This is a genomic window from Yinghuangia sp. YIM S10712 (genome assembly GCF_051388935.1).
Taxonomy (GTDB): domain Bacteria; phylum Actinomycetota; class Actinomycetes; order Streptomycetales; family Streptomycetaceae; genus Yinghuangia.
Map to the genome: position 1 here is coordinate 121,073 of NZ_JBPKBI010000009.1, position 57,671 is coordinate 178,743.

Sequence of the window (57,671 nt, forward strand, 5' to 3'; positions counted from 1 at the left end):
CCGTCGCGGCTGCCCGGGAACTCCAGGACCGTGGCCGTCGGCGCGTCGTCCGACTTGTCCGCGGCCTGCTCCGGGCGGCTGCGCGGCACGACCGCCCGGACGACCTTGCCGTCCGGGACGGGTAGGACCTCGATTCCTTGCGACAGGCGCGCCACGATCCACAACCCGTATCCGGGTGGGCTGCGCCGCCGTGCGACGCCGAGCCGGTCGGGCCCGGTGTCCTGCACGGCGACGTCGACGGAGTCGGGCTCCACCGCGACGCTCAGCCGACACGGGCCGGGGGCGTGTCGGCAGGCGTTCGCGACGAGCTCGCCCACGACCATGAGCACGTCCCGGCAGATGTCCGGGCCCAGCGGCGGCTGCAGGGCCGCGTCGGTGAGGAACCGGCGTGCTTCGCGCCGGGCACCGCGCACGGACCCCGCGCTACCGTCCAGCTCGACCACCAGGGTCGCGGGTGAATTCTCCATGGGCACTCTGTATCTTCGCGCAAGCACGCAGCCTACGCTGCGGCTTGGCGAAGCCGCTTCGCCCGGGGGGCGGCGTCCGACTCCAGTTGTTCGCGCAGCCGTGACAGCGTCGCACTGAGCAGCCGCGATATGTGCATCTGCGAGACGCCGAGGCGCTCGCCGATCTCCCGCTGCGGCATGTCCTGCCAAAAGCGCATCTCCAAGATCATCTGCTCGCGTTCGGGAAGGGCGCTGAGCAGGGGTTTCACCGATTCCCTGAAGTCGACGAGGTCGAGCTCGCGTTCTTCGTACGGCAGGAGATCGGCCAGCGGGGTCCGGTGGCGTCCGGAGCTGTCGTTGCCGGCCGGCGCGGCGTCGATCGAGTCGACCATGTAGGCGCGCCCCGCCTCGCGGGCCTCGCGTACGTCCTTGACGTCCATGTCGAGGCACGCGGCGATCTCCGACGCGGTCGGCTCGCGCGAGAGTTCCTGTTCGAGCTGGTGCACGGTGCGGGTGACCGCGAGGAAGCGCTCCTGGAGGGTGCGCGTGACGTGTACGCCCCACGACGTGTCGCGGAAGAACCGCTTGATCTCGCCGGAGATCGTGGGCAGTGCGAACGACGCGAACTCCGAGCCGCGGTCGACGTCGTAGCCGTCGATAGCCTTGAGCAGGCCGACGGTTCCGGTCTGGAAGATGTCGTCGTACGGTGCCCGCCGCCGCGCGAATCCGCGGGCGACGTAGTGCACGAGCGCGATGTTGAGGTCCACGACAATCGCGCGCAACCGGCCGTACGCCTCGGTCTCGGGCCCGACTTCGCGCATACGGCGCAGCAACTGCTCGGTGAGTCGGCGGACTTCGGTTTTGTCCAGGTTGCGCATGTCCTCGTGGCGCAGCGTTTCGAGGGATCGTTCCTCGGGGGAGAGCTGCGCGGCTGTGGACATCGGGACGGAGAGTTCGCGGGAAGGGACAACAGCGCTGGTGGGCGCGGACATATTTCGGCTCCTCAAGAGTCCGAAGACCCGCGGCGGTGGCGCCCGGTGCGGCCGTTCGGCCCCCGGCACCGGCGTGCGCACACGGCACACCGCGGGTGAGGGCTCCGCACATGCCCGGCTTCTTCAGGCGAGCGGTGCCCCGGCACGTGATGCGTGCCTTGGCGGGCGGCACACATACCGCCCTTTGAGTCGGGCCCGGCAGGCGGACTCGGCGACTCGACCGGTCACCTACCCACTTCCCCCACCTGAAACTCCGTCACGAGGGAAATTTTCCGGTCGAGTTCGCATGCCGTCCGCGTGAAGGGCCGGATACCGTCCGTGAGGACCGCGCCGGCGTGTGCCCGGCTCGCGGCGTGTCCCGCGAACTCGCCTGACGTGACACCGAGTCAGCGGCTGCCGCCGATACTCGGCGAGGTGGCGGTGCCGAGGAAGAACGTGTCGATACTGCGCACCGCATGCGTGAAGTCGTCGAAGTTGACCGGCTTGGTGATGTACGCGTTGCTGTGGTTCCGATACGCGGCGGCGACGTCTTCCGGCGCGCCCGACGTGGTCAGCACGACCGTCGGGATCATCTTGAAGTCGTCGTCGTTCTTCAGCACGCTCAGCAACTCGCGGCCGTTCATGCGCGGCATGTTGAGGTCCAGAAGGATCAGGTCCGGACGCGGCGCGTCGGGATCGCGCAGGCGTTCCAACGCCGCCACGCCGTCCGGGACCTGCGCGATACGCCGCGGGGTGAGGCTCTGCGTCAGCGCCTCCTCGATCAGCAGCGCGTCGGCGATGTCGTCCTCCACCAGCAGGATGTCGTATGGGCGGGCGGGCGGTGCGGCGGGCATCAGTGTCTCCGCTCGGTGGAAGGGGTTTGTCCCGGGCGGTTGACACGTGCCGAGGCACCGGCCGCTGCCAGGCCCGGCCATCGGCGCCGGGCGCCCTGCCGGGTGATACGGCACGCCTGGCCGAGCTGCGGGTAGCCGGCCCCGGCGTGTGCGGCCCTCGCCGCGGTCTCGCTCATCGCCCGCTCCACCGCCCGTTGCAGGAAGGCGAGCGCGCGCAGTGTGGCGAGCTCGGAGTCCCGGCTGTGCGCGGACGGATCGGCGGGGTCCAGGGGCGGGAACGTCTGCAACACCAGGCGCGCGGCCAGTTCGGTGACCGCGGCGTGCGCTGCCGCGGCGACCTCTTCTTCGGCGTCGACGGGCGTGACGTGGGAGCCGGGCATTACGCAAGGTTAGGTCCCCCCGCCGCGACGAACAACGCCCGCGCGTCAGGCGCCTCGGCGCCGACTCCGCGGAGCGCCTTCGAAATCCCGCCGGGGCCGGGCGGCAGGGCACGGCCGCCGACCATGGCGGGTTCCCGCGCGCCGAGTGACATTCCGCTGCCGAGAGGTGTCCACCGGGCATGGCCGATCCCACCGACGCGGCTTATTGGTCGGTGATCCGTCGCCCCGACGGGCGGCTTTCCGAGCCGAGCGGGCGCCAGGCCAGGTGCAGGACCGCGAGGTCGTCCGCGTGGCGGCCTCCGTCGAGCTGTTGGGCGGTGGTGACGAGGTGGTCGAGCAGCCGCTCGGGGTCGGGTTCGTCGGCGCGTTCGATCAGCTCGATCAGACCCGCGGTGCCCAGCCGCCCTCGGCCCGGGCCGACGTGGCCCTCGACGAGGCCGTCGGTGTACAGCAACAGGGCGTCGGCGTTCGGCAGTTGCGTGGTCGTCGGACGCCACCCCCGATGGCCCGGCACGATGCCCAGCGCGATGCCCAGCGTCGTCTCCGGCTCGCGCACCGAACCGTTCGCGCACAGCAGCGGAGGGTGGTGGCCCGCGAGTGTGACCGTCACGACGTTCGCCGCCCGGTCGAGGACCAGCGTGCCGCAGGTCGCGAACATGTCGGTGCGCAACCGCTCGGCGACCAGCACCTCTTCGAGCAGACCCAGCAGTTCGACGCCGCGCAGTCCCGCCAACGTCAGGGCGCGCCAGGCGATCCGCAGCGACGCGCCGAGCGCCGCCTCGTCCGGGCCGTGCCCGCTCACGTCGCCGATCACCGCGTGCACCATGCCGTCGGGTGTCTGCACGACGTCGAGGAAGTCACCGCCGAGCAAGGCCCGCTGACGGCCCGGCAGATAGCGGCTCGTGGCGGTGACACCGGGGTCGGGCAGTAGCGGCTCGGGAAGCAGGCCGCGTTCGAGGCGCGCGTTCTCCTGCGCGTGGATCCGGTTCTCCAGCAGCTCGGCGTTGGCCTGCTCGGCCTGCTTGCGGTGCATCGCGTAGCGCAGGACCCGGGCCAGCAGGTCCGGTTCGACCTGCCCCTTGACCAGGTAGTCCTGCGCGCCGCCGGCCATGGCCTGGGTGCCGGCCTGCGACTCCGCGAGGCCGGTCAGCACCACCACGGCCGCCGACGGACACGCGCTCTGCACCGCACCGACCGCAGCGACGCCCGAGGCGTCGGGCAGGTGCAGGTCGAGCAGCACGATGTCGGGGCGTCCGCGCTGTATTTCGGTCACCGCGTCGGCCAGGGTCTTCTTCCACCGCAGCGTGTGGCCGAGCCGGGTGTCGGCAAGGAGTTCCTCCACGAGCAGGGCGTCGCCCGGGTCGTCCTCGATCAGCAGGATGCGGTACGGCGGTTCGGGCTCCGCGCCGGGCCGGGGCACCTGCGAGGTCTCGGGCGCCGTCATTCCTCCGAACCTCCGTCCGCGGGCAGCGTGAACGAGATGCTGGTGCCGGGGGAGTGGCCGGTGTCCACCGCGATGGTGCCGCCGTGGAACTCGACGATCTTCTTGCACATCGCGAGCCCGATCCCGGTGCCCGGGTACGCGTCCTTCGCGTGCAGGCGCTGGAAGATGACGAAAACCCGCTCGGCGTACTCGGGATCGATCCCGATGCCGTTGTCGGTGACCGTGAACCGCCACAACGGGACGTGCTCGGCGGCCTGGGCGAGCTCGTCGGCCCCCGAGCCGTCGACTCGCTCGTCGTCGACCGCGGTGACCGACACGTGGATGCGCGGCGGGCTTTCGGGGTCGCGGAATTTGACCGCGTTGCCGAGCAGGTTCTGCCACAGCATGACCATCTGCGTCGGATCGGCGGTCAGGGTGGGCATCGGGTCGTGGGTGATGACCGCGCCGGACTCTTCCGCGGCGATGCTGAGATTGTCCACCGCGTCGGCGAAGGTGCGTTCCAGGTCCACCGTCTCATGTTCCCGCCGCGTGCGCCCGACGCGCGAGAAGGCGAGCAGGTCGTTGATGAGCCGCTGCATGCGGTTCGCCCCGTCGACCGCGAACTCGATGTACTGATCGGCGCGTTCGTCCAGGTTCCCGGCGTAACGCCGTTGCAGGAGCTGGCAGAAGCTGGCGACCTTGCGCAGAGGTTCCTGGAGATCGTGCGACGCGACGTACGCGAACTGCTCCAACTCGGCGTTGGAGCGCCGCAGATCCTCCGACTGCTCGTCGAGCCGCCGGCGGGCCAGGTCGGCGAAGACCAGTTCGTCGATCAGCCGCCGGCGCATCCCCTCGACGTCGTTGGCGAGCGCCCGCAGGTCGGCCGGGCCCGTGGTGTCGATGCCGTGGTCGAAGTCGCCGTCGCTGATCCGCCGTACGTCCGCCCCGAGCCGTTCCAGCGGCACCGTGACACCGCGCCGGAAGCCCTCGGAGACCAGCACCGCGAGCGCCACGATCACGACCGCGATCGCCGCCAGGAGCAGGTCGCGCAGTTGCTGCGCGTCGTGCAGGTCCCCGGCCGCGTCTTGGCGGTTGTCCTGGAGGCGGTCCTGCAACGCGGCGGCGGACGAGCGGACGGCGTCGAACGAGTCCTTGCCCGCGTTGAGCCGGTTCGTCGCCTCGGCGGTCTGCGTGCCGGCGCCTCCCGGGATGCCCGGCGCCGTCTCGACGATGGGCCGAGCGGTCGTCACCTGCCATGCCGCGACCTTGTCGAGCACGGCGTCGAGGTCGCCTTCGGCGGCCGTGCCGGCGATCAGCCCGCGCAGCACGGCGACGCTGTCCTGCTCCTCGGCAACCCCGCGCCGATACGGTTCGAGGTAGTCGGGCCGACCGGCCAGTGCGTACCCCCGCACCCCTGTCTCCTGGTTCAACAGCGCCTTCTCCAGGCGCAGCGCCTCGATCAGCGCCGGCGACTCGCGGTCGGTCAGGCGGTCGGTCGCCTCCGAGGCGCGGTACAGCGCCCACGCGCCCAACGAGCCCAGGACCAGGAGCACGATGAGCGAGCCGACGACTCCGGCGGTCAGCCAGCGCCGAGTCGTCCATGCGGTCCGCCCGGACGGGGTGTCCTTCAAGCCGGGTGCGGCCACGCGGCCCTCCCTTCGACCGTTCCGCGTCGGCGACCACGGCCGGAGACGGCCGCCCGCAGGAGCCCGGCACACGATACATGCGCGCCTGACCACCACTGACAACGATTGTTGTCTCACGGCGCCGTGCGGCCTACTCTGACGGACGCATCGGCCGTCCCCCGCGACCGCGCGTCACGACGCGGCCCCCCGGCGTATCCGCGCCCCGCCCAGACCGGAGCCCACACTCATGGCCGCGATCGCCGCCCGGCGCCCGTACGAGATCCTCCTCGTCGAGGACGACCCGGCCGACGCCGTGCTGATCCAGGAAGCCCTGTGCGAGCAGTCGGCCCGCACGATCACCCGCGTTCCCGACGGTGTCGCCGCACTGGAACACCTGCGCGACCCGGAGGTCGCGTGGCCCGACCTGATCGTGCTGGACCTCAACATGCCGCGCATGAGCGGCCGGGAACTTCTCAACGTGCTCAAGAACGACGACGAGCTCAAAGCCATCCCGGTCGTCGTCCTCACCACGTCGGGCGCCCCTGAGGACGTGGCGGCCGCGTACCGCAACCACAGCAACGCCTACATCACCAAGCCGGTCAACCTGGACGACTTCACCCACGCGGTCCGCAGCATCGACGCCTTCTTCCTGGAGACCGCGACGCTCCCGGGGCAGGACGACCACCGGTAGCCGGAAGCCCCGCCGCTCAGTGCTGGCGGATCACCGCCTCCTGGACCGCATGCGCGACCAGGACCCCTTCGTGGTCGTAGAACTCGCCGATGGCGAAGCCGCGGGCGTCCTGCGCGGTGGGGGAGGCCTGCGCGAACAGCAGCCACTCGTCGGCGCGGAAGGGCCGGTGGAACCACATCGCGTGGTCCAGCGACGCCATCTGGAGGTTCTGCGGATCGGTGACGTGGGGTGCCGCCGCGGTGCCGGCGAGGGTGAGATCGGACATGTACGCCATCGCACACACGTGCAGCAGCGGATCGTCCGGCAGTTGCTCCGCGGCCTTCATCCACACCCGCTGGTGCGGGACACCGTCGGTCAGGTGCGTGGCCGGCTGACGGTCCTGCGGCACGAAGCGCATGTCCATCACCAGACGGGTCTGGGACGCCCCGTAGTGCTCGCGCTCCTTGCCCCGGCGCCCGCCGAACGGGTCCGGCAAGTCCTCGGGCCGCGGCACGTCCGGCATCGCGCGCTGGTGCTCGGTCGTGGTCTCGGGCACCTTGAACGAAGCCGACAAAGTGAAGATCGTCTCACCGTGCTGGACCGCCGTGACGCGGCGCGTGGTGAAGGAGCGTCCGTCGCGCACCCGGTCGACCAGGTAGATGATCGGCGACGTCGTCCGCCCGGGGCGTAGGAAGTAGCTGTGCAGCGAGTGAACCGGCCGCTCGGCGGTGACCGTGCGCCCGGCGGCGACCAGCGCCTGCGCCGCGACCTGCCCGCCGAACGCGCGCAGCGGCGAACCGGCGTGGCACGTACCGCGGAAGATGTTCTGCTCGATCTCGTCGAGGCTGAGAAGATCGACGAAGCTTTCCGCCTGCCCGAAGTTGAACCGGGCCGTGCGGCCCTCTGGATGCTCGCTCACCGGGTCATCGTGTCAGACACGCCGCCGAGCGGCGACGCCCGCCGAACCCCGCCCCCGCCCGCGACCACACCGACGAGCTCCCCGTACAACCGCGACGAGGCCGAGCCGAACCGGAGCGGTCGACGCAAGTCCCGCTCGCCGACGCCCGGTCGGAAACGTCCGAAGCCCCGGCCACGCGCGCCCGAGTCACGGGCGACGACGGCGAAGCAGTGGGGCGCGTCACAGGATCGGGAGGACGCGATGCTGCGTGCAGCAAGGCGGCGGTCGCGTCGGGAACACCGAAGCCCGGAGGCGATGAGCGGCCTGCGAGTGCGGTTGTGAGCGCTGAGGCGCGCTATCCCGACGGCATGGTCGCGCGGGCACGACGGGCCCGTCGGGACAGACGGGGCTGACGTCGGGAAGCCCGCGTGACCCCGGCGGGGTGCCCACCGCAGACAGGCTCCCAGGAGCGGAATCGGCCGCGGACGACTGTTGTCCGCGGTTTCCTCCGTCGCACCGCGGCCCACGATCCGGAACAGGCGTCGCACGTCCCGGCACGGTGTGGGCGTCGGCCTCGTCATGTGTGGCTGTCATGTCGCCGAGCGGCGGTGGTGGCGCCGGCTCGTCACTCGATGTCTCCGCCGTGGTTCGCCGGGCCCCGCTGGTCGTCGGGATCGCCGGGGGTTCGGGGGCGGGTTGGGATCGCCGGGGTGCTCGGGTCGTGGGTCGGACCTCCGGGATCGCTGGCAGTGTTCGGGGGGTGCGTCGGGGTCTTCGGAACCTCCGGGGGTACACGGGTCCCGGTTCGGGTTGCTCACGGGGCGAACGCACTTGCAGGCTCTGCGGTCTCCGCGGCGCAGTGACGGCCCGGTGCCGGTCCGGCGCAGCAGGCGCACACCTGCCCGCGCGCCGCGAGACCGGACGCATTCACCGCAGACCCGGTCTTTGCACCCGGGGGCTGTTCCACGGATTCCGCAGCGTGTGGTGTGTTCGGGGCCGGACTTCCGTCGCGGCGTACCCGACGCGCGCATCGCGAAGGGCTCGGGCCGGTGTGCGGCGTGTTCGGGATCGGCCTCGTCGCGACGGTCGGCGCGGTCACCGCAACTCCATCGGCCCGGGGCACGTCCATGCGGTTTGCGTCTTGGCGTCCATGCGGCCGGAGTCGGACTCCGCCGGTCTCCGACGGCAGCGGTGTGTGGTCGCTAACCTGATCCGCGGCAAGGGGCCGGTGAGCTTGTCGGTGCGGGCGGGCGACGTGCAACTCCGGTAAATGAAGCGGTAAGCGGGGAGGTTGTCGCGTGTTCGGCATCATCAGGCCGTGTCGGCATTCGCTGGCTGAGGGACTGCGCGACTCCTGGATGGCGCACTTGTGCGGGCTGTGCCTCGCGCTGCGTGACGACCACGGGCACGCCGCACGCGTCGCCACCAATTACGACGGGCTGATCATCTCTGTGCTCGTCGAGGCGCAGAACGCAACCGAGGCGGTGAAAAGCGGGCGGCGCAAGGCGGGGCCCTGTGCCCTGCGCGGCATGCGTACCGCCGAGGTCGCGCGGGGCGAAGGCGCCCGTCTCGCCGCCGCTGTCTCGCTCGTCCTGGCCGCAGCGAAGATGCGGGACCATGTCGAGGACCAGGACGGGGTGTTCGCCCGCAAGCCGGTCGCGGGAGGCGCGCGCAGGGTCGCCGCTCGATGGGCCCGGCAGGGCGACAGCACCGGGCATGCGGTCGGTTTCGACACGGCGGTGCTGACGGAGGCCGTGGGCCGCCAAGGCGAGATCGAAGCTCTCGCCGGGCCCGGGACGTCGGTGCTCGTGGTCACCGAGCCCACCGAGACCGCGACCGCTGCCGCCTTCGCCCACACCGCGACCCTCGCCGGACGCCCGGGGAACGCCGAACCACTCGCCGAGGCAGGCCGCCTCTTCGGCCGGCTTGCGCATCTCCTCGACGCGGTCGAGGACATCTGGGAGGACCGCGCGACGGGCGCGTGGAACCCGCTGCTCGCCACCGGGACCGGGCCGGAAGAGGCTTACCGGCTGTGCCGCGACGCCGCGCACGGCATACGCCTGGCCCTGAAGGACGTCGCGTTCACCGACGCTCGCCTCGCGCACGTGCTTCTGGTGCACGAGGTCGACCAGGCCGTCGAACGGACCTTCCAGCACGCGGGCTTCCCCGTGAAGTCGCGTCGGCACGGGTGTTCGTCGCACGGCAAATCACATGGCAAGTCCCTGGACACGGCGGTCGGAACGGGCGGCTTGCCCGCCCCGGGCGCGACAGCGGCGCCCGACGTGCTTCCGCTCGGCGGCCCGATCACCGACGGACGGGCCTTCGCCGACCTGTCGGGCGGTCCCGCAGGACAGACACCCGCGCCCCTCGAATCGCACTCGCCGCAGAGCCCGCCCGGATGGCAGCCGCCCCCGGCCGACCCCGGCAACCCCTTCGGCCCCGGGCGCAACCCGAACTGGGATCCCATACACCCCGGGGGCCCCGGTGGTCCCGGGGACCCCGGCCGACCGCCCGGGCGCAGGTACAACCCGCTGATCGCGTGCCTGATGTGGGTCGGCCTGTGCTGCACCTGCCAGGCGTGCTGCCGCGACGAGTACACCGACCCGTGTACGGGCCGGCAGCGCCAAGGCTGCTGCAACGACTGCGACGCCGATTGCTGTAGCTGCTGCGACTGCTGCCAGTGCTGCGGCGAAGACGGCGGCTGCTGCGACGGCTGCGGCTGCGACTGCAGTTGCTGACGAGGGGAGACGCGTCAGCGCCTGTTCCGGGCCGTGCCGTCGTACTCCCACCCCGCGTCGGTGTTGAGCTCCGGTGGGGATTGAGGACACGGCCGGGCTGATGTGCCTCATGGCCCGCGTGGTGCGGGCGCATTCGGTTGGGGATTGAGGACACGGCCGGGTGATGTGCCTCCTGGGCCCGCGTGGTGCGGGCGGATTCGGTCACGGCCGACGACGCGCGTTCCCGGCGTCGCGGAGGCGGCCGCCGCGCGCTCCGAGCCCAGGTCGAACTGCGCGCCCGGCGCTGCGGTCGCGTCGGCCGCGAACGGCTTCTCGCGCGCATGGACTGGTCCAAGACACCGGACAGCGGCCCTCGTCGGTCCCGTCGGTCCAGTCGGTCCGACGGGGGCCGTGCCGGCCGTGACAGTCTCAGACCGCAGCCGGTTCGAGACGCACGATCACCGACTTGGACGTCGGCGTGTTGCTGACCTCCGCCGTACTGTCCAGCGGCACCAGCACGTTGGTCTCCGGGAAGTACGCCGCCGCGCACTCGCGGGCCGTGGGGTAGGCGATCGCCCGGAAGCCGGGCGCGCGTCGCTCGGTGCCGTCCGTCCACTCACTCACCAGGTCGACCATCTCTCCGTCGGCGACGCCGAGTTGCGCAAGGTCGGCAGGGTGCACGAAGACGACGCGGCGGCCGGCCTTGACGCCTCGGTAGCGGTCGTCGAGCCCGTAGATCGTGGTGTTGTACTGGTCGTGGGAGCGAACCGTCTGGAGGATCAGCCGCCCCGCCGGGACGTGCAGCACCTCCAGCGGATTGACGGTGAAGTTCGCCTTTCCGTTGACCGTCGGGAACCGCCGTTCGTCGCGGGGGCCGTGCGGCAACACGAATCCGCCCGGTGCGCGCACCCGACGGTTGAAATCGGCGAACCCCGGAATGACCCGTCCGATGCGGTCCCTGATCAGGTCGTAGTCCTCACGGAAGTCCCGCCAGGGCACGGTCGTCCGATCGCCGAGGACGCGCTCGGCGAGGCCGCACACGATCGCCACCTCGGAACGCAGTTCCCGGGACGCGGGCGGCAGGTTCCCCGTCGACGCGTGGACCGCGCTCATCGAGTCCTCGACCGTGACGAACTGGGTGCCCGTCGGCTGGACGTCCGCCTCCGTGCGGCCCAGGCACGGCAGGATGAGCGCGCGCCGCCCGGTGACCGCGTGCGACCGGTTGAGCTTGGTGGACACCTGCACGGTGAGGGAGGTCCGGCGCAGCGCTGCTTCCGTCGCGGCGGTGTCGGGTGTCGCGGCGACGAAGTTGCCGCCGACCGCAATGAAGACCTTGACCCGGTCGTCGCGCATCGCCCGGATCGTGTCGACCACATCGTGGCCGTGCGCGCGAGGCGGGGCGAACCCGAACTCGGCCTCCAAGGCGTCCAGGAACGCCTGGGACGGCTTCTCGTAGATCCCCATCGTCCGGTCGCCCTGCACGTTGCTGTGCCCGCGCACGGGGCAGACGCCGGCGCCGGGGCGCCCGATGTTCCCGCGCAGCAGAAGGAAGTTCACGACCTCGCGGATCGTCGCGACCGAATTGCGGTGCTGTGTCAGCCCCATGGCCCAACAGACCACCACACGGCGGGACTTGAGCACCCGCTGGTGGATGCGCTCGATCTGCTCGCGAGGCAGGCCCGTCGCCGACAGCACCTCGGCCCACGGCGTCGACCGCACATCGGACGCGAACTGCTCGAAACCCGCGCAGTGTTCGTCGATGAAGGCACGGTCGACGACAGTGCCGGGAGCCGCGGCGTCCGCCTCAAGCAGCAGCCGGTTGAGCGCCCGGAACAGCGCGAGGTCGCCGTTGACCCGGATCTGCGCGAACTCGTCGGCGAGCGGCGTCCCGGTGCCCGCGATACCGCTCGGCCGCTGGGGGTTCTTGAACCGCATCAGGCCCGCCTCGGGCAACGGGTTCACCGCGACGATGTGCGCGCCCGCGTGCTTGGCCTTCTCCAGAGCGGTGAGCATGCGCGGGTGGTTCGTCCCCGGGTTCTGACCGACGACGAGGATCAGGTCGGCTTGATGCAGGTCCTCCAACGACACGCTGCCCTTGCCGACACCGATCGTCTCGGTCAGCGCCGAACCGCTGGACTCGTGGCACATGTTCGAGCAGTCGGGAAGGTTGTTCGTCCCGAAGGCACGCACGAAGAGCTGGTACACGAACGCCGCTTCGTTGCTCGTCCGCCCTGACGTGTAGAACGCCGCCTCGTCGGGGGAGGCGAGTGCCGCGAGCTCCTCCGCGACGATGTCGAACGCCTTGTCCCAGGTCACCGGCGTGTAGTGCGTGGCTCCGTCGGCGAGGTACATCGGGTGCGTCAGCCGCCCCTGTTGCCCGAGCCAATAGTCGGTGCGTTCGGCCAGATCCGTGACGGGGTGCGCGGCGAAGAAGTCGGGCGTCACGCGCCGCAGCGTCGCCTCCTCGGCGACGGCCTTCGCGCCGTTCTCGCAGTACTCGCCGATCGGGCTGCGGTGCTCGCCTTCCGGCCAGGCGCAGCCGGGACAGTCGAAGCCGTCCTTCTGGTTGACCTTGAGCAGCGTCCGGGCGCCCCGGCGCACCCCCATCTCGCGCCCGGCGTGTTTCAACGTCGACAGGATTGCGGGGATCCCGGCGGCGTATCGTTTGGGCGCGCCGATGGTCATTCCGCTGTCGTCGACATCGCCGACCGGTGCCTTGTCGACCATCTGCGCGCCCGTCCTTTCGTGCGACCTTGCCGGTGCCGCGCGCCCGGACCATCAGGCCGGGTTCCACGCGTTCGGCCCCCACCGTACGCCGGTCCCGCCGCAGGCCCGGAACCCCCATCACCCGTGCGGGGACGCCTCCGCCCCGGTCATTCGAACATGCGTACGGTTGCGCTCACGGCGCCCTCACCCCGTAGTACGTCCGAACTCCGACGCCACGATTTGATTGGATGCCACGGCCGCGGCCATCGCGTCCGTCCCGCCCAACACCGCACGCCCGAATTCGACGAGCGGGCGTTCGGACCACCCAGGCGCTGCCGGGTACGCGCGCGCACCGGCCAGCGCGGACGCGCCCGCCCGCAGCATCGGATTGGCCCCCTGCGCGGCCTCGTCGGGCGCGTACGGCGACAGGACCCGACCGCTTTGAGCCAGCTGTGAACGCCACCGCGCCGAAGTGAGGGTGGTCAGCAGGTCCACGGCCGCCGGAATGTCGCGGCACGTCGAGGAGACCACCAGAGCCGTGCCGCCGAGGCCCACCGCACCCGGCCGGTCGGGAGCGTGCCCGGGCAGCGGGAACGCGTCGAGCTGCGCGGCGAGTGCGGGCGCGGCCGAGGTCACGGCCGTGTAGAGGGCCTCGCTGCCGATCACCGACGCCGTCTGCCCACGCGTGAAGAGCTCGTCGGGTCGAAGGGCGGCCTCAGTCGCGTCGCTCACCTCAGGGGCGTACTGCTGCAACTGCCGGAAGAACCGCACCGCGTCCGCCGAACCGGGCAGGTCGAAGGCGCCACGCCAGGGGTCGTCCAGGTTGTGTCCCTCCGGGAACGCGATCGCCCCGCCGGCCTCCCACATGAACGAGGCCAGCACCGGCCATGCCCGGCCGGGCAGGTAGACGCTGCGGAACGCCGGGTTCGGCGCGAAGTGTGTGCGGAGGTGTTCGAGGCCGTCCACCCATTCCTCGCGGCTACGCGGCAGCGGCACCCCGGCCGCCGCGTACATGCCCCGGTGGCACAGGACGACGGGCACCGACGCGGTCAACGGGAGGCCGTAGACGGCCCCCTGGATCGTCACCGCGGAACGCACGGTCGGCAGCCAGGTGTCGGTCTCCAAGCGGTCCTGGTAATCCGCCAGGTTCTTTATACGTCGTGCGGCCACATGGCCGGCGAGGGAAAGGAGGTCGACCTCGTAGACGTCGGGGATCACGTCCTCGCGGTTGAACGCGTTCACCAACTCCTGGCCCAGCGCCTGCTGCGAGCGCAGTTCCACGTCGTACTTGACCGACGTCCCCAAAGCCGCGGGCAACTCGTCGGACAGCAGCGCGATTTGCCGGGCGTTCCAGGTGCCGTCGCGGAGCCACGCGCGTATCCGGCCCGGCGGGGTGTTGCCGGCAGGGGCGGGTGCGGAGCCGGGGTCCGTGCGCTTGGACTTTCCCGAGCCGCCGCTGCCCCACAGCACCGCGCCGGTCACGGCTCCGGCGAGCACCGCGCCGCCCGCGGCGACCCACCGGAGGAAGCGGCGCCTTTCTGCTCCCGACCGGATGATGCGCGCCGACGGGCCCGCCGGGCCCGGCTGCCCCGAGCGCGGGGGCTCGTCCGCGGGAGGTTCGGACGGGTGGGGAGGCGTGCTCGCGGGCCCGGCCGCATGGGGCGGCGCCGCGCCCGGCACCGGCGCCGCCGGGCGGCCGGGAAGGTCGGTTTCGCCGGGAGCGGCGGCGGCGGACGCGCGGGGCGGCAACGGCGCGTCGTCGTCGACGAGTTCCGCCTCGACAATCTGACGCTCGACGGTTCCGCGTTCCGGGCCGTCGGTCGGTGCGTCGGGCGCGGGGCCCGGCCCCGACCGGAAGGCCGAGCCGGGGGTGGACTCGTCCTCGGCGGCGCCCGGTCCGGCCGCCGACGTGCGCGATCGTCCCGGGCCGGCATCCGCTGCGGAGGAGTCCGGAGCGGATGCCGGCGGGGGGACGAACGGCCGCGCCGTCGTCCGGTCGTCCGCCGTACGCCTGCGCCGTCGCCCCGAACCGCGGCCGGTTTCCGAGGCGTACGCCCCTGCCTGGCTCGACCCGGGGGTCGCCTCGCCCGCGCGCCCGGAGTCACCGCCCTGGTGAGCCCCACCCGCCGGCGTACCGCTGCCCGGTCCCCCGGGCATGCCGCCGGACTGTGCCCAGATCGTTGCGGCGCGCTGGGCGACTTCGGCGGCCACGCGTGGCGGAAGCCAGCCCGGACCGTCGAGTTCGCTGACGGTGGCGGCCTTGATCTGCGCGGCCGTCGGCCGGTCGGCCGGGTCCTTGGCCAGGCATGCCACGGCCAACTGCCCCAGCCATGCCGGGAGTCCGCCGAGATCAGGCTTCCCGCGCAGGATCCGTTCGCCGACTCCGGCGTCGCTGTCGTCTCCGAACGGCCCGGTGCCGCGCGCCGCGTGCACCAGCACAGTGCCGAGCGAGAAGACGTCCGCCGCGAACCCCACGTCGCGACCGGCGAGTTGCTCGGGGGCGCGGAACGCCGGTGACGTCAGCGTGGTCCCGATCAGCACCCCGTCCTCCTCGACCGACGGTCCGTCAGGGCTGCGGGCCACTCCCAGATCGACGATGCGCGGCCCGTCGGGTGCGAGGGCGACACCGGACGGGCTGAGCCGACCGTGTGTCAGGTCCTGTGCGTGCAGGGCTTCCAGGCCGGCGGCGAGACCCGCGGCGAGTGTGCGTACGGTCTCCGCGGGCAGCGGGCCGAATTTCTCGACGGCCTCCGCGAGTGAGGGCCCGGGAGCGTAGGCGGCGGCGATCCACAGCACCGGGCCGCTTGTCGCAGCGTCGACGACGGGCACCACGAACGGGCAGTCGACGCGGTGCGCCGCGGCGACCTCGCGGGCGAAACGCGCGCGGAAGGCCGTGTCCCGGGCGGCGCTGTCGCGCACCGCCTTGACGACGGCCGGGCGTCCCTCGGGCGAAGCGCCCAAGAAGACCTGCGCGGTGGTGCCTTGGCCGAGCAGGGCAGCCAGCCGGTAGCCGCCGATTTGGCGCGGGTCGTCCTTGTCCAGGGGCCGCATCGCACTCCTCGTCCATGCCCTGCCCGTGACGCTCGTGCGTCACCGCCTGCGGGGTGGGCTGCCATCGTGGGAACGGCAACGGCTCGTGATGATGTGCCTGTTCCACCGGATGGGCAGGCAGTCTGCCAGAAATTCGGGGGTGTTCAGGCCGCCGATCCCTGGTCCCGCCGGGGGTCCGGGCGCGTTTTCACCAGGATTGCGGCGGCTTCGCGCACCCGCCGGCACGACGTTCGGCCGGGGGTTGTACGGCCAAGTACCCGCTTGTGTCGGGGCGTTCGAGGAAGCACTGCCGGGCAGGTAATCGGGCGTCTTGCCAACGGCGCTGCGGCAGGCGGACGTTGACCGTCATTGCCGAGCGCTTGGAGTCGGCGTCTGCTCCGGGGGTGGTGCCCCGTCCGCCCTGTCACGATGCGTTCCCGAACGGCATCCATCCGTCAAGTGGTGGTCCCGTGGTTCGCGGCCGGCCGCTCGCACCGTGGCCACCCATGGTCCTCGCGCGAACACGGAGACACGCGAACACGGAGACAAGGGACCCGTCCGAGCGGGAGACAGGCCCGATCTGTCGGCAGGCGCGTAAGTCTCCCGATAGGAAGCCCGACCTGCGGGCAAGGTTCCGCTTGGAGCTCCGAGGGGAAGGTCTCGATCGCGTTACATTACTCGCTGGTAGGTTACTGGCCAGTCTCCTCTTGAGAGGATCACCGGCGCGAGGGACATATCCGAAAACGGAACGCTCCTGCGGTGATCGGACTCGGTCGACTGCCGACGAGTCGGTGCAGGCGACGCCGTGGCGAGTGAAGGGAGATCGGTAGTGCTGAGGTTCCGCCGCGTGGCATTGGCGCTGGTGTTGCTGCTGGGGGTGGGCTTGATCGTCTTCCCGCTGGCGGACGGCCTGCCCGAGAAGACCCAGGGCGTCGACAACGTGCAGGACACCTTCCGCGACGCGATGTCCGAGGAAGGGATCAAGACCAGCCGGGACGACCTGGTGACCATGGAGCTGATGCTCCAGCAGTTGCAGGCGGAGACGCTGCCCGATCTTGCGGCGGCCAGAGGAGTGTCGCCGGACCAGCTCAAGCTCCTCCTGGGCGCACGGTTCCCGAGTGTCGGCAAGGGCCTAAGCGAAGTAGGCACGATCATGCCCCGCTTCGAGGAGACCGTCGGGGTCATGGAGCAGCAGGGCTCCAACTTCCGTGAGGCGGACGAGATTCCGACCGCCCATGTGCCGAACACCGCGGTGACGTATCTCTTCCTGGTGCCCGGCATCCTCCTGGTCGTCGTCGGCGGCGTGGGGCTGTTCTTCTCGATCCGCGGCCGGCGTTCGGCGATCCCGACGATCGCACTCGCCACCGCCGCGGCGATCGGGGCGGTCCTGGTGGTCGGCACGTTCGCGACCGACCAGATCGGCAAGACCAAGGCCGCGGAGAAGATGTTCGATGCCTTCCGCCCCACGTTCACCGAGGAGCGGTACCAGCAGATGCGGGCCGACATGAACACGCTCGAAGCGTTCGCCACGCAGATGCAGGGGGAGACCATCCCGTTCCTGGCGACCGCCGCCGGCGTGAGCACCGAGCAGTACACCGCGAAGCTGTCGGCGGACTACCCCGCCGTCGGCAAGGGCCTTCCGCAGACGCAGCGGATCCTCGCGCGCTTCGACGGCCTGATCGAGGACATCGGTTCCAACGTCGAGTCGTTCAAGCACGCCGACAGCATCCCCAGCGCCGACACCCCGGTCAGCCAGGTGCCCTGGTACCTGCTGATTCCCGGCATCGGCCTCATCGTCGTGGCCGGCGCCGCGCTGCTTGCGCCGGGACGCCGCGAGGGCGACGCACCCACCGAGCCCACGGTGTCGAGGGAGACCCCGACTCCCGTCTGACCCACCGAGGCCGGTCCCGGCTCAAGCGCAGGCGCGGCCCGCCCTCCCCGCGCCCTGCCGGTGCTGAGTACGAGGCGCCGACGGGCGGTCCCGCACTTCCTGCGGGACCGCCCGTCGCGTTGATCGGATGTGACCGCGCGAGTTGGACACCGGTAAGGGACGCACAAGCACCGGTACCTACACAGTGTGACGGACGCCACTCGACGCCAAATCGGATATCTGGCATTAAACGAGGCTGATTTGCCGCGTGCAACTTGAGGATGCACGTGCATCCGAGGCTTGCAGCTGCATAAATCGAGACTGCACGTGCATCTGGTCTTGCACACGCCGTGAGCATCGACATAATGAACAGGGTGCACGCGCAAGGTGGTAAGTGCGTGGATACGCATCGACGGGCCGGTTCGATTCGCGGGAGGCATGACGGTGGCCAGTTGTCCCCACCGCGGCACCGGATCGGGCTCGGTGCGCTTACTGAGGACGCGGGTGGCGCGTCCGAGTCTGCGGCCCGACCGGAGGTGCGCGTGACTGCCGTCAGCGCCACGGGATTCTCCGTGGCAACGCTTTTCCAAGTTGATCCGTCGGGTGGGGATTCCCCGATGGCCGAACGCGGGGCCATCACCGACATCGCCGTGCGCGCACTCGCGCCACAGCGCGGGTCGGTCAAGGCAGCGCGGGATTTCGGGCGCGACACGCTGGCGCGTTGGGGCGTCGCCGAGTTGTTCGACGATCTCTCGCTCGTGGTCTCCGAGCTGGTCACCAATGCCCTCTGCCACGGTGTCGGCGGGCCGCGGACGGACGACGAGTGCGACGGCCGCCCCGCAGGGCATCCGGTGCAACTCGCGTTGCTGCGCAAGGGTTCCCGGGTGATGTGCGCGGTCCAGGATCCGGGAGACGGCCTGCCGACGCCGCAGGATGCCGGCGACGGCGCCGAGACCGGCCGCGGGCTGCATATCGTCGAATGCTTCAGCAGTTCATGGGGCTGGTTTCCGTTGGCCGGTGTCGCCGGGCGCGGCGGGAAAGTCGTCTGGGCGATGTTCCAGGTGCCCGGGCAATAGTCGAAGAAATGTCAGCGGAGTAGGGAAGTACGGCAACCCACCGTGCTTCCCGAACGTATACGGACGGCAACTCGCCGAGCCGTTCCGCTGTTATTCACCGATTCTTCGGCAAGGCCCGTCCGGAAAATTCGACAACCGCCCGCGGCGAATGTCCCGAATGCCTGCCCGGCTTTGGGCGATTTGCTGACCGCTGATCGTTGTGAACGATTTCCGCCGCAATCGCGGGGACGTTTCTCAACCCTTTCTCAGGGGGCCGCGGTAATCGCCGATTTAAGGGCCCCGGACGCTGTGTGACCGCTCGGGGGCGTGCGCTATCATCGCCTCGTACGCTGCATTTGCATGGTCTGATGCACGTGCAGATACAAACAGCGGGACACGGTGGCCGGTTGCCGGGCACGTGGCTTGACCTCTCGGGGAAACGCCGCGGGTGTGGCGCCGGACGCGACGAACGGCACAGGTGGTACCACCGGGGGTGGGCAATCGTCGCCGGTTCGCCCGGCAAGAGGTCCAGGAGACAAGTCATGCACGGAACGCACAACGGGATGCCGGCCGAGTCTTTGCACGGGGTGACGTGGCAGAAGAGTCGACGCAGCAACTCGCAGGGCAACTGCGTCGAGATGGCCGCGCTTCCCGGCGGAGACATAGCCGTGCGCAACTCGCGGTACCCGGAAGGGCCCGCGCTGATCTACACCCGCGCCGAGATCGTGGCCCTGATCCTCGGGGCCAAAGACGGTGACTTCGACAACCTCATCGCCTGAGACCGCCTGAGGTCACCCCGGACCGTTCGCCGGAGAGGTCCGACGACCATCGCGCCAGGCACCGCGATCGGGCCGCGCCGACGCCCCGCGCGACGCGGCCCCACCTGGTCGTCGGCCCGAAGCGGCGACCGACATTCCGGTAGGACGCCACGGTTGACCCCCTGCTCCGCACGGCACCGCCCTGCGGACCAGGGGATCAACCGTGATCAGGTCTCCTTGAGGATCCGGCCGAGCAGGTCCACACTGCGGTCCGGCGGCAGGCCGTCGACGCTGAGACGCTCCATCACCTCGGTGTACTGGTCGACGTCGTCGCGCTTGTCGAGGTACAGCGCACTGGTCAACTGTTCGAGGTACACGACGTCCGGCAGGTCCGGCTCCGGGAAACGCAGCAGCGTGAACGGGCCGCCCTCCGCGGCGTGCGCGCCGAAGCGGAACGGCATCACCTGGATCGTCACGTGCGAGTGGGCCGCCGAGTCGATCAGGTGCTGGATCTGACCGCGCATCACGTCGCGCCCGCCTATCGGCCGTCGTAGGGCCGCCTCGTCGAGGACCGCCCAAAGACGCGGCGGACGCTCGCGGTTCAGGATGAGCTGCCGCTGCGTGCGCAACCCCACCCGGCGCTCGACCTCGGCCGCGGACGCGTTCGGCTGCCCGGCGACGATGACGGCTCTCGCGTAGTCCGGGGTCTGCAACAGCCCCGGAACAAATTGCACTTCGTACGTACGGATGACCGACGCCGCTTCTTCCAGGCCCACATATACCTGGAACCAGCTCGGCAGGATGTCACCGTAACTGTGCCACCAGCCCGTAGCGTTCGCCTCCCGGGTCAGGTTCAGCAGCGCCTCGCGCTCCGTTTCGTCCGTCACGCCGTACATGGTCAGCAGGTCCGCCACATCGCGGTCTTTGAAGCTGACACGACCCAGCTCCATTCGACTGATCTTCGATTCGGAGGCGCGGATCTCATACCCTGCCTCCTCGCGCGAAATGCCTTTGGCCTCGCGCAGGCGGCGGAGTTGGGAACCGAGGAGAATACGGCGAACCGTCGAGCCGCTCCCCGGCTGCGCTGTGGGCATACGTCCTACCTCCGGCAGAATGGACCAGCGCATAGTATGACAGCGCCATCGTGCGTGTCCCCCGAAACGCACGATCAACGGTTGCTTCACGCCATCTTGCTACGCCCGTCGATCACGGTACGAGAGCACCGAGCTGACGGTGTGTCGATCCCGGTACTCTCCGTGGCACATTGTTGGCCGCTTTGTGAGACGCACCGCCGGGTCGAAAAGTTGTGCCGCCATCCCGAGGCATCTTCTCCGGCCGGACGACGAAGTTGCAACTCCCGCTTGTAATAAGCGTCCTCGCGGCGACATCCGGCGAACAGCCTTCCGCTTCAGGCGAGTCCGAGCGCGGTGGCTGGAAATCGGGGGAAACCCGGGCGAGATCGGGGCCAGGCCCGGTGCGCGGTACGCACGGTCCGGTGTCGGTACACCGCCGTACGTTGACGCCATGTCGTCCAGCGTCCAATCCTTCACGTATCTGCGTGCCTCGGCGTTGCACACGCACGAGGGCACCCCGCAACTGTCCCTGGAGACGTGCGGCGGCCTCACGTCCCACGGACTCACACCGTTCCCACGCTTCTTCTCCGGATTCCTCACCGCGCCGGAGGCCGCGGCCGGCGGGCTGCTCGCGGTCGCCGACGTCGCCGCGACCCGGTACCACCAGCCGCAGAACCGCGCTTGGCTCGACCCCGTGGTCACCGGCAACGGCGACCGGCTGCGCTTCGAGTCCTTCAGCGGCTGCGGCGGCGTGTACGCCCGCCTCGACGTGCTGCCGCCGGGCATCGACGGCGACATGCTCGGCACCGGCACCACGAACGTCGATGTCAACGCACCGCTGCGCGCGGCGCTGGCCATGGTCGGCGCCACGGACCCGCTGCACGTGGCGGTCGGCCCCGACGACGTCACGGTCACCACCTTCGACGGGCCCGTGGTGGAGAAGAAGGTGCCGCTGCCCGACCGCTGGCTCCGTGGCTTCGCCGAAGTCCAGGTGATCGCGTCGCGGTTCGACCTGCGTGCCGAAATCCCCGCGGTGGAGGCCGTGCGTTTCCTGCGCGCACTGCCCCGCAACGGACGCCAAGTGCTGTGGGTACGCCCGTTCGGCCGTACGCTCCGAGTCTCGCCCGGCCCTGCTCCCGGCGCGGTGTGCCTCGCGGGCCCCGACCGGCTGCGGGCTCTGAACCGAATCCTGCGGCACGCCAAGGCACTTCGTATATACGGCCCAGCCGTCACCGCCGGCGGCATCGGCGGGGCCGCCGCCGTCGCGTCCGCGTGGGAGATCGAACTGCCGGGAATGCGCCTGACATTGACGCTCTCCCCGGACCCGGCACGCGGTTTCTCGGGTGAAGGAGCCGTGCTCGGCGACCTGGCCGCCGACGAGGCCGCGGCCGACGCCGACCTGATCGCCGCGCTGCTCGCGTGGGAACCCCGCGTCGAGGTCGGCGACCTCGCGCGCGAGGGCGGGCTGACCCCCGGACGCGTCCGCGCGGCCCTGGTCCTCCTCGGTACCGCCGGCCGCATCGGCTACGACGTCTCGGAGGCGGCGTACTTCCACCGCGAACTCCCCTATGACAGCGGCCGAGCCGAGCGCATGAACCCGCGCCTGCGGGACGCCCGCGCGATCGTCGACCGCCGCGACGTGACCCCCGACGGCGAACGCTTCCGGGTGGTGGGCACGACGGCCTCATACCACGTGCGGTTGCACGAGGACGGGACGTGCACCTGCGAGTGGTGGGCCAAGCACCGGGGCGGACGCGGGCCGTGCAAGCACGTGCTCGCCGCGCAGATATACGCGCGCCGCGAATCGGGCGCGGCGACTCCCGGAACCGCGTCGGCCGAGGCGGCGGGTGCGACGCGATGACCGACACATCCACCGGGGAACTCACCTGGGCCAAGGTTCTCGACGTCCACCGGCAACGCGGCAGCATAGCGATGGTGTCCCTCCTCGCCGAGCACACCGAAGAGGAACGCCGCGCACTCGTCCCCGACATCAGGGCGCACCTCAAAGAGCGCGACGAGGACTGGCTCCGGTGGGAGCAGGTGACCGCCGACCGCGCGCTGCTCAAGGTGAGCGGCGCCGCATGCCTCGGCGGGCCCGGCGCGATCGCCCAGTGGCTCTCGCGCGCGGGACTGCGCACCGGCCGTGAACCGTGGGTGCGCGACCGTGTCGTGCAAGCTCTCGCGATCCGGCCCGCCACGTGGCTGCCCGACATCGCGCGCAGGCTGGCCGACCGGCTCTCGGACACCGCGGACCAGGACGAATGGGCCCTCGTCGACCAGCTCTTCCGCGAGCAGAAACTGCCGCCGCCGACCAACGCGCACTACGTACGCGGGTGGTTCGACGGCCACACTTTCGACAGGTCCGCCGCGCACCTGGTGCAACTGCTGCACGCCGACCCCTACACGCCCGCGATGTTGCTGCTGCTCTTCGAGGTCGACGAGATCGGCCGGCGCATCGACAACAACGACCGGTGGCGCGACGACCGCCCCGAGGCGCAGTGGGCGCACGCCGTGGCCAGTCTCGTACGCAGCGACGGAATCGACCGTGCGACCGTGGTGGACGCCTGCCTGTCGCGGCTGCTGCGCGGCGTACCCGCGGCCGACGCCCGGGGGTTCGTTCGCGTGTACCAGGCGCTCGCGGTCACCGACGACGAGGTCGCCGCGCGTACCGTAACGTTTCTGCGCCTGCTGCCGGACGCTCCTTCGACCGTGGCCCAGATCGCCCAGGCCGCCCTGCGGCGGCTGGACGACGCAGGCAGGTTGTCGGCGGATCAGGTCGTCGAGGCCACCCGCTCGGTGCTGTTCCGACCCGAGAAGAAGCTGGTGCGCGCGCAGTTCACGTGGCTCGACAAGGCGGTCCCTCGGCACCGCGGCCAGGCGGGGGAACTGCTCGCGGCGGCGACCTCGGTCTTCACGCAGAGCGCCGCCGACCTGCACGACCGGGCCCTCAAATGCCTGGCGCGGCACCTGCCCAAGCTGACGGATGATCAGACCGTTTCGGTACGGGCCGAGTTGCGGGCGTCCCTGGACATGCTCGGCGGTCCCGCGCGCATGGAGGCCGCGGCATTGCTCGGCGAGGAGCCGGCGGCCGTATCGGTCGAGGCTCCCGGCCCTCCGCCTTTCGTACCACGCGAACTCCCGGACGAAATCGGTTCGTTGGACGAGCTGGCCGAGGAGTTCGCCGCGACGATCACCGGCCGGTCGAGCGGCGACTGGTGGTCGCAGGCCGCGCCGACCGATCCGTGGTCGGTCGAACGCCTCGTCACCGCCGTGCTGCGGGAGAGCGCACGCGACCGCGAGGCACTCGCGGCAGCCCTGGGGCCGACGGCGGATCGCTTCGATCCGGTGGTCCACCAGTACCGCGCTTCGCGGGGCGACGCGCCCACCGAGGTCCGCTCCGCCATGTGCCACATCCTTCGGGCCGCGTGCGGGCAGGGCGGCGGCCAGGGATGGTTCCGCGGCCTCTTCGGAAAGGGCGCGCCGGCCCCGAAGTTCCCGAGCACTCTGAGCGGCCCGCAACGGGCCCTGATGACGCGGCTGCACGAGATCGCCCAGCGGCTGCGTACGCCCCGCCCCGGCCCGCACCTGGCCCGCCCGGCCACGGCCGCCGGCTGCGTCGACCCCGCCCGGTTCGTCCGCGAGCTCGAAGAGTACGAGGCGTCGGGGCGCACGCCGTGGGCCGCCGATTTCGAGCAGGCGCTGCTGCGCCTGCCCCGCGACCTCGACCCGGATGTGGTCGCCCGCGCCGGCAGGTTGTCGTCCCCGGCCGGCACGACGGCCTGGGAGGTCATGGTGTCCGGCGGCGTGCTCGACCCGAAGGTGACGCCCGGGCACGGCCGACGTCCGCTGGGGCTCTGGGAGCGCCGTGACCCGAGCGTCGACGCCGAGCACTACCGCGTCGCGGACATCGGCTCCGTCCCCGAGCCGTTCGCAAGCGGCTTGCTGGCGCCCTGCCTGTTCGACGTGGACAACGTGGGGCGGGCCTTCGACAGCGGGTTCTTCCACGAGTGGCACTTGGACATCCGATGCTGGCCGATGGTCATGCCCGGCCACCGCGATGTCGTCGCCGCGCACATGATCTCCGCGCTCATGTGTGCTCCGGCGGGGAGCCAGGGCGGCTGCGAAGCGCTGCCGTACCTCGCGGAAGCCGACGGGCCGGCCGGCGACGGCCTGGCGACGGCACTCGCCTACGGCCTCGTCGCCCGCACGGCCGAGGACCGGATGGCCGCCACCGACGCCTTCGTCACGATGGCGTCCCGCGACGACGCCTGGGACGCGGGTGCGGTCGGTGTCGCCGTCGCCGACCTGACCCGACTCGGGCACGCGAAGGCGAACCGCCTGCACGACTCGCTGCGCCAGGCCGTGGACACGGGGGCGCACGCGGCCGTCTGGCAGGTCATGACCGGTCTGTTGCCGGAGCTGTTCACCGGCGATGCGAAGGTGACGCGTCTGGGCGACCTCGTGGGGCTCGCCGCCGAGTGCGCCTCGCGCGCGGGTGCCCGCGGCGCCTTGGAGGGTTTGGAGCGGTATGCGACCCCGAAGGGTTCCTCGCGCGTCGCCGTCGAGGCGCGGCGCCTGCACACGGTGCTGTCGGGGGCGTGACCAGGGGTGCCCCGCGCGGCGGGTCGACGCGACGGCGTTCGACCCGGCGGCGGGACCGCGGCTTGGACCCGGTCGTTCGCGCCCCCGTGACGAAGCCGTCTCCGGTCCTGCGGGACGGCCGCGGCACGGGGGCGGCGACGCAACCTAGTCGCGCACTCGGGCGAAAGTCAGACCGTCGGCGATCGGGAGGACGACGGCCTCGACGCGCGGGTCGGCGCGGACGTGCTCGTTGAAGCGGTGGATCGCCTCGGCAGGGCCGGAGCGGTCGGCCTTGACCACGTCTCCGCTGTAGAGGACGTTGTCGGCCAGGATCAGGCCGCCCGGGCGCATCCGGGGGACGAGCGCCTCCCAGTAGCCGATGTAGCCGCCTTTGTCGGCGTCGATGAAGGCCAGGTCGATGTGCGGGGACGACTTGAGGCTGTCGAGGGTCTCGATCGCCGGTGCGATGCGGAGCTCGATGCGGTCTGTGACACCGGCGGCGAGCCACGCCTCACGGGCGGTGCGCGTCCATTCCTCGGACACGTCGCAGCACAGCAGCCTGCCGCCGTCCGGGAGGCCGCGGGCGATGGCGAGGGCCGAGTAGCCGGTGAAGGTGCCGATCTCGACCGCGAAGCGCGGGGCGATGAGCTTGGTCAGTAGGGTGAGCAGGGTGCCCTGCTCGGGAGGGATCTGCATGACCGCGCTGGGCCCGAGTGACGCGTGGGTGCGTTCGATCAGGTCCTGCTGGACCGAGTCCGGGGGAGTCGAGTGGTCGAGGATGTACGAGTAGAGCTCTTCGCTCATCGGAACGGTCTTCGACGACGCCATGGCGCTCCTCAGCAGAAGGTCGTGGGCCGATCCTGCCAGAGTCCGACCGCATCGAATCGCCGAAGGACAGGAAGCGACCATGACTGACACACACAACACGCCCGACCAGCCCGAGCCGTCGAACCGGTCTCAGGCCGACGACACCGACGAAGCGGCGATGCAGGAACTGGCCGCGCGGGTCTTCGCCGCGGCCCGGGGCGGGGACGCCGAGATGCTGGCGAGCTATGTGGACGCAGGGCTGCCCGTGGACACCGCGAACCAGGCGGGCGACACGCTGCTGATGCTGTCCACGTACCACGGGCACCTGGCGACCGTGGAGGTCCTCCTGGGGCGCGGCGCCGACCCCAATCGTGCGAACGCCAAGGGCATGACGCCGCTGTCCGGGGCCGTGTTCAAGAACCAGCCGGAGATCGTCCGGGCGCTGCTGGACGCCGGAGCCGACCCGCACGCCGGCCGCCCGTCCGCTGCCGAAACCGCCCGCTACTTCGGCAAAGAGGACATGCTTTCGCGTCCCGCCGGGTAAACCGCCTTCGCCGGGGGGCGGGGAGGCGGAAGCGATGGGCGGAAGCGAGCCGGGTGCGTGGGACAGCCTCACGCGCTTCGAGTTCGGTGCGGGGCTCCTCCACGTACGCTCCGATCTGCCCATCGCGACCGACGGTTCCTTCACGCCCTGGAGCTACCGCTACCACGGACTGGTGCTCCGGGTGCCGGGGATCCGCCGGGTCCGCCGCTTCGAGCTCGCCGGAGCCTTCGCGGCCGGCGAGTCCGCCCGGCCCGACCAGGGCGAGCAACTTCCCGATCCCGCGCGGTTCCTGACGTTGTACGACCTCAAGCACCCCGCGGTTCTCGACTCGGCGGAGTTCCGCCTCCTGGCGGCGAACGACGGTGCCACGCCCAGCCAGTTGGTGGACGAACTCAACGGCACCCGCCTGGTGTGCCGCGAGCGGCGGCGCTGGCCGTCCGTGTCGATCGCCCGGCTCTTTCCGGCGGGCGACAAACTGCTGCACCTCGCGGTCGGCGGCGAAACGTCGGCTGTGGAGCGCTGGTTGGAGTCCGAGGCGGTGCCGGAGCTGCTGCCGGCGGTCGGGGCGGTCGGCGTCCGGTGGTTCGACGCGGGCGAGGGCAAACATGTGGTGTTGTGCGAACTCCAGGGGCCCATCTGGCCGTTGCCGCCGAGCGTCGCGCACGACCTGGGGCCGGCGGTGTGGAGTGCCTACCGGCAGGAGTACGTGCGCAACGCGCCGGGCGAGTGATCCGCCCCCGGTCAGTGTGCGGCGAAGTCGCGCTGTACGCCGAAGCCTTTGCCCTCCAGATCGGGCACCACGCGGGCCGCGTCGCCCTCCACGACCACGGTCAGGGCGTCCGGACGCAGATACGTCGCCGCAGCCCGGTTGGCCTCCACGGCGTTCGCGGCCACGAAGTCGGCGTACTCGCACGTCACATGGTCGTCCGGCAGTCCGTGGACGACCGCCTCCCGCAACCGTGCGCCGATGCCCCGCGGAGTTTGCAGGCGGATCGGCATGCTGCCCAGCACGTGCGCCCGCGTCGTCTCGAACTCCTCGTCGGTGACCCCGGATTCGTGCATGCGCCGGATCTCGTCGAGAGCGTCGGCGACGGCGTCGGCGGTGACTTCGGTGTGCACGGACGACGCCACGGTGAAGGTGCCGACCCGGCGCCCGTGCGCGAAACCCGCACCGGCACCGTACGTGTAGCCCTTGACCTCGCGCAGGGTGTGGTTGAGCCGGGACGTGAACGACCCGCCCAACACCTCGGCGAACAGCTCGATCGCGACCAGGTCCGGCGTGGAACGCGGCGGCGCGGTGTGGCCGATGCGCAGCACCGACTGCACGGCGCCGGGCCGGTCGACCACGAACACCCGCACCTGGGAAGGGTCCTGCGGCGTCGGCGGGGCCGCCGCACGGTCGTCGGGTCCGTCGGCGCCCGCGAACACCGCCTCGCCCAGGCCCGCCAGGTCGACCGCGTCAAGATCGGCGGCGACCAACAAGGTGCCGGGGGAGGTCATACGGCGGGCGTGGAACTCCCGGATGTCGTGGGCGGTCACGGCCGCGTTGGACGCGGGGGAGCCGTCGAGGAGGCTGCCGTACCGGCTCTCCTCACCGAACAACAGTCGGCGATAAGCCTCTTGGGCCCGCGTGCCGGGCTGCGCCCAGGTGTGCTTGAGGGAGCTCGCGACATCGGCGAGGAAGCGTTCGACGTCGTCGTCGGCGAACGCCGGCCGGCGCACCGCCTCGGCGAGCATGGCCACGCCGCGTTCGAGCCCGGCCAGGGGAACGTCGATGCCGACGCCCTGCGTCTCCCAGTCGTGTGTCCATGTCCAGCGCGCGCCGAGGCCTTCGACGGCGAGCGCAAACTCGTCCGCGGTGTAGTTCGCGGTGCCCTCGTCGAGCAGGCCGCCGGTGACGCGGGCGAGCCCTTCGCGTCCGGCCGGTTCGTGCAGCGCGCCCGCCTCCAGGACCAGACCGGCCCACGCCAGCGCGCGGCCGGGCAGGTGCGCGGCGACGACCTCGCCGCCGGCGACGTGCAGGCGGCGTACCTCGGGAAAGACGTACGGGCGCGGAGGCGACGCCGGCGGGCGTTCCGCGACGAGGAGTCCGCCGTCGGGGCGGGCGTCGGCCGGTTCTGTGTGGTCCGGATGTCCGAGGGTCACGCGGCGTCCTCCTGGTCGGTCGGGGCCACGGCGTCCGGGCCGGTGCCTGCGGCGTCTTCGGGCAGGTAGGTGAGCCGGATGCGGTTGTCGGACCGGAAGGTGTCGGCGGCGACGCGGCGTACGTCGTCCTCGGTCACCGCGTCGAGGAGTTCGACCCGCGTGCGGATCGCCTCGGCGTCGCCGAAGTGGGTCGCGTACTGCCCGATGGCATCGGCCCGGCCGTTGACGTTCGCCAGCTCGCGCAGCCAGTCGGCGGTCAACACGGCCCGCGCCCGGTCGAGTTCGCGCGCGGTGATACCGTCGCGCGCGACCTCGTCGCAGACCGCGGTGTACGCCGCCACGACCTCGTCGGCGCCGACCCCGTCGCGCGGTGTGCACGCCCCCATCACCATCGACGCGTAGTGCATGAGCCCCCACGCGGCCATGAAGCCGCCCTCGGCCTGGGCGAGTCGCCGCTCGGTCACCAGAGTGCGGTAGAGCCGCGAGCCCCGTCCGCGGCCGAGCGCGGTGGTGAGGATCTCGATGGCCGGGGCGTCGGCGGTGCCCCACGCGGGGCCGCGGTGGCACAGGAACACCCGGGGCAGTGGGACCTGCTCGGTCAGGGTGACGGCGACCGCCCGGTCCGCACCGAACTGCCGGGGCAGCGGCTCCGGTTGAGGTGCGGGGAAGGAGCCGCGGGCCGGGAGGCGCCCGAAGTAGCGTTCGGCGAGGGCCACGACGTGGTCCGGTTCGACGTCTCCGACAACGGTCAACACGGCGTTGTCGGGTGCGTAGTACGTGGCGTGGAACTCGGTGAAGTCGGCGAGGGACGCGCTGTCGAGCTCGGCCATCGAGCCGATCGTCGAATGCGCGTAGGGGTGGCCTTCGGGGTAGGCGAGGCCGACCATGACCTCGGTCCAGCGGCCGTAGGGCACGTTGTCGTACCGCTGCCGCCGCTCGTTCTTGACGACCTCGCGCTGGTTGTCCAGCGTCTCCTGGGTGAGTGCGAGCGAGCCCATGCGGTCGGCTTCGAGCCACAGCGCGAGTTCGAGGCTTCCGGACGGCACGGTCTGGTAGTAGTTCGTGCGGTCGGGGTTGGTGGACGCGTTGATCGCGTCGCCGCCGCACGACTGGATCAGCGCGAAGTGCTCGCTCTTGGCGACGTGCGCCGAGCCCTCGAACATCAGGTGCTCGAAGAGGTGCGCGAACCCGTGCTTGCCGCGCGGCTCGTGGCGCGCGCCGACGTCGTACCACAGGTTCACCGCGGCGAGCGGGACGGACGGGTCCGGACTGACCACCACACGCAGGCCGTTGCCCAGCGTCGCCTGATGGAGGGGCCACGGGAACGCAGCGGGCACGGTTTGTCCTTCCCCGGTGGCGCCCGGACGCGCGGCACCGAGCCCCGTGCCGGCGGACCCACCTCGACCGTGTGACGGATCACTGACGGTCGATTATCGCAGGTCGCAGGGCCGCCGGTGCGGGGACGGAGATGTTCGGCAAACCTCGTGCGGACGTGGGCATCCGCTGAAAGGGCCGTCCGGTGAAGGAAGTCGGCGGAACCGGCGGAGTGTCAGGCGAACAACGCCTTGAATTTGCCGAGGGATTCGACCAGCGCTTCCTGCGTGGCCTTGGTGACCTTGCCGGCCATCATGGCGACAGCGCCGCCCTTGACCTCGGATTCGATCCGGAAGACGGTGGCGTTTCCGTCCTTCGCGGACTCGACGATGAACGACTCGACCATGCTCACGCCCATCGGGCCCTTGCCGTCGAGGTCGATGCGGACGCCTTCCTCGACGTTCTTGATCGTCCACTTGATGTCCGCCGGGAAGCCCATGAGCTTCATCTTCTCGTCGTACTCCACGCCGGCTTCGAGCTTGGCCGGGGCACCCGTCGGAAACCCGACATGGGGGGTCATCCACGTGTGGTACTCGTCGAAGTCGGTGAGTCGGGCCCACACCGCGTCGGGTTTGGCGGCGATCTCGATGTGCTCGTTGATCACGGGCATGCGCATGGTCCTTCTGCTCGGCACGGGCGGGCGTGCCGCCGCGTGCGGTGATCGCAGTGGCTGGTGACACGTGGTGACACGTGGGTGGCGCAGACGCAGGCGGAACGAGAACGGTGCACGAGCGCGGCCCCGAAGGGGACCGGGTGCCGCGAAGCTATCGCCGATGCTTGTCACAGTCAATGGTGTCGGTGAGTGCGATCCAACCGGGCGTTACCGCCGTCCGGAGCGGACCCGGTCGTGCTGTGAGGACTGCTCCGTCATCGGCACCGAGCCTGATCCGACGGGGCGTGAAGACCCGGCCGCGAGGCGGCGTAGTGTGCCCGAAGGACACCGCCGTGCTCGCGGCGCGGCGTGTACGGCCGTAACGAGCGACGGGCGGCAGGCCCGGATGGGGGCGACATGACCATCGACGAACACCCGGCACGGCGCCTGTGGGCCGGGATCGAACCCCTGCACGCGATCGTCTACTTCGCGCCCGAGGTCGCCGACGCGGCGGCCGAAGTCGGGCTCAAGGGCTGGTTCATGAGCTACTTCGCGGGCCGCGCCGCCCCGCTGGGGGCCGTCGGGCCGGAGGCGGTGACCTCGATGTTCTACGGATTCGCCCCCGGAAAGGTCGCACGGGCGCTGCCGGACGCGTGGGACTTCGCCCCTCCGCGGAAGGTCCTGGAGTCCCGGCTCGCGTCGGTCGACCGCGCCCTCGAACGGGCGCTGCCACCCGACGCGGATTTGTCGCGTCTCGCCACGCTTCTCGAACACGCCGCTGCCGCATGCGACTTCGGGGCACGACCGCTTGCCGCCGCATGGTCCGGCGTACGCCTGCCGGACGACGCCCCGCCGCGCCTGCGCGTCTGGCTCGCCGCCACCGTCCTGCGCGAACACCGTGGTGACGGCCATGTGTTGGCGTGCGTCGACCGCGGGCTCGACGGGCTCCAGGCGTCCATCACCCACGCCGCCACCGGACTTGCCCCCGGCCACCGTCTCCAGATCAGCCGCGGATGGACCGAGGAGCAGTGGGAGCGCGCCCTCGTGACGCTGATCGGACGCGGTGTGCTCGACACCGACGGCAACCTCACCGAGTCGGGGACGGCCCTGCGCATCGCCGTCGAGGAAGCCACCAACCGGCTCGCCTCCGCACCCCTGCGCGCGCTCGGCGAATACGCCGTCGAGGAGGCCGTCGCGCTGTCGGTGCCCCTCGCCCGCCACCTGATCGACACCGGCGCCATCCCGGTGCCGAACCCCATCGGCGTGACCCGCCCCTGAGTCCCTGCGGGACGGCCCACGGAAGGGCGGAGTACGGCCGCAGCCGCGCCAGGGCACTCGGCGCGGCTCTGCTTCCCCGACCGACCCACCGACTCCGACCGACCCCGACCGTGTGCCACCGACCCCACCGACTCCGGCCGACCACGGCCGCGTGTCCGGCGGACCGGCTAGCCTCCCCGCATGAACGCCGGTACGCGATCGACAGCAGCGATGCCGCCCGCGGGGACGGAGCGGCCCGCCGGTGCCCAGGCGTCGCCCGCGCGCCTGGAGGCGGTGCTGGAGCGGATCACGTACCAGAACGACGAGAACGGCTGGACCGTCGCGCGGGTGGACACCGGCCGGGGCAGCGGCCTCGGCGACCTGCTCACCGTCGTCGGGCCCCTCCTGGGCGCACAGCCCGGCGAGTCGCTGCGGCTGTGGGGCCGTTGGGGAAGTCACCCGCAGTACGGCCGCCAGTTCCTCGTCGACGCGTACGAGACCGTCCTGCCCGCGACGGTCCAGGGCATCCGGCGCTACCTGGGGTCCGGCCTCATCAAGGGCATCGGGCCGAAGATCGCCGACCGCATCGTGGAGCACTTCGGCGTCGCGTCGCTCGACGTCATCGAGGAGGACGTGCAGCGCCTCATCGAGGTGCCGGGCCTGGGGCCGAAGCGCCGCGACCTGATCGCGGCGGCGTGGGTCGAACAAAAGGCCATCAAGGAGGTCATGGTCTTCCTCCAGGGCATCGGGATCTCGACCTCGCCCGCGGTGCGCATCTGGAAGGAGTACGCCGACCGCTCGATCGAGGTGGTGCGCACCGAGCCCTACCGCCTCGCCGCCGACGTGTGGGGCATCGGCTTCAAGACGGCGGACGCCATCGCGCAAGCGGTCGGAATACCGCACGACTCCCCGCAGCGCGTCAAAGCCGGCCTCCAGTTCACGCTTTCGGAGGGCGCCGACAACGGCAACTGCTACCTGCCGCAGGACCAACTCGTCGACGACGCGGTGAAGATACTGGACGTCCCCGCCGATCTGGTCCGCACGTGCCTGGACGAACTCGTCGCGGAGGAAGGCGTGGTCCGCGAGGAGATGCCCGGTCCGATCTCGCCGTCCGGCTCGCAGGGCGACCCCGTCCAGGCGGTCTACCTCGTGCCGTTCCATCGGGCGGAAATCTCCCTCGCGGCACGCCTGCGCGCGCTGTTGGCGGCGCCCGACGACCGCCTGGCCGGGTTCGCGACCGTGGACTGGGCCAAGGCGCTCGCGTGGCTGCGCGGGCGCACCGGAACGGACCTCGCGCCCGAGCAGGAAGCCGCGGTCAGGCTGGCGTTGACCGAGAAGGTCGCGGTGCTCACCGGCGGGCCCGGCTGCGGCAAGAGCTTCACCGTGCGGTCGGTCGTCGAACTCGCCCGCGCGCGCAAGGCCAAGGTCGTCCTCGCGGCCCCCACCGGGCGCGCGGCCAAGCGCCTGGCGGAACTCACCGGCGCCGAGGCCGCGACCGTGCACCGCCTGCTCGAACTGCGGCCCGGCGGCGACGCGGCGTACGACCAGGACCGGCCCCTGGACGCGGACCTGGTCGTCGTCGACGAGGCGTCCATGCTCGACCTGTTGCTCGCGAACCGCCTCGTCAAGGCCGTACCCCCGGGCGCGCACCTGCTGTTTGTCGGCGACGTCGACCAACTCCCCAGCGTGGGCGCCGGCGAGGTGCTGCGCGACATGCTGGCCGCCGACCCCCTGCCCCGGGTGCGGCTGACCAAGATCTTCCGCCAGGCCCAGCAGTCGGGCGTGGTCACCAACGCGCACCGCATCAACGCCGGCCGTCCGCCGGTCACCGACGGCCTCGCCGACTTCTTCCTGTTCCCCGTGGAAGAAGCCGAGGAAGCCGCCGCGCTCACCGTCGACGTCGTCGCGCAGCGGATCCCCCGCCGATTCGGACTCGACCCGCGCCGCGACGTCCAGGTCCTCGCGCCGATGCACCGCGGCCCGGCGGGTGCGGGCGCGCTCAACCAGCTTCTACAGGACGCGCTGACCCCCAGCCGCCCCGGGCTTGCCGAAAAGCGTTTCGGGGGACGCGCGTTCCGGGTCGGCGACAAGGTCACGCAGATCCGCAACAACTACGACAAGGGCGAGTCCGGTGTGTTCAACGGCACCGGCGGGGTCGTCACCGCGATCAATCTCGACGACCAGAAGCTGATGGTGCGGACCGAGGAAGACGAGGAAGTCCCGTACGACTTCACCGAACTCGACGAGCTGTCGCACGCCTACGCCGTCACGATCCACCGCTCGCAGGGCAGCGAGTACCCGGCCGTGGTCGTCCCCCTCACCACGAGCGCGTGGATGATGCTCCAGCGCAACCTGCTCTACACCGCCGTCACGCGCGCCAAGAAGCTCGTGGTGCTGGTCGGTTCACGCCGTGCGCTGGGCCAGGCCGTACGCACGGTCTCGGCGGGCAGGCGCTGGACCGGCCTCGACCACCGCCTCGGCCGCACCCGCTGACCGCGCGGCTACTTGACCTCCCGGCGGAGCAGGCACCAGGCGCCGCCCGCGAACGGAAGCACGGTGAACAACGCCGTCGACGTGGCCATATGCGCCCACTCCGACGCGCTGACGTCGCCCACCTCGCTCAACGGCGTCAACGCCCGGCCCGGATCGATCCACGTCATCGTGCCGTCGAGCGCGGAGACCGTGCCGCCGAGGATGCCGAGGACGATCGGCACCGCGTAGAAGGCCAGGATCGACAGCAGCGGACTGCCCAGCAGCATCCCGAAGGCGACACCGGCGAACACCGCGATCACGCAGTCCAGAACCCGGGTCGCGACGAGGTCGAGGGGGATCGCCCAGCCGCCGTCGGCATTGCCGGTGGCGATGCCCAGCGCGTGGCCGCCCACGGTCACGACCGCGCTCAGGGCGACCCCGCACACCGCCAGGATCAGTCCCGCCTGCACCTTCGCCCGGATGATGCGCCCGCGCGCGGGGACGAGCGCGAACGTGATCAGCCCGTCGCGCTGCGACCACTCGGCGGTGACGGCCACGATCGCGACGACCGGCAGCAGGAGCGACAGCCCTGTCTGGGAGGCGAGGAACAGCTCCGCCGTGGTGCGGTCGCCCGGGTCGGCCGCGAAGACGACGAGGCACGTCATGCCGACCATGGTGAGACCGATGACGGCGAGCACCCAGCGTCCCGAACGGGTGTCGGTCATTTTGCGCATCTCGACCAGCGTCAGCAGCCACGACGACGGCGCGGCCGATGCACAGCACAGCGCCGCCTCGGCCGACGCGGTGTCCGTACGTCTGCCGCCCGCACGCGTCCCGGTGCGCGTTCCCGTGCTCATCGCGCCGCCTTCTTCTCGGTCTCCGAGCCGTCGGCCGGGTCGCCGCCCGAGCCGGTCAGGCTCAGGAACAGCTCCTCAAGCCCCAAATCGTCCGCGCCGCGCAACTCCACGAGGGCGACGCCGCCGCGTGCCGCCGCCCGCCCGACCTCCGCCGGGCCCGCGTCGACCACGAGCCCGCCGTCCGCATTCGTCTGACGTACCGTCAAGCCGGCCTCGGCGAGCGCCCGGTGCAACGCCGTACGGTCCTCGGCGCGGACCAATGCACCCGAACGCCCGCGCAGAAGCTCGTCCTTGACTCCCTGCGCGACCACCCGGCCGTGTGCGATCATCACGAACCGGTCGGCTACGGCTTCCACTTCGAGCAGCAGGTGGGACGACAGCAGCACCGTCCCTCCGCGGTCGGCGAAGTCGCGCAGCAACCCGCGCATGCGGTGGATCCCCTCCGGATCCAGGCCGCTTGAGGGCTCGTCAAGAATCAGCACGCTCGGCTCGCCCAGCAACGCCTGGGCGATGCCGAGCCGTTGCCGCATCCCGAACGAATACCCGCCGACCCGGCGGTGCGCGGCCGATGCAAGGCCGACATCGTCCAATACCTCGCGCACGCGCGAGCGTTCGACGCCCAGCACCATCGCGGCGAGGGTCAGGGTCTCGCGTCCGCTCCGTCCCGGATGCCGGGCTGCGGCGTCGAGCAGCACACCGACGTGCCGCCCCGGATTGGGCAGCGTTCGATACGGCACACCCAGCACGCCCGACCGACCCGAACTGGGCTCGGTCAGGCCGCAGATCATCCGCATGGTCGTCGACTTGCCGGCGCCGTTCGGCCCCAGGAAGCCGGTGACCGTGCCCGGCTCGCAGGTGAAGGAGACATCGTCGACGGCACGGTGGTCCCCGTACCGTTTGCTGAGGTTTTCGACGGTGATCATGCCGTCGAGCGTGCCGTCGCCGGCCTCGGCCGTGCATCGGCCGGACGTCGATGCCCGGCCGACCAAGGGCTACCGTCCGGGGCCGGAGGTCGGTCCGCTGTCCTGAGCGTCGTGCACGAGCAACGCGATCTGCACCCGGTTGTTGAGGTCCAGCTTCGTCAGCAGGCGTGAGACGTACGCCTTCACCGTCGCGACGCTCAGCGACAACTCGCGGCCGATCTCGGCGTTCGTCGACCCGCGCCCCACCAACGCGGCGACCTCGCGCTCGCCGGGGCTGAGCCGGGCGAGCAGCGCCCGGGCCCGCTCCTGCCGCGGATCGGCGCCGGTGACCGCGACGAGCTGCATCATGCGGCGCAGTACCGACGGCGACATCATCGGCTCACCGGCCGCCACCAGGCGGATCGCCCGGGCGATGTCCGCAGGCGGCGTGTGTTTCAGCAGGAACCCGCCCGCTCCGGCGCGCAGCGCTCGCAGCACGTGGTCGTCGGTGTCGAACGTCGTCATGACGATGACCTGCGGGGCGTCCGGGCGGGAACGCAGCCGGGCGGTCGCGGCGAGCCCGTCCATGGTCGGCATGCGGATGTCCATGAGCACGACGTCCGGCCGGTGTTCGCGTACCGCCGCGTCGACCTCGGAACCGTCCGCGGCCTCCCCGACCACGGCGATGTCGTCGGGCCCGGACAGCATCATCGACAGCCCGGCGCGTACGAGAGCGTCGTCGTCGACCAGCAACACCCTTACGGTGTCGGGGGAATCGGGCCGCCGGTCGCGTGGCTCGGCGTGCGGCGGCCGGTCGTGGCGCGGTTCGTCGGAACCGGGGTGCGCTGGATTGGTCACGGACTCCACGGTAGCCAGGCGTACAGGCGGAATTCACCGTCCGCGACGCCGTGCTCCAGCCCGCCGCCGACCAGGTTGACGCGCTCGCGCAGGCCGATGAGTCCCGACCCGGAACCGGGTATGGGTGGTGTGGCCGGGGGGTCCGAACGCAGCGGGTTCACGATCTCGATGCACAGGCCCCGGGCGTCGTCGCCGCCCACGCGTACCGAAACCGGCTCGCCGGGCGCGTGTTTGCGCGCGTTGGTCAGGCCCTCCTGCACGATGCGGTACGCGTGCCGGCCGAGCCGTTCCGGCACGTCCGGGAGCGCCCGGCCGGGCATGCCGTCGCCGCCGTCGTGCCGGTCGCCGGTGCCGGACGAGGCCGAGCCGACGCGGTCGCCGGCCGCCGCGACGAGCGGCGACGCGGCCTCCGCGGGCGTCTTGACGACCAGGTCGACAACCGCCCCCGCGCGCCGCGACTGGTCGACGAGCGCGGGAAGGTCGGCCAGTGTCGGTTGCGGGCGATCGGCGGCACCGTCGTCGGCGCCGTCTCCCCGTCCGTGGTCGGCCTCCGCGACGGGATCGGCGCGCAGCATCCGGATGACCTCGCGCAGGTCCTCCAACGCGTCGTGCGCGCACTGGCGAATGACCCCGGCCGCGCGCGCCTCGTCGGGCGAGGCCCCGGCCCGGAACTCCAGCGCCCCGGCATGGACCGCGAGCAGGGAGATCCGGTGGGCCAGCACGTCGTGCATCTCGCGCGCGATGCGCTCGCGCTCCAGGTGGCGGGCCTCTTCCACCCGCAGGCGCTGCTCGTTCTCCGCCTGCCGGGCACGGTCCGCCCACGAGGCGACGAGCATGCGCTGCGAACGGACCAGCATGCCCGTGGTGAGGGCGACAGCGTCGAGGAACAGAAAGGTCCCCACGCCCTGCCAGTAGTCGCTGGGCGACGTGTCGCCGATGCGGAAAAGGAAGAGGACCAGCGCCGCGTGGGCGCCGGTGACCAGCAGCGCGGTCCTGGCCGGGCGCTGGACGGCCACCCCGAAGAACGCCGCGACCGCGAGCCCCGAGACGGGCACCACCAGGAATCCGGTGAGGATGCCGGCCACCGCGAGCGCGACCGGGTGGCTGCGCCGGAGGAAGAACAGAAGGATCGCAGCCACGACGCCGCCCGCCGCCTGTGCGCGTACGTGCTCGCGCACGGCCGGGTCGTCGGACACGGTGGCGAGCAGCAGCAGAAGGCCCACGGCGAGACCGAGGACCGCCACCGCGGCATCGACGCCCCACTGGCCGCGGTCACGCCGCAGCCGCCGTGCCCACCGTGTGACCCGCGACACCCCGGGGGCCCCGGACATCTCCCGAACTCCCTCGCGTCGTGCCGGTGCGGTACGCGGGCCCAAGCCGTCGGTCGCTCCCGACCCGCCGGATCCCGGTGCGTCGAGCGTAACCGGGCCGTCCGGCGCGGCGGCAGCGGCGGAAGTCGCTCGCGCAGTCGACTTTGGTCGGTGGCCTCCGGCGCACCGAGACCACCGCAAGGCAGGCCTCGGGCGGCTCGCCGCCACGTGCATCCGCGGCCCGCTCGCGAACGCCGGAACAAAAAGAGACGGCCCCGGCGGAAACCGGGGCCGTCCACATGTCGCGTACGAAGCGACCGAAGCGTGCTAGCGGATCATGCGTACGCCGATGAACCGTGCGCCGCGCCGCGTCATCGCCATGACCGGAATGCTCAGCGCCAGCGACACCTGGAGGCAGGCGCCCATCATCAGCATCGAGTCGCCGCCCGGGGAGTCCGTCGCCCACAGTGTGAGGCAGCTCACGCTGGCCGCGATGAACAGCATCGTCAGAATCGCCAACTTGCCCTGCGGCTTCGGGTACTCGATGCGGCTGACCATGAGCCATGCGGTCAGCAGGATGCCCGCCGCACCCACCGCGAAGGGCAGGTCGAGCAGCACGATGGAGACCACGGTCAACGCGCCCATGGGAATGGGCATGCCCTGGAAGACCCCCGGACGCCCCGGCGTCGACGCGAACCGGGCGAGTCTCAGCACACCCGCGATGAGCACCGACAACGCGACGAGGACCGCTGGTGTCTTGTCCGGGCCGAGCGGGATCGCCGCCCAGGTGACGACGAAGAACGCGGGCGCGACGCCGAAGGAGATGACGTCGGCGAGGTTGTCCAGCTCGGCTCCGAGCGCCGACCGGCGGAACCTGCGCGCGACCAGGCCGTCGCACAGGTCGAACAGCGCGCCGATCAGCATGAGCACCACGGCCGCGGCCGCGCTGCGCCGGTCGGCGGGCACGCCGTTGCCGTCCATGTGCTGGGCGACGGTGGCCACCGCGAGGAAGTAGACCGCGAGGAAGCCGCATGCGGCGTTGCCGAGTGTGAGGACGTCGGCCGCGGAGATGCGCGACGACAGCGGAGTCTCCTCCGCGTCCGGGTCGGTACGCGGGATCGGCCGCTCGTCGCCGTACTCCGCGACCGGAACGATCTTGTCGAACCGGTCGAAGCCGTCGAACCCATCAAAACCGTCGTATCGGTCGAGGCCGTCAGACCTGGTCAAGGCGCGTCTCCCCGGCTCGTGTCCGCTGGCCGACCGTGACCGCCGGCTCGATGCCCGGCGGAAGGTAGACGTCGACCCGCGACCCGAAGCGGATGAGGCCGATGCGCTCGCCGACCTCCACCTCCGCGCCCGGTTCGAGGTACGGGACGATCCGACGCGCGACGGTCCCCGCGATCTGCACGAGCTCGATCTCGCCGCGCGGGGTGTCGAAGATCCACACCACGCGCTCGTTGTTCTCGCTCTCCTTGTTGAACGCCGGGATGAAGCCGCCCGGCTTGTGCTCGACGGACTTGATGGTGCCCGTCAACGGCGCACGGTTCACGTGCACGTTCAGCGGGCTCATGAACGTCGCGACCCTGGTCCGGCCGTCGGGCCACGGGTCGATGCTCTGCACGACACCGTCGGCGGAGGCGATGATGCCGTCTTCGACGGGGGTGCGCTCCGGGTCGCGGAAGAACCACAGCATGCCGCCGGTCAACGCCAGCGTCGGCACGGCGGCCACGGCCCAGCGCCGGGAGCGGAGCGCCGCACAGCCGGTCACCGCTGCGGTCAGCGCGGTCGGCACCAGCCAAGGGGAAGCCCCCTTGGCGAGGCGCACGCGCGTACTGTGCGACGGGTCGACTGAGGAGGTCGGCGCGGGGGAATCGTCACTCATCGAGAACCTTTGTCGGGGGCTTGCCCGTCGGGACCGGGCGGCACTCGGCGGATGCTACCTACACGGAGGGTCATTGCGCCTCATGCCTGGTCGAGTCTTTGACCGATGACGCGCGCGCAAATCGCCACAGACTCGTGGTTCCCGGGTGTATCGCATCCGGGAGCCACGTGTGTTCGTACCGTCAAGGTTGCCCGGCGGATACGCTCGGTGCCAAATCTCCTCCCTCGAAAATCGCTGCTGGAGGCGGTTATCGGGGACAAAAGCCGTTCTCTTGCAGGTTTTGTGACACAGGCGTGACAAACGCCGGGGGCCGCTGGGCCCGCGGACGCTCCGGCGCACGGCGGGGTCCGGTCCGTCCATGCCGCCGGCGGTCGTGCGGCATGATCAAGGGCATGAGCTCGCCCACGCCCGCTCCCGACCGCGATGCCGTCCCGCAATTCGTCCTGCCGCTGGTGGTCCGTATCGAGCGCGACGCCCCGCCGGCCCGGACCGCCGCGCTGGAGGCCGCGGCGCGCGCGGTGCTGACGTTCCTCGCCGACGAGCGGGCGACGGAGGGGGAGTGGGCCGCGCGGGTCACCGCGTGGACGGACGGGCGGATCCGCAAGGTGGTACGGCGGGCGCGCGGTGCCGAGTGGCGGCGCGCTTCGGCGCTGGACGGCATCACGCTCGCCCACGAGGGCGCCGAGGTACGGGTGTTCCCTCCCGTGCCCCTCGACGCGTGGCCCAAGGACCTTGCCCGGCTTCAGGTTTCCGGCACCGATCTCGACGACCCCGCCACGCCGTCCGCGCCGGAATCCGGGGTTCCCGTGCTGTGGACGAACCCGGACCTCGCGATGTCCGCCGGCAAGGCGATGGCCCAGGCCGGCCACGCCGCCCAGTTGGCCTGGTGGCGGCTCGGCCCCGACGCACGCAAGCACTGGGCGGCGGACGGGTTTCCTCTCGCCGTGCGCACCGCGTCCGCCGCCGCGTGGCCCGCCTTGACGGCGTCCGGCCTTCCCGTCGTGCGCGATGCCGGGTTCACCGAAATCGCTCCCGGCTCCTGCACGGTGGTCGCGGACATCCCCGAATTGCGGGATCCTGCGGGCTGATGCGGAGACACGCGCCGGCCGTAGACCCGTGACGCACCGCAACTTCGGTTCCGGCACGGCGACTTGGCGCCATCATGGCGACGCGCGGCGCGTTCCGCGTGCAGCCGGGCGCGAACACCCGTGCTGATAGCACGTCATACGCCTTGCCCGCCAAGGGATTTGGTACAGCCCGGTGACAGTTTCGGGCAGCAACCGAGACCGGCACGTGACCATGGCGGCCGGCCCGGCCCGACGACCGGCCACTACGGTGGACGACGGCCGGGCCTTTCGCCCGGCCTCCGCGCCGCGCGGCCGGGGTTGCGGTCCGCCGGGCGGGGCCCGCCTGCCGACGACCAGGAGCGCCCGCGAGTGAATCTTCAGGTGACCACCGAGGACCGCGAAGGCTGGACCGTGCTTTTCGTCTCCGGGGAGGTCGACTTCGCCGTCGTCCCGGAGTTGGGGGAGAACGTCAGACGGGCGGTGGCCCAAGGGCGTCACCACTTGATCCTGGAGCTGACCGACGTCGTCTTCTGCGACTCGACCGGGATCGGCGCGCTGGTCGGGGCCCGGCGCCTGCTGCGCTCGTGCTCGGGCCAGTTGCGGCTGGTGATGCCGCCCAACAAGGAGCACCACGTCAACCGCGTGTTCACCGCACTCGGGCTGCGTCGCCTGTTCGACGTGCACCCCACACTCGGCGAGGCCCTCGCCGACGGCCCCGGCGACCGGCAGGTCGAGGCGATCACCGCCTGAACGCCGAAGGCCGAGCCCCCGCGCATTCGTTGCTTCAGTCAAGCGACTGCGCTACGTTGCGGTGCGTATTCGCGTCCGTACACGGGGAGGCTCGGCGTGGCACTCGAAGGCTCCAAAATCGTCGTCACCGGAGTCACCGGCCAGGTCGCCGAGCCCGTGGCGAGAATGCTCGCGCGCGACAACGAGGTGTACGGAGCCGCCCGCTTCACCGACGACGAGGCCCGCGAACGCCTTGAGGCGGCCGGAGTCACGTGCGTCCGGATCGATCTGGCGGCCGGCGACGTCGCGGATCTGCCCGCCGACGCCGACTACGTCGTCAACTTCGCGGTCGCCAAGAGCGGTGCCTGGGGAGCCGACCTGGACGCCAACGCCGGCGGCGTGCTGTGGCTCATGGACCACCACCGCTCGGCGCGCGCCTTCCTCCACTGCTCGTCCACGGCGGTCTACCAGCCGGACGGACACCGCACCTTCCGCGAGTCCGACCCGCTGGGCGACAACCACCGGGTCTGGTCGTTCCTGGAGACCTACAGCATCTGCAAGATCGCAGCGGAAGGCGCCGCCCGCTGGGGCTCCGCGCGCTACCGCCTGCCGACCACCATCGCCCGGCTCAGCGTGCCGTACGGCGACAATGGCGGCTGGCCGGCGATCCACCTGGAGATGATGATCGCGGGCGTGCCGATCCAGGTGCACCCCGACGGCCCGAGCGTGTACCACCCCATTCACGAGCAGGACGTCGTCGACTCCCTCCCGGCGCTGTTCGCCGCCGCGGCCACCCCCGCGACCACCGTGAACTGGGGCGGCAGCGACCCGGTGAGCATCCGCGAGTGGTGCGCCCACCTGGGGGAACTGACCGGCCTCGACCCCGAGTTCGAGACCACCGACGAGACCGTAACCGGCGTCGCGCTGGACCTCACCCGGATGCACGAGCTCATCGGCACGACCGGGGTCCATTGGAAGGACGGCATGCGTCGCATGGTCGAGAAGTTCCACCCGGAACTCCTGAAGGGCTGACCCGAGGGATCGACTTCCGGGCGCGCTGCCGGAGAGAGGCGAGCACGTCGACGGCCCGGTGCGATGACCACGAGCACGCGCCCCAAGCGACCGCGCGACGGCACCCGAGCGCGTCGCCGCGCGAGCACTCGCGCTCCGCGCGCCCGGGGGGCCGCGCACCACCCGACTGCGGGCTCCGCGCGTTGCCGTGCGGCGTGCGCATACCTCACGCGCTCGGCGTGCACGTCGCGCGACACGCCACACTTGCGCCGTCCCGCGACAGCGTGCCGTGCCCGTTTCGGAAGGCCATTCGTCGTTGCCGCCAACACTTCCGCCCAGCACGGAAGTTCATCTCGCCATCGTTGGCGCCGCGCACCTGTCGACCCGTCACTTTTCCGGTGCCGAGGCGCCCTTGTCGGGCCGTCCAACGGGTGAACGCGGGTTTATGCGGCGTTAGGCACCTTGTGACCTGATTGGACCGAATGAGAGTGACTTGTGTGATTAGTGGTGTTCCAATCGATCCATCAACGGACCGGCCAAAAGGCCGACGGCAAGGCAGGTTTCCATGGAAGACCCGGTGTTCGACGAAATCGCAGACGCGTCCTGCGCGTGCCTCGCCTGCATGGCGGAGAGGCGCCGGCAGGACCAAGTCCTGCGGTCCGGCGGAAATCCGGCGCGCCGTGCGCGACGAACGGCGGCGTCCGTGGTCATCGCGGGGTTCGTCGCGGCGGGCGTGGGCCCCGCCGCGGCGAGCGCGATCGACACGGACACGCCTCTCGACGACCAAGGCCATCGGCAACAGACCGACGGCCGCCCGCATGACCGCGGGCAACCTCCCGAGGAGGAACGCGACGACGGACACGGAACACTCCAGGGACTCCTGGACCAGCAGGCCGCCGGCGGATACCCGCAGGGCGCGCCCGGGCCGCTGCGCTTCGGGTCGAGCGGCGGCAAGACCGCCACGGCCCCGGCGGCCCTCCGCGCGCCGGCGAAACTCGCGACCATCACGCGCGCCCAAGTGCTGCAACGCGCACGCACGTGGGTCGACGCGGGCGTGCCGTACAGCCAGAGCGCGTACAACGGGGGCTACCGCCAGGACTGCTCCGGCTTCGTCGCGATGGCCTGGGCGCTCGGCAAGAACGCGTGGACCGGAGACCTCGCCAGTTACGGCACGGCGATCTCCAAGAGCGAGTTGAAGGCCGGCGACATTCTGCTGTTCCACAACGCCGCCAACCCCGCGGTGGGCTCGCACGTGATCATCTTCGAGAAGTGGGCCGACGCGGCGCGCACGAAGTACGTGGGCTACGAGCAGACTCCGCCCGGCACCCAGCACCGCACCATCCCGTACGCGTACTTCAACTACGCGTCGAGCTACACGCCGTACCGCTACAAGAACATCGTGGACACCGGGACCACGGCCGCGACGGTCGTCCCCTTCCCCGGCACGCAGTACTTCGGGCCGGGCAAGTCGAACGCGTACATCACCCAGCTCGGCCAGGCGCTCGTGGCCAAGGGCTACGGCAGCTACTACAAGCAGGGCCCCGGTCCGACGTGGGGCACCGCGGACCAGCAGGCCACCGCGGCCTTCCAGCGCGCGCAGGGGTGGACCGGCGCCAACGCCGACGGAATACCGGGACCGCAGACCTGGTCCCGCCTGATGAGTTGAACGTGCCGCACGACACGCACGGAACGAAGGCGGAAGTCCGCCGCCAAGGAACGGCGTCGACGACGATGCGTGAGGAGCTCAAGTGACACGCGAAGACTCGACGGGGGAAACGAGGGCACCGCATGCCGCGGGCCCGGACACCAGACCAGCCCCGACCGCGGACCTGCCGGGAAGCCGGCCCCACCCCAGCACCCCCCGGGTGCAGATGACCGTCATCGAACACGCCACACCCCAGCCACCCGCCGACGCGGGCGCCGTCGACGGCCGCGTCCTCGACACCGCCGAGGTCCGGGTGCTGAACGCCTCGGGACTCGCCCCCGCGCCCGTCGCGGCGGCCTGGCCCGAACTGCCGCATCCCCAGCAACTCGCCCGCTTCCCGGACAGGGGCAAGGACACGGTGCAGACGACCGGCGGCACCGCCGTCACCGCGACGGGGATCCCGCCCGCGCCGTACGCCATGCACCCTGCGGGCGGCCCCGCGCACACCCGGTTTCCGCGCGCCGACCAGGAGATGTGCGAGCACACCGCGCCGTCGCTGGCCGGGTGGGTGGTCGTTCCCGCGGTCCTGGTGTCGCTGTGCGCGGTCGCGTGGGCCGTCATCGCGACCGGGACCGTCAACGACCGGCTGCCCGGCCGGGTGCGCGGCAACCCGATGCTCGACATCCCCCAACCCCTCGCGATCGGCATCGGCGTCTTCGGCGCCGTGCTCGGGCTGCTGCTGATCCTCGGCATGTTCGTCGTGGAAGCCGGCACCGCGCGCGTGCTGAGCCGCTTCGGCCGCTACCAGGGCACCGTCCGCCGCACCGGACTGGTGTGGGCGCCACCGCTGAGCCGCCGGCACAGCCTCGACGTCGGTATCCGCCATTGGCGCAGCCGCCCCATGCAGGTGACAGACCGTCAGGGCACCCCGCTCCAGGTCATGGTGCTCGTCGTGTGGCAGGTCCGGGACACCGCCCGGGCCCGTTTCGCGGTGCGCGACTGCGAGCAATACCTGCGCCAGCAGATCGAGGCGGCGGTCAGCGGCGTCGTCGCGACCCTGCCGTGCGACAGCTTCACGCACGGATCCGCGTCGCTGCGCGACACCGAGCACGTCAACGACGAGATGACGCGGCGGCTCTCCGGGGCGATGGCCGCCGCCGGCATTCGGGTCTTCACCGCGCAGGTGCTGCACATGGACTACGCGCCGCAGATCGCCGACTCGATGCTGCGGCGGCGCATCGCGAGCCTCGACGCCACGACCCGCACGGCGGTGCTCGACGACGTGGTCGACACCGTCTCGCAGGCTGTCGAGCAGTTCTCGCGGCGTGCGCTCGTACGCCTCGACGACGACAGCCGAACGAGCTTCATCCGCGATCTGACCGTCGCGATGTACGCGTCACGCACCGCACCCCAGCCACCGATGCTTCCCTGAGTGCCAGGGCGCCTCAGGGCGAGGCGGGTGGTTCGCGGCTTTCCGCCGCGGGCCACCCGCCTCGCTTCTTGGCGAGGTGGAACGCGGCGGCGGCCACACCCGACGCGACGCCCGCGACCAGGCTGATGCGGGTGACGACGAGGTGACCGCGGGCGGAACCGCTCCCGGAGAAGAACAGCTTGGCGGCGATCGCTCCGCAGCCGACGACGGCGGTCGTCAGCACCACCCCGACGACGAGGGCGATGACGATGTCGACTGTCGTCTCATCCCGTGTTCTCGGCACGTCGGCGACCTTTCGATGCCCGGCGGGTGCCCGGACCAGGCGGGCGGGTCGGTTCAGTAACGCAAAGAACACCCCGTGACCGCAAGGCCGCGGGGTGTTCTTCGGTGTCTGCCGCCGGTACGCGGCCGAACTTCTACACGGGAACCGCGAGCGCCACCCCGAAGCGGTTCTCGGCGTCGGTCCACCAGCGGGTCACGGCGAAGCCGGCGCGTTCGAGTTCCAGCGTGAGCCCGGAGGCGCGGAACTTCGCGGAGACCTCGGTGCGCAGCTCCTCGCCGTCGGCGAAATCCACCAGCAGGTCCACGCCCCCGACCTTGACCGACTGGTCGCCTTGCGAGCGCAGCCGCATCTCGATCCACTCCTGCTCGGCGTTCCACACCGCGACGTGTTCGAACCGTTCGATGTGGAAGTCGGCGTCGAGTTCGCGGTTGAGCACGTGCAGCACGTTGCGGTTGAACTCCGCGGTGACGCCTTGGGTGTCGTCGTACGCCCGGACCAGGACCGTCGGATCCTTGACCAGGTCGGCGCCCAGCAGGAAGCCGTCGTCAGGGCGAAGCTCGGAACGGACCGAGGCGAGGAACGCGGCGCGCTCGTCGGGCAGCAGGTTGCCGAGCGTGCCGCCGAGGAAGGCCACCAGCTTCGGGCCGGGTTCGTCGTCGGGGATGCCCAGATGCGCGCCGAAGTCGGAGACGACCGCGTCCACGGTGAGCCCCGCGTAGTCGCGCAGCAGCGACTCGCCGGCCTCCACGAGGGCGGCCTCGCTGACGTCGACGGGCACGTACCGCTCCAACGACCCGATGCCGCGCAGCGCGTCGAGGAGCAGCCGGGTCTTCTCCGAGGAACCCGAGCCGAGTTCGACGAGGCTGTGGGCGGGGACGGTTTGGGCGATGTCGACCGCATGGCGCCGCAGGATCTCGCGTTCGGCGCGCGTGGGGTAGTACTCGGGCAGCTTGGTGATCTCCTCGAAGAGCCGGCTGCCCCGGGCGTCGTAGAACCATTTGGGGGAAAGCCACTTGGGGTCGGCGGACAGGCCGAGGGAGGCGTCGCGCCGCAACGCGTCCGCGAGGTAGCCATCGGGGAGATGACCGCGCACGTTGAGCCTGGTCGTTCGGGTCACGGGTCCTTCAACTCCTTGCCGTCAGCGGGTGGAGGCGGACGGCTCCCCGAGTGGCCGTCACGAGCGTGTGGTCGGGAACGGGCGTCCAGCCGCCGTCCGCGTCGGGTTCGGAGGCGACGAACACGCCGTCGGACGTGGTGCGGTGGAAAAGCGTGTCGCCGTACGCGGTCGCGGTGATCGTCTCGCCGTCCGTCACCAGTAGGTTGAAACGGCCGTCGGATACCGCGGCCGCCTCGGCGACGACAGCGGCCACCGCCCGGTCGGCCGGCTCGCCGTCGGCCAGGCGGCGGCGCAACAGTGCCCACAACAGGGCCGAGTCACACCGGGATTCGAGTGACAGCAGGTCTTCGGGCGGGAGCGTCGAGGCCAACGCGCCGAGGCCGTGCGGCCAGGCTTCGAGGCGTCCGTTGTGGCTGAACAGCCAACGGCCGTCGGTGTACGGCGCCGCCGCGTCCTCGCCCTGCGTGGTCCCGGCGGTGGCGGACCGGACGGCGGCGAGCAGGGCGCGGGTGCGCGTGACGCGTGCGACGTCGGCGAACGACGGGTCCGCCCAGATGGGTACCGCGCGTCGGTAGCGGGCCGGGCGGGGGTCTTCGTCGGCGTACCAGCCGACTCCGAAGCCGTCCGCGTTGACGGTGCCGTACTTTTGCGCGCGCGGCTGCCACGACTGCTCGTACAGGCCGTGTGGCGGCGCGACGACGAGTCGGTGGATGTTCGTGGGGGCGCCGACGTACGCCAGGTGACGGCACATCAGCGCGGCCCCGCGTCCCGGGCGGTCCGCACACCCGCGAAGATCTGCCGCCGCTGCGGGAAGTCCCAGTTGCGGAACGTGCCACGGCACGCCACCGCGTCGGTGCCGAACGAACCGCCGCGCAGGACCTTGTAGTCCCGGCCGAAGAACACCTCGGAGTACTCCTTGTACGGCCAGGCCGCGAAGCCCGGGTAGCCGGTGAAGTCGCTCGACGTCCATTCCCATACGTCGCCGAGGAGTTGACGTACCCCGTGGGCGGACGCCCCGGCCGGGTAGGCGCCGGCGGCGGCCGGACGCAGGTGGCGCTGGCCGAGGTTGGCGTGCTCGGGCGTCGGTTCGTCCTCGCCCCACGGGTAGGTGCGCGACAGCCCGGTGGCCGGGTCGTGGCGCGCGGCCTTCTCCCACTCGGCCTCGGTCGGGAGGCGCCGACCGGCCCACCGGGCGTAGGCGTCGGCCTCGAACCACGAGACGTGGACGACCGGTTCGCCGAGCGGGACGGGTTCGAGGACCCCGAACCGCCGCCGCAGCCACGTGCGGCCGTCGCGCACCCAGAAACCCGGTGCCGTCCACTCCTCGCGCACGCGGTGGGCCCAGCCCTCCTCGGTCCACAGGCGCGGGTCGTTGTACCCGCCGTCCTCCACGAAGGCCAGGAAGGCGCCGCATGTGACCGGTGTCGTGTCGAGAGCGAACGCGGCCACGTGGACGGCGTGTGCGGGGCGTTCGTTGTCGAGCGCCCACGGATGCGCCGACGTGCCCATCGTGAACGTGCCTGCCGGGATCACGACTTCCTCGGAGGGGACATCGAACGCCCGGGGCGGCTCCGGGGCTTCCAGAACGGCCGCGCCGGTGCGGAGCTGATGCGTCGCCAGCATCGTCTCGTCGTGCTGTTGTTCGTGCTGCGCGATCATGCCGAACGCGAACGCGTCGCGGGTCAGCGGATCCTCACCCGACGGCACGCGCTCCATCAGGTCGAGGACGCGGTTGCGCACGTCGCGCGCGTAGACGCGGGCCTCCGCCGGGGCCAGCAGGGGCAGTTGCGGGCGGTCGGCGCGGGCGTGCCGGAATGCGTCGTAGATGTCGTCGATTTCGGGACGCAGCGGCTCCTGGCGGCCCACAGTGCGCAGCAGCCAGATCTCCTCCTGGCTCGCGATGTGCGCCAGGTCCCACACGAGCGGCGACATCAACGCCGAGTGCTGCCGGACCAGTTCGGCGTCGTCGACGGCATCGGTCAAAGCGCCGGTACGCCGCCTCGCCCGCTCCATGGCCTGCCGGGCGGCTTCCTGGAACACGGTCGCGGTGCGGTTGTCAGCGTGCGGGCGCGGCATGGCGGGCTCCCTTGGGTGCGCCTCCCGGCGTCAGGTCGTCGCCCGGGCAGCGGCCCCGATCGGTGTAGCGGTAGGCGAACTCGACGGCGTCGGTGAACACTTGCGGCGGCACCCCCATCCGTGGCAGAGCGTCGAGGGCGGCGGCGACCAGCGCGCGGGCGGTGGTGCGCAGCAGCGGCTCGGCGAGTCCGAAGCGGGCCGCGCGCAACCACCACGCGTACGGCGGCGCGGCGGCTGCGGAACGCGCGAGTTGCTCGGTGTGCTCCCAGGCGCGCGCGGACGCGTTCGGGTCGTCGAGCAGGGCGGCGGTGATGGCCAACGGGATGGTCCAGCCGTCGTTCGGCTGCGCGTCGATCATGCGCATTTCGAGGTGCGTGCCGTGTGCGCGTACCGGTGGGAACAGGGTCGTGGCGTGGAGTTCGAGGTCGGCGGCGGTCGGCCGGCGGTCCCAGGCGCCGCGGGTCCAGTCGCGGAAGCTGAAGGCCTCCGCGGGGATCGTCCAGTCGGCTTGCCCGTCGCGGCGTACGCACATCACCGGCGCGTCCATCACGTACCGCGCCCACGCCTCGCGCGGGTCGGTGTCCTCGGTGTGCTGCGGCGGCCGGGTGCGCGCGGCATCGAGGCGCGACCAGGCCAGTTGGCGCGTCGACGCCCAGCCGGTCGAACGGCCGCCGTGGTGTGGTGAGTTGGCGAACGCGGCAAGCAGGACCGGGCCGATGCGGTGGGCGAGCGCCCACCGGTGCCGCACCCCGTGCGGGCCGGCGGACTCGTCGCCCGGGTCGACACAGACCTGCACCGACGCGGTGCTGCACATCATGATGCGGCCCCAGTGGCCGGTCTTGTCGAAGTACCGCTCCATCGCGGCATAGCGCGGGGTCTGGAGCGTGCGGTGCGGTGCGCGGTAGGCGTCGACACCCGCGCCGGCGAGGACGAGGCCGGCTTCCGCGGCGGTGTCCCGCAGCAGGGCGACATCGAGCTGTGCGGCCTCGATGCAGCCGGCGAGGGACGGGCGTACCGCGGAGCTCAGTTCGAGCTGGCCGCCGGGTTCCAGGGTGACCTGGCCGCCGCCGGGCATCGGGGTGTTCGCCAGGGCCGTGCTCACGCGCTCGCCGGTGACCGGCCAGGCCGGGTCCGACTCGTCGCGCACCAGCCACTCGATCTCGACCCCGACGGGGCCGGGCGGCCCGGGGCGCAGGCAGGTCGCGGCGGCGAGGGCCTCTGCTTCGTGTTCACTCAGGGGGGCGCCCGACTCGGGCCGGGAGTCGGACCAAGGGTCGAGCGGACGTTCGAGCGGGGGGCCGGTGCCGTCGCGGGATATGAGCCCCGGGGCGTCAGGTCCGTGCGCGTGGCGTGCGGGTTCCTGGGACATTTGGCCGCCTCCTGGGAGGAATGAGCTGATCGGAACGCGATCCGACCCCCGCCTACCCGTTAGCCCATCCCGACATGCTTAACGGAATCAAACGCACGTCCGAACAGCGGGGGCGGGCGACATGTCCATCACCGCGCGAACCGCGGCCCCGGCCACGCGATTCGCCTCACGATTCGTACGTCGCCGCCAACGGCGGATGGCCGTTCCACGTCACGAAAACCGACGATGTCCGGCCGCCGCGGGTGAAGTCCACGCGGAGCCACCGGTGGCCCTCACGGACCTTGACCGCCCACCCCGAACCGGGCGTCGCGGCGACCAGCGTCGCCGCGTCCGCGGTGAAGGTGAACACGGCCCGACCGCCCTTGAGCTGGTAGGTCCGCGTCGATCCCGCCTGCCCGTCCGCGGCGTCGATCCGGAACACCGGCTCCGACCGCGTCTGCGCGGTGCCGCCGGCCGACGGGTCGACCACCGGGCTCGTCGTCGGCGGCGGACCGGACGGCGACGGTCCCGCCGAGGACGGCACCGCCGATGTGGGGCGCGCCGACGGGGACGCGGGCGGCGGGCTGCTCGACGGCCCCGTAGGCGGCTGCGAAGTGGCCGAGATCGTCACGTCGGACGCGGGCGGCAGCGACGCCGGGTCCGGGGCCGGGCCGTGTACGGCATCCGCGGCCAGCGCGGGCGCCCGGGGCGGCTCGAAAACCGTGCCGCGCAACACCGTCCGCACGCCGTACCACGACAACGCGACAGCCGTCGCCGTCACCGCCAGCCAGGCCGCGAACCTCGTCACCCCTCGTCGCACGGCGCCCATCCTGCCGTGCGGGGCCGGCTGCCGAACGAGGGACCGGTCTTCCAGAGCGCCCGGAAGCTCGCGGAGACCGTCCCGGGGCCTGCGCGGGGCCCGGCCGCCGGATGACACACTCGCGCGCCGCGGCCGCGCACGCCCGCAGGGTTGTCGCCGTGCGCGTACGACCGACTGGGCGCGCCGCGGCCGCGCACGCCCGCAGGGTTGTCGCCGTGCGCCTACCAGCGACTGGGGACCCCGCCGTGCCCGGCGCGGCCCCTGCCCACACCCGGGGATCGCCCGCGCGCTCGGGAAGCCCGGGGAGGTCGGCGTCAAAGCCGATGCGACGAGAGTCGGCCAACCGTTCGGATCGCGGTGACGGTCGTATCGGGCGGCCCTCGCACCGGGCGCAATACGGAGGTACCTGGCCGCGCCCGCGGCCTCGGCCGCTACGGTTTCGAGCCATGGCCCTGGTGCTCGTGGTCGAAGACGACCAGCTCGTGCGCTCCGCGCTGATTCGTCACCTCACCCGCGAGAAACACGGGGTCCGGGGCGTCGGCACCGCGCTCGAAGCGCTGCGCGAGGTCACCCGGCACCCCTTCGACGTCGTCGTCCTCGATCTCGGGCTGCCCGATCTCGACGGCGGCGAGGCGCTCAAGATGCTGCGCGGTATTTCGAACGTCCCCGTCATCATCGCCACCGCCCGCGATGACGAGGCCGAAGTCGTACGGCTGCTCAACGCCGGCGCCGACGACTACGTCACGAAGCCGTTCTCCGGCGAACACCTGGAGGCGCGCATGGCCGCCGTTCTCCGGCGCGCAGGCGGGCGTGCGGGCGACGGCGACGCCGGGGACGTGCTGCGCATCGGCGGCCTGCGCGTCGACCTGCGCCGTCGCGTCGCCGATCTCGACGGCACGCCCCTCCACCTCAGCCGCCGCGAATTCGACCTGCTGGGCTTCCTCGCCGCCCGCGCCGGCTCCGTCGTGCCGCGGCGCGAAATCCTCGCGGCGGTGTGGGGCCAGTCGTACGGCGACGACCAGACCATCGACGTCCACCTGTCCTGGCTGCGCCGCAAACTCGGTGAGACCGCCCGGCAGCCGCGGTACCTGCACACCGTGCGCGGCGTCGGGGTCAAGCTGGAGGCTCCTCCGTGAGGGGCACGCTGGTCCGGGTCGCCCTCGCGGTGACGACGATGGTCGCCCTCGCGTTTCTGATCCCCCTCGGCCTCGTGGTCCGCGAGATCGCCCGCGACCGGGCCTTCGCCGACGCCGAACGCCAGGCGGCGGCCCTCCAGCCCGCCCTGGTGATCACCACCGACCGCGCCGCCCTCGAACCCGCGCTCGCCAGCGTGCCCGCCGGCGTCGAGGGGCGCGTCGCCGTGCACCTGCCCGACGACGCCGTCATCGGCCGCCCTCGGGCCTCTCCGGACGCGCTCGACCGGGCCCGCGACCGCGCGCAGGCGTTCCGGGTGCGGACGAAAGGCGGCTGGTCGCTTCTCCAGCCCGTCGCGCTCGACCGCGGCCGTGTGACCGTCGTCGAGGTGTACGTCCCCGACGACGACGTGTCGCGCGGCGTCGGCACCGCGTGGCTGGTGCTGACCGGCGTCGCGGTCATGCTCGTCGGCGGGTCGCTCCTCGTCGCCGACCGCCTCGGCGCCCGCGTCGTACGGTCCGCGAAAGCCCTCGCCGGAGCCGCCCGCACGCTCGGCGGCGGTGACCTGACCGTCCGCATCAATCCCCAGGGCCCGACCGAACTCCGGGAGGCGGCCACCGCCTTCAACACCATGGCGGACCACGTCGAAAAACTCATGGCCGCCGAACGCGAAATGGCCGCGGACCTGTCCCACCGCCTGCGCACGCCCCTGACCGCGCTGCGCCTCAACGCCGCCTCGCTCGGTGACGGCACGGTCGCCGAGCAGACCCGGCACACGGTCGCGCAACTCGAGCGCGAGGTGGACCAGATCATCCGGACCGCGCGCCGCCAGACCGCCGCGGTCGAGCAGATCCGGGGGGACCTCGCCGAAGTCGTGCGCGACCGCATCGCCTTCTGGTCCGCGCTCGCCGAGGACGAGGACCGCACCTGGCGTCTGGACGGCGCCGACGAGCACGACGGCCCGGTCCGCGTCCCGGTCCCGCGCGCGGAACTGGCCGCCGCCGTCGACGCGATGCTCGGCAACGTCTTCCGGCACACCCCCGAGGGCACGCCGTTCGCGGTCACACTGCACGTCGGCGGGCCGGCCGCGGGCGACACCGTCATCCTGCTGGTGGCCGACGGCGGACCCGGCATCACCGACCCGGAGGCGGCTCTGCGCCGCGGGTACGGCGACGGCGGCGAGGGGTCGACCGGCCTCGGACTCGACATCGTGCGGCGCGTGGCGGAATCGACAGGGGGAGAGGTGCGCCTGGAGCGCTCGGTACTCGGCGGTGCCCAGGTTTCCGTGCGGTTCGGGGCCGGCAAGCCGACGTCGTCCCGGCGGCGAAGACGGGCGCGCAAGGGCCGTGGCACCGGCGGGGCACGCCGAAGCCCAGCCGACGCGAACTGACGCGGACAAAAAAGGGGCGCGGGCGCACCGGGTGGGGGTGGGTACGCCCGCGCCAAGGGGATCAATCCCCTTGATGGCACAGACCCTGGGGGGTTGGGTCGAGCCTCGGCCGCCCGGTGGGGGGGAGCCCCGGCAAATCCGGAACGGCCTGCGCAAGCAACGTTAACCAGATCTGCGGCGCTTGAACACCGGAACGCCATGATTTAAGGAAGGCTTAAGTCGAAAAGCCCGGGGTTCGCCCTTCCTGCGGTGATCGTCAAGTACGGAACACGCGGCGTAGGCACCCCTGTTCCGGATGCCGGGGAATGCGTTCGCCCTGGCCGGGGCTGTACGGCGTGAGGCGGCCTTCCGCCCGCGCGCACGTCCGCCGTGCGTGCCACGCTGGAACAAGCCGCAGGGGAGCGCGAAGTCGTATGTGTTGGAGTGCCACCGCCGATGTGATCGCCGGAACCGCCGTGAGCGCGGTGGGGATTGCAACGCTCGCTTCGGTGCGGCACGCACGGGATGTCCCGCTGGCGTCGGTTCCCCTTCTGCTCGGCTTCCATCAGCTCGTCGAAGCGGTCGTGTGGCGGGGCGAGGAAGGCAAGGCGACCGAGCAGGCGGCCGAACTCGCCCGTGAGATATGGGCGTTCATCGCGTTCCCGCTGCTCCCGTTCCTCGTTCCGCTGGGCGTCCTCGCGGCGGTGTGGCCGACCGCGGACCGCAGTCGGCGCGTCGCTCTCGCGGCGTTGTCCGGAATCGGCGTCGTGGTCGCGGCGCTGCTGGGCGCCGCCCTCGCCGACGGCCCGGTCAACGCGCAGGTCAACGGCCACACCGTGCAGTACGCCATAGGGATAGACCACCCGTATCCGCTCATCGGCGGGTACCTGGTGGCCACCCTCGGCGCGCTGCTGGCGTCCGGCGACCGCATCCTCGTGCTTTTCGGGGCTGTCGGTGCGGTCGGCGCGGGGGTGTGCGGTTGGCTGTGGACAAAGGAGTTCGCGTCCACGTGGTGCGCGCTCGCGGCGGTGGCGTCGGTGATGCTTCTCGCGTGGGTGCGCTCCAGGGTGAGCGGCGAATCGGCCGAAGCCGTCCCGTCCGACGGCGGCGCACGCCGGGGGAGCACCCAGGCCGTCCACGCGAGGCATTCGGGGAACACCGGGCACACAAGCCATCGCCCTGTGTGACAAGGCCCCTTGACGCATCGTCAAAAGGCGGTGCCGGCAAGCCCGCACGCGTGTGTGCGGGGGCGCCGCGGGCGGTGTTCGGGCAAGATCCACACGGGCGTTCCGGCGTTGTGGGGCCGTACCGTGGGGAACATGCGCGTTCTCAACGGCAAAGTGGAGCCGGTCACCCAGGTCAGATACCGGCGTGCCCGCCGCGGCGGCGGCACCGAGAGCGCGCTGCTCACCGTCGAGAGCCTTCGCGTCGACACCCTCCCCGACGGCGTCGACGCCGTCGTGCTGACCGGCGACCTCCAGGGCATCGCGCCGTCCCCGTACGGCGGCGAGGACGTCCTGCTCGGCATCGCGCTGGCCGACCACATGGCCGTGTGGGCGGCCTCCGGCCTGCTGCCGCCCCTCGACCGGGTCGGTGTCGTCCTGGCCGGTGACCTCTACTCCGCGCCGCGCGCCAACCGCCGGGGCGCCTCCGGCGAGGTCGTGGACGTCTGGCTCGCCTTCGCCGCGGCCGGCACCGCCTGGATCGTCGGCGTCGCCGGCAACCACGACCTGCTCACGCCCGAGGACGTTGCCGGACTCGGCGGCGAGGCAGCGCTGCTCGACGGCGACACCGTCGAATACGGCGGAGTCCGCTTCGGCGGGGTCAGCGGCGTCATAGGCGACCCGCGGCGTACCGACCGCCGTGCCGAAGCCGAGTTCCTGGCACTGCTCGCCGCGGTCGCCCGGGCCGACCCCGAGGTGCTCGTGCTGCACGAGGGTCCGGCGGGAGCCCGCCGGGAGCAGTACGGCAACCCCGTCATCGGCGCCCGTCTCATCGACGGTTCCGCCGCGCTCACCGTGTGCGGGCACGTCCACTGGGACCGCCCGCTGGCCCGCCTCGGCGCCGGCCACGTGGTCAACGTCGACGGCCGCGTGGTGGTCCTGACCCGGTGACGCGCGGCCCGGGCCCCGCGGCGGGAAGACGGAGACGGGACGGGGAGGGGACCGGGAGCAGGCGCAGACCGCGGAGCGGTTGTCGGGCCGGGCCACACGAGGCCCGTCCCACCCGGCAGGATGGTGGTGTGAACCTCATCGACCGGCTCCCCTCCGACACCGACCCCGACAGCCTCTTCGAGGCCTTCACCGCCTGGACCGAAGAGCGCGGGATCAGCCTGTACCCGGCACAGGAGGAAGCCCTCATCGAGGTGGTCTCCGGTGCGAACGTCATCCTCAGCACGCCCACCGGCTCGGGAAAGTCGATGGTCGCGCTCGGCGCGCACTACTACGCGCTCGCCCGCGGCAAGCGCACCTTCTACACCGCGCCCATCAAGGCCCTGGTCTCGGAGAAGTTCTTCGACCTGGTCAAGGCGTTCGGGACGTCGAACGTCGGCATGATGACCGGCGACGCCAGCGTCAACGCGACCGCGCCGATCATCTGCTGCACCGCCGAGGTGCTCGCGCAGATCGCGCTGCGCGACGGGCCGGACGCCGACGTCGGCCAGGTCGTCATGGACGAGTTCCACTTCTACGCCGAGCCGGACCGCGGTTGGGCCTGGCAGATCCCGCTGCTGGAGTTGCCGCACGCGCAGTTCGTGCTGATGTCCGCGACGCTCGGCGACGTCACGCGCTTCGAGGAGGACCTGACGCGGCGCACGGGGCGTCCGACCGCGGTCGTGCGGTCCGCCGTACGCCCGGTTCCGCTGACGTACGAATACGTCACGACGCCGATTCACGAGACGCTCGAAGAACTCATGCGCGTCGGCCAGGCGCCCGTCTACGTCGTGCACTTCACGCAGGCCGCCGCCGTCGAGCGCGCCGCGTCGCTGATGAGCATCAACCTGGCCACCAAGGAGGAGAAGAAGCAGATCGCCGACCTCATCGGCCACTTCCGCTTCACCACCAAGTTCGGCCGCAACCTGGAGCGCTGGGCCAAGCACGGCATCGGCGTGCACCACGCCGGCATGCTGCCCAAATACCGCCGGCTCGTGGAGCGCCTGGCCCAGGCCGGCCTGCTGAAGGTCATCTGCGGCACCGACACCCTCGGTGTCGGCGTCAACGTGCCGATCCGCACCGTTTTGTTCACCGCCCTGTCGAAGTACGACGGCGTGCGCGTGCGCAGGCTCCGGGCGCGCGAGTTCCACCAGATCGCCGGGCGCGCCGGGCGCGCGGGCTTCGACACCGTCGGCCACGTCGTCGTGCAGGCGCCGGAGCACGAGATCGAGAACCTGCGCGCCCTCGCGAAGGCCGGCGACGACCCCAAGAAGCGCCGCAAGGTCGTGCGCAAGAAGGCCCCCGAGGGGTTCGTCTCGTGGAGCGGGGAGACGTTCGAACGCCTGCAGACCGCCGAACCCGAGCCGCTGACCTCGCGGTTCAAGGTCAGCCACGCCATGCTGCTGTCGGTCATCGGCCGCCCGGGCAACGCC

The 57,671-nt window shown here is 71.6% G+C and carries 47 protein-coding genes (1 of these 47 cut by a window edge); 21 read left to right on the forward strand and 26 right to left on the reverse strand.

Annotated elements, in window-relative coordinates; all coding sequences use genetic code 11:
- From ACRX5W_RS19655 to ACRX5W_RS19680, 6 genes are all read right to left on the reverse strand, one after another.
- The coding region (locus ACRX5W_RS19655) for an ATP-binding protein (RefSeq protein WP_436789517.1) at positions 1-467 on the reverse strand (467 nt) is incomplete at its 3' end.
- A gap of 32 nt (positions 468-499) precedes the next feature.
- Positions 500-1,438: a SigB/SigF/SigG family RNA polymerase sigma factor gene (locus ACRX5W_RS19660; protein ID WP_436789518.1), complete on the reverse strand. Its 939-nt coding sequence runs from the start codon at positions 1,436-1,438 to the stop codon at positions 500-502.
- Between the two features lie 386 nt (positions 1,439-1,824).
- Entirely contained in the window at positions 1,825-2,271 is a 447-nt protein-coding gene (locus ACRX5W_RS19665) for a response regulator (protein WP_436789519.1), read from the reverse strand.
- On the reverse strand, positions 2,271-2,651 hold the full coding sequence (locus tag ACRX5W_RS19670) for a hypothetical protein (RefSeq protein ID WP_436789520.1): 381 nt from the start codon (positions 2,649-2,651) through the stop codon (positions 2,271-2,273). The genes ACRX5W_RS19665 and ACRX5W_RS19670 overlap by 1 nt, the downstream gene beginning before the upstream one ends.
- A 202-nt stretch (positions 2,652-2,853) precedes the next feature.
- Positions 2,854-4,095 (reverse strand): PP2C family protein-serine/threonine phosphatase, encoded by a 1,242-nt coding sequence (locus ACRX5W_RS19675; RefSeq protein WP_436789521.1) that lies wholly within the window; start codon positions 4,093-4,095, stop codon positions 2,854-2,856.
- On the reverse strand, positions 4,092-5,720 hold the full coding sequence (locus tag ACRX5W_RS19680; protein ID WP_436789522.1) for a sensor histidine kinase: 1,629 nt from the start codon (positions 5,718-5,720) through the stop codon (positions 4,092-4,094). Before ACRX5W_RS19680 ends, ACRX5W_RS19675 begins: the two co-directional genes overlap by 4 nt.
- 226 nt (positions 5,721-5,946) lie before the next feature.
- Between ACRX5W_RS19680 and ACRX5W_RS19685 the strand changes: the two genes are divergently transcribed.
- Entirely contained in the window at positions 5,947-6,390 is a 444-nt protein-coding gene (locus tag ACRX5W_RS19685) for a response regulator (protein ID WP_436789523.1), read from the forward strand.
- Between the two features lie 16 nt (positions 6,391-6,406).
- Here the strand turns inward: ACRX5W_RS19685 and ACRX5W_RS19690 are convergent, their stop codons facing one another.
- Complete coding sequence (locus tag ACRX5W_RS19690; protein WP_436789524.1) at positions 6,407-7,288, reverse strand: acyl-CoA thioesterase; 882 nt, start codon at positions 7,286-7,288, stop codon at positions 6,407-6,409.
- 1,277 nt (positions 7,289-8,565) lie between these two features.
- Here ACRX5W_RS19690 and ACRX5W_RS19695 point away from each other — a divergent pair.
- Positions 8,566-10,005 carry a DUF5685 family protein gene (locus ACRX5W_RS19695; RefSeq protein ID WP_436789525.1) on the forward strand — a complete coding sequence of 480 codons (1,440 nt, stop codon included), beginning with the start codon at positions 8,566-8,568 and terminating at the stop codon, positions 10,003-10,005.
- Between the two features lie 408 nt (positions 10,006-10,413).
- Here the strand turns inward: ACRX5W_RS19695 and ACRX5W_RS19700 are convergent, their stop codons facing one another.
- Entirely contained in the window at positions 10,414-12,711 is a 2,298-nt protein-coding gene (locus ACRX5W_RS19700; protein ID WP_436789526.1) for an FdhF/YdeP family oxidoreductase, read from the reverse strand.
- A 183-nt stretch (positions 12,712-12,894) separates the two neighbouring features.
- A complete protein-coding gene (locus ACRX5W_RS19705; RefSeq protein WP_436789527.1) occupies positions 12,895-15,741 on the reverse strand; it encodes a serine/threonine-protein kinase in 2,847 nt (948 codons plus the stop codon).
- A gap of 826 nt (positions 15,742-16,567) precedes the next feature.
- Here ACRX5W_RS19705 and ACRX5W_RS19710 point away from each other — a divergent pair.
- The 3 genes from ACRX5W_RS19710 (at position 16,568) to ACRX5W_RS19720 (ending at position 19,424) form a co-directional block, all read left to right on the forward strand.
- Positions 16,568-17,611 (forward strand): hypothetical protein, encoded by a 1,044-nt coding sequence (locus tag ACRX5W_RS19710; RefSeq protein WP_436789528.1) that lies wholly within the window; start codon positions 16,568-16,570, stop codon positions 17,609-17,611.
- A gap of 596 nt (positions 17,612-18,207) precedes the next feature.
- On the forward strand, positions 18,208-18,666 hold the full coding sequence (locus ACRX5W_RS19715) for an ATP-binding protein (protein WP_436789529.1): 459 nt from the start codon (positions 18,208-18,210) through the stop codon (positions 18,664-18,666).
- Between the two features lie 521 nt (positions 18,667-19,187).
- On the forward strand, positions 19,188-19,424 hold the full coding sequence (locus tag ACRX5W_RS19720; RefSeq protein ID WP_231774482.1) for a DUF397 domain-containing protein: 237 nt from the start codon (positions 19,188-19,190) through the stop codon (positions 19,422-19,424).
- A gap of 206 nt (positions 19,425-19,630) precedes the next feature.
- Here ACRX5W_RS19720 and ACRX5W_RS19725 read toward each other — a convergent pair whose 3' ends face one another.
- Positions 19,631-20,497: a helix-turn-helix domain-containing protein gene (locus ACRX5W_RS19725; protein ID WP_436789530.1), complete on the reverse strand. Its 867-nt coding sequence runs from the start codon at positions 20,495-20,497 to the stop codon at positions 19,631-19,633.
- A 430-nt stretch (positions 20,498-20,927) separates the two neighbouring features.
- Between ACRX5W_RS19725 and ACRX5W_RS19730 the strand changes: the two genes are divergently transcribed.
- Together ACRX5W_RS19730 and ACRX5W_RS19735 are read left to right on the forward strand one after the other, a co-directional pair.
- On the forward strand, positions 20,928-22,337 hold the full coding sequence (locus ACRX5W_RS19730; protein WP_436789531.1) for an SWIM zinc finger family protein: 1,410 nt from the start codon (positions 20,928-20,930) through the stop codon (positions 22,335-22,337).
- Positions 22,334-25,078, forward strand: coding sequence for a hypothetical protein (locus ACRX5W_RS19735; protein ID WP_436789532.1), 2,745 nt, complete (start codon positions 22,334-22,336; stop codon positions 25,076-25,078). Before ACRX5W_RS19730 ends, ACRX5W_RS19735 begins: the two co-directional genes overlap by 4 nt.
- Before the next feature lie 144 nt (positions 25,079-25,222).
- Here the strand turns inward: ACRX5W_RS19735 and ACRX5W_RS19740 are convergent, their stop codons facing one another.
- Positions 25,223-25,885 (reverse strand): O-methyltransferase, encoded by a 663-nt coding sequence (locus ACRX5W_RS19740; protein WP_436789533.1) that lies wholly within the window; start codon positions 25,883-25,885, stop codon positions 25,223-25,225.
- 157 nt (positions 25,886-26,042) lie between these two features.
- Between ACRX5W_RS19740 and ACRX5W_RS19745 the strand changes: the two genes are divergently transcribed.
- A complete protein-coding gene (locus ACRX5W_RS19745; protein ID WP_436789622.1) occupies positions 26,043-26,408 on the forward strand; it encodes an ankyrin repeat domain-containing protein in 366 nt (121 codons plus the stop codon).
- 34 nt (positions 26,409-26,442) lie between these two features.
- Positions 26,443-27,138, forward strand: a complete 696-nt coding sequence (locus ACRX5W_RS19750; RefSeq protein ID WP_436789534.1) for a hypothetical protein — start codon at positions 26,443-26,445, stop codon at positions 27,136-27,138.
- An 11-nt stretch (positions 27,139-27,149) separates the two neighbouring features.
- Here the strand turns inward: ACRX5W_RS19750 and ACRX5W_RS19755 are convergent, their stop codons facing one another.
- The 3 genes from ACRX5W_RS19755 to ACRX5W_RS19765 form a co-directional block, all read right to left on the reverse strand.
- A complete protein-coding gene (locus tag ACRX5W_RS19755) occupies positions 27,150-28,553 on the reverse strand; it encodes a M16 family metallopeptidase (protein ID WP_436789535.1) in 1,404 nt (467 codons plus the stop codon).
- On the reverse strand, positions 28,550-29,890 hold the full coding sequence (locus tag ACRX5W_RS19760; RefSeq protein ID WP_436789536.1) for a M16 family metallopeptidase: 1,341 nt from the start codon (positions 29,888-29,890) through the stop codon (positions 28,550-28,552). The genes ACRX5W_RS19755 and ACRX5W_RS19760 overlap by 4 nt, the downstream gene beginning before the upstream one ends.
- A gap of 212 nt (positions 29,891-30,102) precedes the next feature.
- Positions 30,103-30,537, reverse strand: coding sequence for a type II toxin-antitoxin system Rv0910 family toxin (locus ACRX5W_RS19765; RefSeq protein WP_436789537.1), 435 nt, complete (start codon positions 30,535-30,537; stop codon positions 30,103-30,105).
- A 399-nt stretch (positions 30,538-30,936) separates the two neighbouring features.
- On the opposite strand from ACRX5W_RS19765, the gene ACRX5W_RS19770 reads away from it, so the two are divergent.
- Together ACRX5W_RS19770 and recD2 are read left to right on the forward strand one after the other, a co-directional pair.
- A complete protein-coding gene (locus ACRX5W_RS19770; RefSeq protein WP_436789538.1) occupies positions 30,937-31,797 on the forward strand; it encodes an SCO6745 family protein in 861 nt (286 codons plus the stop codon).
- Between the two features lie 210 nt (positions 31,798-32,007).
- Entirely contained in the window at positions 32,008-34,269 is a 2,262-nt protein-coding gene (gene recD2, locus ACRX5W_RS19775) for an SF1B family DNA helicase RecD2 (RefSeq protein WP_436789623.1), read from the forward strand.
- 8 nt (positions 34,270-34,277) lie between these two features.
- Here recD2 and ACRX5W_RS19780 read toward each other — a convergent pair whose 3' ends face one another.
- The 6 genes from ACRX5W_RS19780 to ACRX5W_RS19805 all read right to left on the reverse strand — a co-directional run bounded on the left by ACRX5W_RS19780 (position 34,278) and on the right by ACRX5W_RS19805 (position 40,057).
- Positions 34,278-35,105 (reverse strand): ABC transporter permease, encoded by an 828-nt coding sequence (locus tag ACRX5W_RS19780; RefSeq protein ID WP_436789539.1) that lies wholly within the window; start codon positions 35,103-35,105, stop codon positions 34,278-34,280.
- Positions 35,102-36,028, reverse strand: coding sequence for an ABC transporter ATP-binding protein (locus ACRX5W_RS19785; protein WP_436789540.1), 927 nt, complete (start codon positions 36,026-36,028; stop codon positions 35,102-35,104). The genes ACRX5W_RS19780 and ACRX5W_RS19785 overlap by 4 nt, the downstream gene beginning before the upstream one ends.
- Before the next feature lie 69 nt (positions 36,029-36,097).
- Entirely contained in the window at positions 36,098-36,874 is a 777-nt protein-coding gene (locus ACRX5W_RS19790) for a response regulator transcription factor (protein WP_436789541.1), read from the reverse strand.
- Complete coding sequence (locus ACRX5W_RS19795) at positions 36,862-38,196, reverse strand: sensor histidine kinase (RefSeq protein WP_436789542.1); 1,335 nt, start codon at positions 38,194-38,196, stop codon at positions 36,862-36,864. Before ACRX5W_RS19795 ends, ACRX5W_RS19790 begins: the two co-directional genes overlap by 13 nt.
- Before the next feature lie 306 nt (positions 38,197-38,502).
- Complete coding sequence (pssA, locus tag ACRX5W_RS19800; protein WP_436789543.1) at positions 38,503-39,402, reverse strand: CDP-diacylglycerol--serine O-phosphatidyltransferase; 900 nt, start codon at positions 39,400-39,402, stop codon at positions 38,503-38,505.
- A complete protein-coding gene (locus ACRX5W_RS19805; RefSeq protein ID WP_436789544.1) occupies positions 39,389-40,057 on the reverse strand; it encodes a phosphatidylserine decarboxylase in 669 nt (222 codons plus the stop codon). Before ACRX5W_RS19805 ends, pssA begins: the two co-directional genes overlap by 14 nt.
- Positions 40,058-40,449: 392 nt before the next feature.
- Between ACRX5W_RS19805 and ACRX5W_RS19810 the strand changes: the two genes are divergently transcribed.
- From ACRX5W_RS19810 to ACRX5W_RS19830, 5 genes are all read left to right on the forward strand, one after another.
- Positions 40,450-41,145, forward strand: a complete 696-nt coding sequence (locus ACRX5W_RS19810) for an aminoacyl-tRNA hydrolase (RefSeq protein WP_436789545.1) — start codon at positions 40,450-40,452, stop codon at positions 41,143-41,145.
- A gap of 348 nt (positions 41,146-41,493) precedes the next feature.
- Positions 41,494-41,874 carry an STAS domain-containing protein gene (locus ACRX5W_RS19815; protein ID WP_436789546.1) on the forward strand — a complete coding sequence of 127 codons (381 nt, stop codon included), beginning with the start codon at positions 41,494-41,496 and terminating at the stop codon, positions 41,872-41,874.
- A gap of 96 nt (positions 41,875-41,970) precedes the next feature.
- A complete protein-coding gene (locus tag ACRX5W_RS19820) occupies positions 41,971-42,885 on the forward strand; it encodes an NAD-dependent epimerase/dehydratase family protein (RefSeq protein WP_436789547.1) in 915 nt (304 codons plus the stop codon).
- Between the two features lie 544 nt (positions 42,886-43,429).
- Positions 43,430-44,530 (forward strand): peptidoglycan-binding protein, encoded by a 1,101-nt coding sequence (locus ACRX5W_RS19825; RefSeq protein ID WP_436789548.1) that lies wholly within the window; start codon positions 43,430-43,432, stop codon positions 44,528-44,530.
- 205 nt (positions 44,531-44,735) lie between these two features.
- Positions 44,736-45,941 carry an SPFH domain-containing protein gene (locus tag ACRX5W_RS19830; protein ID WP_436789624.1) on the forward strand — a complete coding sequence of 402 codons (1,206 nt, stop codon included), beginning with the start codon at positions 44,736-44,738 and terminating at the stop codon, positions 45,939-45,941.
- 13 nt (positions 45,942-45,954) lie between these two features.
- Here the strand turns inward: ACRX5W_RS19830 and ACRX5W_RS19835 are convergent, their stop codons facing one another.
- The 6 genes from ACRX5W_RS19835 to ACRX5W_RS19860 form a co-directional block, all read right to left on the reverse strand.
- Positions 45,955-46,224 (reverse strand): hypothetical protein, encoded by a 270-nt coding sequence (locus ACRX5W_RS19835; protein ID WP_436789549.1) that lies wholly within the window; start codon positions 46,222-46,224, stop codon positions 45,955-45,957.
- Between the two features lie 133 nt (positions 46,225-46,357).
- On the reverse strand, positions 46,358-47,341 hold the full coding sequence (gene egtD / locus ACRX5W_RS19840) for an L-histidine N(alpha)-methyltransferase (RefSeq protein ID WP_436789550.1): 984 nt from the start codon (positions 47,339-47,341) through the stop codon (positions 46,358-46,360).
- Positions 47,342-47,348: 7 nt separating this feature from the next.
- The gene (gene egtC, locus ACRX5W_RS19845) at positions 47,349-48,092 is read right to left on the reverse strand and encodes an ergothioneine biosynthesis protein EgtC (RefSeq protein WP_436789551.1); all 744 of its coding nucleotides are present in this window, start codon (positions 48,090-48,092) and stop codon (positions 47,349-47,351) included.
- Positions 48,092-49,417 (reverse strand): ergothioneine biosynthesis protein EgtB, encoded by a 1,326-nt coding sequence (gene egtB, locus ACRX5W_RS19850; protein ID WP_436789552.1) that lies wholly within the window; start codon positions 49,415-49,417, stop codon positions 48,092-48,094. The genes egtC and egtB overlap by 1 nt, the downstream gene beginning before the upstream one ends.
- The gene (egtA, locus tag ACRX5W_RS19855; RefSeq protein ID WP_436789553.1) at positions 49,398-50,786 is read right to left on the reverse strand and encodes an ergothioneine biosynthesis glutamate--cysteine ligase EgtA; all 1,389 of its coding nucleotides are present in this window, start codon (positions 50,784-50,786) and stop codon (positions 49,398-49,400) included. The genes egtB and egtA overlap by 20 nt, the downstream gene beginning before the upstream one ends.
- 166 nt (positions 50,787-50,952) lie before the next feature.
- Positions 50,953-51,585 (reverse strand): hypothetical protein, encoded by a 633-nt coding sequence (locus ACRX5W_RS19860; protein ID WP_436789554.1) that lies wholly within the window; start codon positions 51,583-51,585, stop codon positions 50,953-50,955.
- A 446-nt stretch (positions 51,586-52,031) separates the two neighbouring features.
- On the opposite strand from ACRX5W_RS19860, the gene ACRX5W_RS19865 reads away from it, so the two are divergent.
- The 5 genes from ACRX5W_RS19865 to ACRX5W_RS19885 all read left to right on the forward strand — a co-directional run.
- Positions 52,032-52,721, forward strand: coding sequence for a response regulator transcription factor (locus ACRX5W_RS19865; RefSeq protein WP_436789555.1), 690 nt, complete (start codon positions 52,032-52,034; stop codon positions 52,719-52,721).
- On the forward strand, positions 52,718-54,109 hold the full coding sequence (locus ACRX5W_RS19870) for a sensor histidine kinase (protein ID WP_436789556.1): 1,392 nt from the start codon (positions 52,718-52,720) through the stop codon (positions 54,107-54,109). The genes ACRX5W_RS19865 and ACRX5W_RS19870 overlap by 4 nt, the downstream gene beginning before the upstream one ends.
- A gap of 413 nt (positions 54,110-54,522) precedes the next feature.
- Positions 54,523-55,275, forward strand: a complete 753-nt coding sequence (locus ACRX5W_RS19875) for a DUF6629 family protein (RefSeq protein ID WP_436789557.1) — start codon at positions 54,523-54,525, stop codon at positions 55,273-55,275.
- Positions 55,276-55,407: 132 nt separating this feature from the next.
- Positions 55,408-56,202: a metallophosphoesterase family protein gene (locus tag ACRX5W_RS19880; RefSeq protein ID WP_436789558.1), complete on the forward strand. Its 795-nt coding sequence runs from the start codon at positions 55,408-55,410 to the stop codon at positions 56,200-56,202.
- A gap of 128 nt (positions 56,203-56,330) precedes the next feature.
- A protein-coding gene (locus tag ACRX5W_RS19885) for a DEAD/DEAH box helicase (protein ID WP_436789559.1) crosses the window boundary here: on the forward strand, positions 56,331-57,671 show its 5' portion. It continues 1,164 nt past the right edge of the window; the window shows 1,341 of its 2,505 coding nt (coding positions 1-1,341); the start codon lies at positions 56,331-56,333; its stop codon lies beyond the right edge, outside the window.

Bases quoted from the DNA above. Each gene is read 5' to 3' on its own strand.
- ACRX5W_RS19660 (WP_436789518.1), bottom strand. From the start codon at position 1,438: ATGTCCGCGCCCACCAGCGCTGTTGTCCCTTCCCGCGAACTCTCCGTC.
- ACRX5W_RS19665 (WP_436789519.1), bottom strand. From the start codon at position 2,271: ATGCCCGCCGCACCGCCCGCCCGCCCATACGACATCCTGCTGGTGGAG.
- ACRX5W_RS19670 (WP_436789520.1), bottom strand. From the start codon at position 2,651: ATGCCCGGCTCCCACGTCACGCCCGTCGACGCCGAAGAAGAGGTCGCC.
- ACRX5W_RS19675 (WP_436789521.1), bottom strand. From the start codon at position 4,095: ATGACGGCGCCCGAGACCTCGCAGGTGCCCCGGCCCGGCGCGGAGCCC.
- ACRX5W_RS19685 (WP_436789523.1), top strand. From the start codon at position 5,947: ATGGCCGCGATCGCCGCCCGGCGCCCGTACGAGATCCTCCTCGTCGAG.
- ACRX5W_RS19700 (WP_436789526.1), bottom strand. From the start codon at position 12,711: ATGGTCGACAAGGCACCGGTCGGCGATGTCGACGACAGCGGAATGACC.
- ACRX5W_RS19705 (WP_436789527.1), bottom strand. From the start codon at position 15,741: ATGCGGCCCCTGGACAAGGACGACCCGCGCCAAATCGGCGGCTACCGG.
- ACRX5W_RS19715 (WP_436789529.1), top strand. From the start codon at position 18,208: ATGGCCGAACGCGGGGCCATCACCGACATCGCCGTGCGCGCACTCGCG.
- ACRX5W_RS19720 (WP_231774482.1), top strand. From the start codon at position 19,188: ATGCACGGAACGCACAACGGGATGCCGGCCGAGTCTTTGCACGGGGTG.
- ACRX5W_RS19725 (WP_436789530.1), bottom strand. From the start codon at position 20,497: ATGCCCACAGCGCAGCCGGGGAGCGGCTCGACGGTTCGCCGTATTCTC.
- ACRX5W_RS19730 (WP_436789531.1), top strand. From the start codon at position 20,928: ATGTCGTCCAGCGTCCAATCCTTCACGTATCTGCGTGCCTCGGCGTTG.
- ACRX5W_RS19735 (WP_436789532.1), top strand. From the start codon at position 22,334: ATGACCGACACATCCACCGGGGAACTCACCTGGGCCAAGGTTCTCGAC.
- ACRX5W_RS19740 (WP_436789533.1), bottom strand. From the start codon at position 25,885: ATGGCGTCGTCGAAGACCGTTCCGATGAGCGAAGAGCTCTACTCGTAC.
- ACRX5W_RS19745 (WP_436789622.1), top strand. From the start codon at position 26,043: ATGCAGGAACTGGCCGCGCGGGTCTTCGCCGCGGCCCGGGGCGGGGAC.
- ACRX5W_RS19750 (WP_436789534.1), top strand. From the start codon at position 26,443: ATGGGCGGAAGCGAGCCGGGTGCGTGGGACAGCCTCACGCGCTTCGAG.
- ACRX5W_RS19765 (WP_436789537.1), bottom strand. From the start codon at position 30,537: ATGCCCGTGATCAACGAGCACATCGAGATCGCCGCCAAACCCGACGCG.
- ACRX5W_RS19770 (WP_436789538.1), top strand. From the start codon at position 30,937: ATGACCATCGACGAACACCCGGCACGGCGCCTGTGGGCCGGGATCGAA.
- recD2 (WP_436789623.1), top strand. From the start codon at position 32,008: ATGCCGCCCGCGGGGACGGAGCGGCCCGCCGGTGCCCAGGCGTCGCCC.
- ACRX5W_RS19780 (WP_436789539.1), bottom strand. From the start codon at position 35,105: ATGAGCACGGGAACGCGCACCGGGACGCGTGCGGGCGGCAGACGTACG.
- ACRX5W_RS19785 (WP_436789540.1), bottom strand. From the start codon at position 36,028: ATGATCACCGTCGAAAACCTCAGCAAACGGTACGGGGACCACCGTGCC.
- ACRX5W_RS19795 (WP_436789542.1), bottom strand. From the start codon at position 38,196: ATGTCCGGGGCCCCCGGGGTGTCGCGGGTCACACGGTGGGCACGGCGG.
- ACRX5W_RS19805 (WP_436789544.1), bottom strand. From the start codon at position 40,057: ATGAGTGACGATTCCCCCGCGCCGACCTCCTCAGTCGACCCGTCGCAC.
- ACRX5W_RS19810 (WP_436789545.1), top strand. From the start codon at position 40,450: ATGAGCTCGCCCACGCCCGCTCCCGACCGCGATGCCGTCCCGCAATTC.
- ACRX5W_RS19825 (WP_436789548.1), top strand. From the start codon at position 43,430: ATGGAAGACCCGGTGTTCGACGAAATCGCAGACGCGTCCTGCGCGTGC.
- ACRX5W_RS19830 (WP_436789624.1), top strand. From the start codon at position 44,736: ATGACCGTCATCGAACACGCCACACCCCAGCCACCCGCCGACGCGGGC.
- egtC (WP_436789551.1), bottom strand. From the start codon at position 48,092: ATGTGCCGTCACCTGGCGTACGTCGGCGCCCCCACGAACATCCACCGA.
- egtB (WP_436789552.1), bottom strand. From the start codon at position 49,417: ATGCCGCGCCCGCACGCTGACAACCGCACCGCGACCGTGTTCCAGGAA.
- egtA (WP_436789553.1), bottom strand. From the start codon at position 50,786: ATGTCCCAGGAACCCGCACGCCACGCGCACGGACCTGACGCCCCGGGG.
- ACRX5W_RS19865 (WP_436789555.1), top strand. From the start codon at position 52,032: ATGGCCCTGGTGCTCGTGGTCGAAGACGACCAGCTCGTGCGCTCCGCG.
- ACRX5W_RS19875 (WP_436789557.1), top strand. From the start codon at position 54,523: ATGTGTTGGAGTGCCACCGCCGATGTGATCGCCGGAACCGCCGTGAGC.
- ACRX5W_RS19880 (WP_436789558.1), top strand. From the start codon at position 55,408: ATGCGCGTTCTCAACGGCAAAGTGGAGCCGGTCACCCAGGTCAGATAC.